The sequence below is a fragment of the Streptomyces sp. NPDC052101 genome, from assembly GCF_040680235.1.
In the GTDB taxonomy this organism is placed as follows: domain Bacteria; phylum Actinomycetota; class Actinomycetes; order Streptomycetales; family Streptomycetaceae; genus Streptomyces.
On record NZ_JBFAWH010000022.1, the window covers coordinates 1 to 57671 of the forward strand.

The following is a 57671-nucleotide window of genomic DNA, read 5'->3' on the forward strand; positions in this document are numbered from 1 at the left end:
CCCCCACGGACGCCGCCCTGGCCGCCGACCTCGCGCTGCCCATCGAGGAGCTGGAACTCACGGTCCGCTCCTACAACTGCCTCAAGCGTGAGGGCATCCACTCCGTGGGTGAGCTTGTCGCGCGTTCCGAGGCCGACCTCCTGGACATCCGCAACTTCGGTGCGAAGTCCATCGACGAGGTCAAGGCGAAGCTGGCCGGCATGGGCCTGGCCCTCAAGGACAGCCCGCCCGGATTCGACCCCACGGCCGCTGCCGACGCCTTCGGCGCCGACGACGAGGACGCGGGTTTCGTGGAGACCGAGCAGTACTGACCGGCTTCACTTCCAGGGGTCTCACCGAGACCCCCGGATCTCCGACAGACAACCGTCTGCTCGGATACTGACTCCGGTACCTGACACGGCCGGGGCAGACACACAGGAGAAGAACTATGCCGAAGCCCACCAAGGGTGCCCGTCTGGGCGGCAGTGCCGCGCACGAGAAGCTGCTCCTCGCGAACCTCGCGAAGGCGCTCTTCGAGCACGGCCGTATCACCACCACCGAGGCGAAGGCCCGCCGCCTGCGCCCGTACGCCGAGCGTCTGGTCACCAAGGCGAAGAAGGGCGACCTTCACAACCGCCGTCAGGTGCTCCAGGTGATCACGGACAAGAGCATCGTCCACACGCTCTTCACCGAGATCGGCCCGCGGTACGAGAACCGTCCGGGTGGCTACACCCGGATCACCAAGATCGGTAACCGCCGTGGCGACAACGCGCCCATGGCTGTCATCGAGCTGGTGGAGGCGCTGACGGTTGCCCAGCAGGCGACCGGTGAGGCCGAGGCCGCCACCAAGCGTGCGGTCAAGGAGGCCGAGGAGACCAAGGTCGAGGAGACCAAGGTCGAGGACGCGGCTCCGGCCGCCGACGAGGCCACCGAGGCCTGAGGCTCTGCCTGACGCTGGAAGCGGGTCCGCCCTTCGGGGCGGGCCCGCTTTCACGTTTTTCGAACAGGCACTGCCCTGAGAGGATTTCCACGTGAGCGATGAAGTACAGCCCGGGTACGTCCGTGTGCGCCTCGACATCTCCTACGACGGCACCGCATTCCATGGCTGGGCCAAGCAGGCCGGCGGCAAGCGGACGGTGCAGGGCGAGATCGAGGACGCCCTGCGCACGGTGACCCGGTCCAGGGAGACGTACGAGCTGACCGTCGCAGGGCGGACCGATGCCGGGGTGCACGCGCGCGGCCAGGTGGCGCATGTGGACCTGCCCGAGGAGGTCTGGCGGGAGCACAACCAGAAGCTGCTCAAGCGGCTCGCCGGCCGGCTGCCGAAGGACGTGCGGGTATGGGCCCTCAGGCCGGCGCCGAGCGGCTTCAACGCCCGTTTCTCGGCCGTCTGGCGCCGCTATGCCTACCGGGTCACCGACAACCCCGGCGGCGTCGACCCCCTGCTGCGGGGCCACGTCCTCTGGCACGACTGGCCGCTCGATGTGGACGCAATGAACGAGGCGGCGCGGCATCTGCTCGGCGAGCACGACTTCGCCGCGTACTGCAAGAAGCGGGAAGGGGCCACCACGATCCGGACCCTTCAGCAGCTGAGCCTCGCGCGCGGAGCCGACGGGATCGTCACGGCCACCGTGCGCGCCGACGCCTTCTGCCACAACATGGTGCGCTCGCTGATCGGCGCGCTGCTGTTCGTCGGGGACGGCCACCGCGGGCCGGAGTGGCCCGGGAAGGTGCTGGCCGCGGGGGTACGGGACTCCGCCGTGCATGTCGTACGACCGCACGGGCTGACCCTGGAGGAGGTCGGCTACCCCGCCGACGAGCTGCTGGCCGCGCGCAGCAAGGAGGCGCGCAACAAGCGCTCGCTTCCGTCGGCGGGGTGCTGCTGATCCGCCGCAGGCCCTACTGGTTCGCCGCCGCGGACGCCTGGGCCTGGCCGCGGCGGTAGATCTGGTTGAAGGTGAACTGCTGCAGGTCGGTGCCGCCGCGGAAGACCTGCGTGTCCTTGTTGGTGACGTTCTTGCCGTCGAGGAAGCCGCCGGTGGTGAAGTACGCGTAGCGGCCGACGGCATTGGTGGTGGTCAGGCAGACCGCGGAGTCGCAGAAGCTCTTGACGCCCTTGCCGGGCAGGGAGCGCACCATGGCGTTCTTGGCGGCCTGGGCCTTGACCTTCGCGGCCGTGGCCTGGTCCTCGAAGACGGCGACGCCGACGGTGACGGCGACCCCGCCGTTGCTGTAGGTCGCGCGGATCAGACGGGTGCAGCCGTTGGCGGTGAGAATCTTCGGCAGCTTGCCGTTGGCCGCGGAGGCACAGTTCTTGGTGTCGTCCGTGGCGCCCTTCTTGTACACCGTGTCGCCCATGGTCAGCTGGGTGCCCGGGAAGAGGCTGTCGGCGCTGAGCGGGGCGGTGTCCTTCTTGGCGCTGGCTATGAAGTCCTTCGGGTCCAGCGGCGGCGGGGCGCTGGTGGGCGCGAAGGACGGCGTGGCCGAGCCGCGTGGCACGGAGGCGCTGGCGGGCAGGTTGGTGGGGGTGCCGTGGGCGTCGTTGCTGCCGCCCGCGGAGACGACGGCCATGGCGACGGCCGTGCCGACCGCCACCGCGGCGAGCGCCCCGCCGCCGATGAACAGCAGCTTGCGGCGCTTGTTCCGGGACTCGGAGGCCTCGGCGAGCGCGGCCCAGTCCGGGGTCCCGTCGTCACCGCCGCTGCTCCAGGGCTGCTGGGAATGCGGTTTCCAGGGATCCCACTGAGACTGGGGTCCCCCTTGCCCGTAACTCATGGGGCGCATCTTAGACGGGGTCCGCGGGATGCCGGAGTGCGTGCGGCGGCATGCCGCGTTTGTCCGTCGGCATGCCTCGTTTTGACCCGTACAGGGCGCTGCAGGTAACCTGCTTCTTCGTTGTGTATTGGCTTGCTCATTCTCACGGGACGGGCCCTTACACCGGTCCACCGGGCCGATGACCAGCGATCAGCACGCGGTTTGCGTCACCGTGGTGCGGTCGAGGCTGTCGTGATCGTTTCGGTGACCTGTTCAGGACCATTCACTCGAAGCGAAGGCTACGAACCGTGCGTACGTACAGCCCCAAGCCCGGCGATGTGACGCGCCAGTGGCACGTCATCGACGCCCAGGACGTTGTCCTGGGCCGTCTCGCCACCACCGCCGCGTCCCTTCTGCGGGGCAAGCACAAGCCGATCTACGCGCCCCACGTCGACACCGGTGACTTCGTCATCATCATCAACGCTGACAAGGTGCACCTGTCCGGCAACAAGCGGACCCAGAAGATGGCGTACCGCCACTCCGGCTACCCGGGTGGTCTGCGCTCCGTCCGTTACGACGAGCTGCTGGACAAGAACCCGGAGAAGGCCGTCGAGAAGGCCGTCAAGGGCATGCTCCCCAAGAACACCCTGGGCCGTCAGATGCTCTCCAAGCTGAAGGTCTACTCGGGCGACCAGCACCCGCACGCTGCCCAGCAGCCGGTGCCGTTCGAGATCACCCAGGTCGCGCAGTAAGTCCGGCCACCCCCTAAGACTGAAGAGAATCTGAGGAGAATCGTGGCCGAGACCACCGTTGAGCAGCCGGTCGAAGAGACCGAGCTTGTCGACATCGACAGCTACACCACCGAGTCCGAGGTTCCGGTGGAGGGTGAGTACACCTCCGAGTCCCTCGCCTCGCGCTTCGGTGAGCCCCAGCCGGCCGCCGGCCTGGGCCGCCGCAAGAACGCCATCGCCCGCGTCCGGATCGTTCCGGGCACCGGCAAGTGGAAGATCAACGGTCGCACCCTCGAGGACTACTTCCCGAACAAGGTGCACCAGCAGGAAGTCAACGAGCCCTTCAAGGTGCTCGAGCTGGAGGGCCGTTACGACGTCATCGCCCGCATCGCGGGTGGCGGTGTCTCCGGTCAGGCCGGTGCGCTCCGTCTCGGTGTCGCCCGTGCGCTGAACGAGGCCGACGTCGACAACAACCGCGGCCCGCTGAAGAAGGCCGGCTTCCTCAAGCGCGACGACCGTGCGGTCGAGCGCAAGAAGGCCGGTCTGAAGAAGGCCCGCAAGGCTCCGCAGTACAGCAAGCGCTAAACAGCAGCTGCCTGCTCGTACTCCGAACGCCCCGGCGGCACGCCACATGTGCCGTCGGGGCGTTCGTTTATCCCAGCCAAGGGCGTATAACGACACAAGACGCTCAGGCGCTGAAAAGCTTGTGTGATCGGATGGAGGACAAGTGGGACGACTCTTCGGCACGGACGGCGTGCGCGGTGTCGCCAACGCGGACCTGACGGCCGAGATGGCGCTCGGTCTGTCCGTGGCGGCGGCCCACGTGCTGGCCGAGGCGGGCACCTTCGAGGGCCACAAGCCGACGGCGGTGGTCGGTCGGGACCCGCGGGCGTCCGGGGAGTTCCTGGAGGCGGCCGTGGTCGCGGGTCTCGCCAGCGCGGGCGTCGACGTGCTGCGGGTCGGTGTGCTGCCGACGCCGGCCGTGGCCCACCTCACCGGCGCGCTCGGCGCCGACCTGGGCGTGATGCTCTCCGCCAGCCACAACGCCATGCCGGACAACGGCATCAAGTTCTTCGCCCGCGGCGGCCACAAGCTCGCCGACGAGCTGGAGGACAAGATCGAGGCGGTGTACGAGTCCCACCGGCACGGCGAGCCGTGGGAGCGGCCGACCGGCGCGGGCGTGGGCCGTGTGCGCTCCTACGACGAGGGCTTCGAGCGCTACGTCAACCACCTGCTGTCCGTCCTCCCCAACCGGCTGGACGGGCTGAGGATCGTCCTGGACGAAGCGCACGGCGCGGCCTCGGGGGTCTCGCCGGAGGCGTTCTCCCGGGCGGGCGCCGAGGTCGTCACGATCGGCGCGGAGCCGGACGGGCTCAACATCAACGACGGCTGCGGCTCGACCCACCTCGACCGGCTGAAGGCCGAGGTCCTCGCGCACCGCGCGGACTTCGGCATCGCGCACGACGGCGACGCCGACCGCTGTCTGGCCGTGGACCACACGGGTGAGGAGGTCGACGGCGACCAGATCCTCTCGGTGCTGGCGCTGGCCATGCGGGAGCGTTCCGCGCTGCGCGCCGACACGGTCGTCGCCACGGTGATGTCCAACCTGGGCTTCAAGCTGGCGATGGAGAAGGCCGGGATCCGGCTGGTGCAGACGGCCGTGGGCGACCGGTATGTGCTGGAGGAGATGAAGGAGCACGGGTACGCCCTGGGCGGCGAGCAGTCCGGGCACGTGATCATCCTCGACCACGCGACGACCGGTGACGGCACGCTGACCGGCCTGCTGCTGGCCGCTCGGGTCGCGGAGACCGGGCGTTCGCTGCGGGAGCTTGCCGGCGTGATGGAGCGGCTGCCGCAGGTCCTCATCAACGTGCCCGATGTCGACAGGTCGCGGGTGAGGACGTCCGCGGATCTCGCTGCCGCTGTCGCCGAGGCCGAGCGTGAACTCGGTGAGACCGGGCGGGTGCTGCTCCGGCCGTCCGGCACCGAGCCGTTGGTGCGGGTGATGGTCGAGGCCGCGGACATCGAGCAGGCGCGGTCGGTGGCCGGCTGGCTGGCCGACGCGGTGAAGTCGGCGCTGGGGTAGACGCTCAAGGCGTAACACAGAGTGCACGGATGATCGCCTGCTGTTTCTCTTGACACCGAGGCCGCACAGCGCGGCATTCCCCTCGACGGAAGAGAAGACACAGCATGAAGATCGTGCTCAGCATTCTGAAGCGAGCGGCCGGACCCGCTCTGGCGGCGGGTCTTGTCGTCGCCTCGTCCGCCACCCCGGCCGCCGCCCAGACACCGGGCTCCACGGCGTTCCGCATCTTCGGCGGCTTCGCCGGGGTCCAGGCGAACAGCGGCTTCCAGAACCACGTCACGGCATCCGTGTCCGGCGCCGGCCGTCTGATCCTCTCGGACACGGCGGGCATCGCGGCCGGACCGGGCTGCACCCCGGTGATCGGCTCCACCACCAGCGCCGACTGCGGCAGCATCGCCACCGTCACCCGGCTCGGCATACAGCTGGGCGACCAGAACGACACCGCCGTGGTCGGCGTGCCGGTCAACAGCCTCGTCGACGCCGGCACGGGCATCGACTCCGTGACCACCAATGGCGGCAACGACACGATCGGCGTGCAGGACAACGCCCCCGGTGACACGGTGAACTGCGGCGCCGGCATCGACAGGGTGTTCGCCGACCCCGGGGACATCATCGCCGGGGACTGCGAGGTGAAGTACGTCTCCTAGAAGCCGCCGGCGCGCGCCGTGCGCTCATGCTGCCCGGCCCAGAGCTGTTTCTCTGGGCCGGCAGGGTGAGTGTGCCGCCCTACAACTTGCGCAGTCTCAGCCGCTGCACCTTGTGGTCCGGGCCCTTGCGGAGGATGAGGGTGGCGCGGCCGCGGGTGGGGGCGATGTTCTCGACCAGGTTGGGCTTGTTGATCGTCCGCCACAGCGTGCGGGCGTAGTCGACGGCCTCCTCCTCGGAGACCTGGGTGTACTTGCGGAAGTACGAGGACGGGTTCTGGAAGGCGGTCTGACGCAGCTTCTTGAACCGGTTGAGGTACCAGCGCTCGATGTCCTCGGCGCTCGCGTCGACGTACACGCTGAAGTCGAAGTAGTCGGCGAGACCGACCCGGGTGCGGCCGTCCTTGCCGGGCAGGGCGGGCTGCAGGACGTTGAGGCCCTCGACGATCAGGATGTCGGGCCGGCGGACCGTGAGCCTCTGGTCGGGGAGGATGTCGTAGATGAGGTGGGAGTAGACGGGGGCCGTGACCTCGTCCTTGCCCGCCTTGATGTCGGCGACGAAACGGGTCAGGGACCGGCGGTCGTAGGACTCGGGGAATCCTTTCCGCGACATCAGGCCGCGGGCCTCCAACTCCTTGGTGGGCAGCAGGAATCCGTCCGTCGTCACCAGCTCCACGCGCGGGTGCTCGGGCCAGCGCGAGAGCAGGGCCTGCAGGAGGCGGGAGACGGTGGACTTGCCGCAGGCCACCGAGCCGGCGACGCCTATGACGAACGGGGTGCCGGACTGGGAGCCCTGCTCGCCGAGGAAGGTGTTCAGGGCGCCTCTGAGGCCGTCCGTGGCGCCGATGTAGAGGTTGAGGAGCCGGGAGAGCGGGAGGTAGATGTCCCGCACCTCGTCCAGGTCGATCACATCGCCCAGACCGCGCAGCTTCTCCACCTCCTCGGCGGTGAGCGGCAGCGGTGTCTTGTCCCGCAGTGCGCTCCACTCGGCGCGGGTGAGGTCGACGTAGGGAGTCGCCTCCGGCCTGTGCCGGTGGGCGCTCCGGGGCATCGAGGAGACCGGTGAGATCACATTCCATTGTTAACGGAGTTTGAACGGGATGGTGGGTGGGGTCCGTCACGCCCGCGGCTCCGGCGAGCCGTTCGTATGGCTGTGGGAATTTCCGATTTCGGGCAGGCGGAAGCGTTTTCCGGCGCCGAGTGAGCCGTAGGCTGCGGCTCATGTGCGGAATCGTGGGATACGTAGGGTCACAGTCGGCGCTCGATGTCGTGATGGCCGGGCTGAAGCGGCTGGAGTACCGGGGGTACGACTCGGCGGGCGTCGCCGTGCTCGCCGACGGCGGGCTGGCCGCCGCGAAGAAGGCCGGGAAACTGGTCAACCTGGAGAAGGAACTGGTCGAGCGGCCGCTGCCGACGGGCGCGACCGGCATCGGCCACACCCGCTGGGCCACCCATGGCGGCCCCACCGACGGCAACGCCCATCCGCACCTCGACAACGCGGGCCGGGTCGCCGTCGTCCACAACGGCATCATCGAGAACTTCGCCGTGCTGCGCGCCGAGTTGGCCGAGCGCGGCCACGAGCTGACCTCCGAGACGGACACCGAGGTGGTCGCCCACCTGCTCGCCGAGGAGTTCTCCTCGTGCGCGGACCTCGCGGAGGCCATGCGGCTGGTGTGCCGGCGGCTGGAGGGCGCGTTCACGCTGGTCGCGGTGCACGCCGACGAGCCGGACGTGGTGGTCGGCGCCCGCCGGAACTCCCCGCTCGTGGTCGGCGTCGGCGAGGGCGAGGCGTTCCTGGCCTCCGACGTCGCCGCGTTCATCGCCCACACGCGCTCCGCGGTCGAACTGGGCCAGGACCAGGTGGTGGAGCTGCGCCGCGACGGCGTCACGGTGACCGGCTTCGACGGCCGCCCGGCCGAGGTCCGCTCCTACCACGTGGACTGGGACGCCTCGGCCGCCGAGAAGGGCGGCTACGACTACTTCATGCTCAAGGAGATCGCCGAACAGCCCAAGGCGGTCGCCGACACGCTGCTCGGCCGTATCGACCCGTCCGGTTCGCTGACGCTGGACGAGGTGCGGATCTCCCCGTCCGAGCTGCGCGAGATCGACAAGGTCGTCATCGTCGCCTGCGGCACGGCCTTCCACGCCGGCCTGATCGCGAAGTACGCCATCGAGCACTGGACGCGCATCCCGTGCGAGGTGGAGCTGGCCAGCGAGTTCCGCTACCGGGACCCGATTCTGGACGGCCGCTCACTGGTGATCGCCATCTCCCAGTCCGGCGAGACCATGGACACCCTGATGGCGCTGCGGCACGCCCGCGAGCAGGGCTCCAAGGTGCTGGCGATCTGCAACACCAACGGCTCGACGATCCCGCGCGAGTCGGACGCGGTGCTGTACACGCACGCCGGCCCGGAGGTCGCCGTCGCCTCCACCAAGGCGTTCCTGACCCAGCTGGTCGCCTGCTATCTGGTGGCGCTGTATCTGGGCCAGGTGCGCGGCACCAAGTGGGGCGACGAGATCCAGGCCGTGATCAGGGACCTCTCCAGGATCTCGGAGGAGGTCGAGCGGGTCCTGGAGACGATGGAGCCGGTACGGGCGCTGGCCCGGACGCTGGCGGCGAAGAACACGGTGCTGTTCCTGGGCCGGCACGTGGGCTACCCGGTGGCGCTGGAAGGCGCCCTGAAGCTCAAGGAACTCGCCTACATGCACGCCGAGGGCTTCGCGGCGGGCGAGCTGAAGCACGGCCCGATCGCGCTGATCGAGGAGGACGTGCCCGTCGTGGTCGTCGTCCCCTCGCCGCGTGGCCGTTCGGTCCTGCACGACAAGATCGTCTCCAACATCCAGGAGATCCGGGCCCGCGGGGCGCGCACGATCGTGATCGCGGAGGAGGGCGACGAGGCGGTCGTGCCCTACGCCGACCACCTCATCCGCATCCCGGCCACCCCGACCCTGCTGCAGCCGCTGGTGGCGACCGTGCCGCTGCAGGTCTTCGCGTGCGAGCTGGCTACCGCCAGGGGCAACGAGGTGGACCAGCCGCGGAATCTGGCCAAGTCGGTGACGGTGGAGTAGCCGCCCGCTGATGAGCGGCTGCTCGTCTGCCGGGTGCCGTTGTTCGCCGACTGCGGCCCGTGCGTGGTTGCTCGCGCCGTTCCCCGCGCCCCTTTGGGACGCGGGTCAGTGGACCGAGAACCCGCCGTCGACGAAGACCGACTGGCCGGTGACGTAGGCGGAGGCGCGGCTCGCGAGGAAGACGGCCGCGCCTTCGAAGTCCTCGGCGAGACCGTTGCGGCCGGTCATCGTGCGCGCGGCCAGGGCCGCCACCTTCTCCGGGTCGCTGGACAGCCGTTGGTTGAGCGGGGTCATCACGAAGCCCGGCACCAGGGTGTTCACGGTGACGCCGTACGGCGACCAGGCCTCGGCCTGCGAGCGGGCCAGCGACTCCAGGGCGCCCTTGGAGACGCCGTAGGCGCCGCTCTGCACAAAGGCGCGGTGGGCCTGCTGGGAGGTGATGTGGATGATCCGGCCGAAGCCCCGCTCGGCCATGCCGGGCCCGTACCGCCGCCCCAGCAGGAACGGCGCGTCCAGGTTCACGGCCATGGTGGTGTCCCACACGTCCTCGTCCAGCTCGCTCATCGGCGGACGCAGGTTGATCCCGGCGGAGTTGACGAGGATGTCGGGCTCGCCGAAGACGCCGGCCGCCTCCTCGGCCGCCGCGCGCACGCCGTCCCGCGTGCCCAGATCGGCCGCGACCCAGCCGGCCCGGCACCCGGCGCCGGTCAACTCGTCGACGGTCTCCTCCAGTTGGGCCTTGCCGCGGGCCATGACCACCACACTCGCGCCGGCCCGGGCGAGCGCCCCGGCGATGGCCCGGCCGATGCCGGAGCTGCCTCCGGTCACCACGGCGACACGGCCGTCCAGCGAGAACAGGTCGGAGAGATAAGCCTGTGACGTCATGATCGGAGCGTAGACGGCACGTACCGGGCCCGGCAGGGGATTTCGGCAGGCGGACGCCGCCGCGACCGTAGGCTGCCCGGCATGAGCATCATCGGAGTGGGGATCGACGTCGCCGAGATCGACCGGTTCCGGGCGTCGTTGGAGCGGACACCCGGGATGGCCGAGCGGCTGTTCGTCGCGCGGGAGCTGCTGCTGCCCAGCGGGGAGCGGCGCGGTATCGCCTCGCTCGCGGCCCGGTTCGCCGCCAAGGAGGCACTGGCGAAGGCGCTCGGGGCGCCGCCCGGGCTGCTGTGGACCGACGCCGAGGTGTACGTCGAGGACAGCGGCCGGCCCCGGCTGCGGGTGACGGGCTCCGTGGCCGCACGCGCCGCCGAGCTGGGCGTGCGCTCCTGGCACGTCTCGCTCAGCCATGACGCGGGGGTCGCGTCGGCGGTGGTGGTCGCCGAGGGGTGAGGTTCCCGGGTGTGGGCGGTGGGGGATCCGGGGCAGACTCGGTGCCATGCGTAGTGCGTACAGCGTGGAGACGGTGCGGGCGGCCGAACGGGCCCTGATGGCACGGCTGCCGGAGGGCGCGCTGATGCAGCGGGCCGCCGCGGGGCTGGCCGCCGCCTGCGCCGAGTTGCTCGGGCGGGTGTACGGCAGCCGGGTGGTGCTGCTCGTCGGAAGCGGTGACAACGGCGGGGACGCGCTGTACGCGGGGGCGCGGCTGGCCCGGCGCGGGGCCGGGGTCATCGCCGTACTGCTCTCGCCCGAGCGGGCACACGCCGGCGGGCTGGGCGCGCTGCGGCGGGCCGGCGGCACGGTCGCCGCGGCCGATTCCGCCGCGCGACTCGTCGAGCGGGCCGACCTCGTCGTGGACGGGATCGTCGGCATCGGCGGCAAGGGCGGGCTGCGGCCCGAGGCCGAGGCCCTGGCCGGCGTCGCCCGGCGGTCCCGCGCCGCCGTGGTGGCCGTGGATCTGCCCAGCGGGGTCGAGGCCGACAGCGGGGAGGTGCGGGGACCCGCGATCCGGGCCGACCTCACCGTCACCTTCGGCACCTACAAGCCCGGGCTGCTGATCGATCCGGCGCGGGAGTACGCCGGAGTCGTACGGCTCGTCGACATCGGTCTCGAACTGCCCGCCGAGGCCGAGCTTCAGGCCCTCCAACATGCCGACGTGGCACGGCTGTTGCCGGTGCCGGCCGCGGAGAGCGACAAGTACCGGCGGGGAGTCGTGGGCATCGCCGCCGGATCCGCGCGCTACCCCGGCGCCGCCGTGCTCGCCGTCTTCGGCGCGCTGCGGGGCGGGGCAGGGGCCGTACGGTACGTCGGGCCCGCGGGGGAGTCGGTCATCGCCCGCTTCCCGGAGACCCTCGTGTCCGATCAGGGGCCGGCGAAGGCGGGCCGGGTACAGGCCTGGGTGGCCGGGCCGGGCGCCGGGGACGACGCGGTGACCGTGGCCGAGGTGCTGGGGACGGACGTACCGGTGCTCCTCGACGCGGACGGGCTGCGGCTGGCCGAACGGGACGCGGTGCGCGCGCGTACGGCGCCGACCCTGATGACCCCTCATGCCGGGGAGGCCGCCGCGCTGCTGGGGGTGCGGCGGGAGGAGGTCGAGCGGGCCCGGCTGGCCGCGGTGCGGGAGCTGGCGGCGGTGTACCGGGCGACAGTGCTGCTGAAGGGGTCCACGACGCTGGTCGCCGACGCGGGGGGCGGGGCGGTGCGGGTCAACGCCACGGGGACGTCCTGGCTCGCCACGGCGGGGAGCGGGGACGTGTTGTCGGGGCTCGCGGGATCCCTGCTGGCGGCGGGGCTGCCGGCGCTGGACGCGGGGAGCGCGGCGGCCTATCTCCACGGCCTGGCGGGGCGGTTCGCGGCGGACGGGGCGCCGGTGGGGGCGCACGACGTGGCGGCGCACATCCCGGAGGCGTGGCGGGACGTGCGGGACTGAGCCCGCGGCGGAGCCGTGCGGCCGACGGCACCGCGGCTCCCCATCCGCTCAGGCATCCAGGTACGCCAGCTCGGTGACCCTCCCGCGCGTCACCGCTGATCGGGCGGAGCCGCGCGTTTGGCTGACCGCATGATCAGCAGACGAATCGCGTCCCGAGGAGCCGCGGTACTGCTCGCTGCCGTGACGGCCCTCCCCGCGACCGCACCCGCAGCGGCCGGCGCCCCGGTACCCCCCGCCCCGGCCCCCGCCCCCGAACTGGTCCCCGGTGTCGCCCCCGGGCCCGCTCAGCCCTGGCAGATCGACACGCCCGACCAGGCGCTGCCGCCGAAGGTGTACACGCCGACCGAGGCGGAGGACGCCGTGGAGCCGAAGGAGGCGGCACCGGGGGCGTACGACCTCATCGAGTACGTGCCGCTCACCGACGCCGTCTCCAAGGTGACGTGCAGCAAGCAGACCGGGCCCTATCAGCGGCAGGTGGAGCGCTGGCTGAAGCTGGACACCGACGGGAAGCAGTCCGGCGACGACTGCAAGGTGATCCGCGAGTTCCAGGTCAAGCACAAGATCAAGCCGGCCAGCGGGTTCGCGGGGCCCGTCACCTGGTCGACGATGATGCTCATCTCGGCGAAGAAGGACCCGAACGCCGCCAAGAAGTGCCCCGAGCGGTCGTACAACGTCGCCTGTGTCGATCTGGACCGGCAGCTCACCTGGGTGCAGAAGGACTCCGAGGTGGTGTTCGGGCCGGTGCCCATGCGCAGCGGGCGCAAGGGCCACCTCACCCGCAAGGGCTGGCACACCGTCTACTGGCGGCACAAGAACCACGTCTCGACCCTGTACGACGAGCCCATGCCGTACGCCCAGTTCTTCGACGGCGGCGAGGCCTTCCACGCCGTCTACGGCAGCATCTACACCACCGTCGGCTCCTGGGGCTGTGTCAACCTGAAACTCGATGACGCGCGCGCACTGTGGGGCGTGCTGAAGAAGGGCGACCGCGTCTACGTGTGGGGGCGGCGGCCGGGTACCTGACACTGCACCGGGGGTCCGCGCGGCCCTCTGAGAGACTGGGGGCGCCATGACTGAGACTTCGACTGTGCCGACCGCCCCCCTGCGCGCCCGCGCCGAGATCGATCTGGGCGCCCTGCGGGCCAACGTGCGTACCCTGCGGGCCCGGACGACGGGCGCGGCCCTGATGGCCGTCGTCAAGTCCGACGGCTACGGCCACGGTGCCGTGCCGTGCGCCCGCGCGGCCCTCGCGGCCGGCGCGGACTGGCTCGGCACCGCCACCCCCGAGGAGGCCCTGGCGCTGCGCGCGGCCGGGCTGCCGGGCCGGATCCTGTGCTGGCTGTGGGTGCCGGGCGGTCCCTGGCGGCAGGCGATCGAGGCCGACCTCGACATGTCCCTGAGCGGGATGTGGGCCCTGCGCGAGGTCGTCGCGGCGGCCCGCGAGGCCGGGCGCACCGCGCGTGTGCAGCTCAAGGCGGACACCGGGCTCGGCCGCAACGGCTGCCAGGCCGGCGCGGACTGGGAGGAGCTGGTCGGTGCGGCGCTGCGCGCCGAGGCCGAGGGGTTGCTCCGGATCACCGGGCTGTGGTCGCACTTCGCCTGCGCCGACGAGCCCGGGCACCCCTCCATCGCCGCCCAGCTGGAGCGCTTCCGGGAGATGCTGGCGTACGCCGAGGCGCAGGGCGTGCGGCCCGAGGTGCGGCACATCGCCAACTCGCCCGCCGCGCTCACCCTCCCCGAGACCCACTTCGACCTCGTCCGCACCGGCATCGCCATGTACGGCATCTCGCCCAGCCCGGAGCTGGGCACGCCGGCCGACTTCGGACTGCGCCCGGTGATGACGCTCAGCGCCTCGCTGGCGCTGGTCAAGCACGTCCCGCGCGGGCACGGCGTCAGCTACGGCCACCACTACGTCACGCCCGGCGAGACCACCCTCGGCCTGGTCCCGGTCGGCTACGCGGACGGCATCCCGCGGCACGCCTCCGGCACCGGTCCGGTGCTGGTCGACGGCAAATGGCGTACGGTCGCCGGACGGGTCGCCATGGACCAGTTCGTGGTGGACCTCGGCGGGGACGAGCCGGTGGCGGGCAGCGAGGCCGTGCTGTTCGGGCCCGGTGACCGCGGTGAGCCGACGGCCGAGGACTGGGCGCAGGCCTGCGGCACGATCGCGTACGAAATCGTCACACGCATCGGGACCCGGGTTCCTCGCGTCTATGTGAACGGGGAAGAACTCGGGTAAGCCGTCCGTGAGCGGCCCGGTCGCCTCGGCGACGGCAGCACTGCGGCACCACACGAGCACCATCGGTTTCATCCGTTTCACCACCCAGGCGAACTGCAGTACGGCGAAGAGGAGCGGTACGTGAGCGAGAGCAGCGCGGAGGCCGTCGCGGACGTCGTCGCCGCGGCGGCCGCCGCCTCCGCCGCGGGGGCGGCCGGGAGCTGGCGCAGGGCTACCGGCATCGCCGGGGCCGCGATAGGCGTGCTCGCCGCGGGCGCGGCGGCCGGTGTCGCCATCGAGCGGATGACGGTGGGCCGCGGGATGCGCAGGAAGGCCCGGCTGGCGCTGGACTCCGCGGGCCCCTACGGCACCCTGCGCGGCACGCCGGGCAAGGCGCAGGCCGACGACGGCACCGAGCTGTACTACGAGGTCGACGAGGTGGAGCCCGACCCGGGCCCCCATGTCTCCCCGCGCAGGCGAAGGCTGTTCGGCCGCAAGGCCCCCGCCCCGGTCACCGTCGTCTTCAGCCACGGCTACTGCCTCAACCAGGACTCCTGGCACTTCCAGCGGGCGGCCCTGCGCGGGGTCGTGCGGACCGTGCACTGGGACCAGCGCAGCCACGGCCGGTCCGGGCGGGGTGTGGCCCAGACCCGGGACCGGGTGCCGGCCACCATCGACCAGCTCGGCTGCGATCTGAAGGCCGTCCTGGACGCCGCCGCACCGGACGGGCCGCTCGTGCTGGTCGGGCACTCGATGGGCGGCATGACCATGATGGCCCTCGCCGCCCAGTACCCCGAGCTGATCCGGGACCGGGTCGTCGCCACCGCCTTCGTCGGCACGTCGTCCGGACGGCTCGGCGAGGTCGACTTCGGGCTGCCGCTGGCCGGCGTCAACGCGGTGCGCCGGATCCTGCCGGGTGTGCTGAAGGCGCTCGGACAGCAGGCGGAGCTGGTCGAGAAGGGGCGCCGGGCCACCGCCGAGCTGTTCGCCGGGATCATCAAGCGGTACTCGTTCGCGGGGCGGGACGTCGACCCGGCCGTGGAGCGGTTCGCCGAGCGGATGATCGAGTCCACGCCGATCGACGTGGTCGCCGAGTTCTACCCGGCCTTCACCGACCATGACAAGACCGAGGCGCTCGCCTGCTTCCGGGACATGCCGGTGCTCGTGCTGGCCGGCGTCCAGGACCTGGTCACGCCCAGCGAGCACAGCGAGGCCATCGCCGACCTGCTGCCCGACGCCGAGCTGGTCCTCGTCCCGGACGCCGGGCATCTGGTGATGCTGGAGCACCCGGAAGTGGTCACCGACCGCCTCGCCGACCTGCTCACCCGCGCGGGCGCGGTGCCCGCAGGGGCTACGGTTATGGGCTATGGAAGCACCAGCAGCAGCACCGCGGGACCCCGCTGAGACCCGGCTGACGATCACCTCGCCCGAGCAGATGCGGGAGCTGGGCCGCACGCTGGCCAAGCTGCTGCGCGCGGGCGACCTGGTGATGCTCAGCGGTGAGCTGGGCGCCGGCAAGACCACGCTGACCCGCGGGCTCGGCGAGGGCCTCGGCGTGCGCGGCGCGGTCACCTCGCCGACCTTCGTGATCGCCCGGGTGCACCCCTCCCTCGGCGACGGCCCGCCCCTCGTCCATGTCGACGCCTACCGGCTCGGCGGCGGCCTGGACGAGATGGAGGACCTGGACCTCGACGTCTCGCTGCCCGACTCGGTGATCGTCGTGGAGTGGGGCGAGGGCAAGGTCGAGGAGCTGACCGAGGACCGGCTCCAGGTGGTCATCCACCGCGCCGTCGGCACTGCGACATCGGGGGACACCCCCGAACCCCCGGGCACCGACGAGGTACGGCACGTGACGCTGACCGGGCTGGGTGAGCGCTGGGCCGAGGCCGGCCTGGACGCCCTCAGCGCCTGACCGGCGGCAGGGTTCCGACAAGCCGTCGGCAACATATTGCGCAGGACGTCCCGGGCGTGGTCACATGGTATCCAGCCCGTAGTTAGGCGTGCCTAACTACGCCCGCCCCCGCACTTCAGGAGGCGTCCATGCCCGACCCGGAAGAGTCCCGGCCCACCGAGTCCCCCGGGCTGTCCATGGCCGCCCTGCTGGCGGCGTGCGCGGCGGCGGAGACGATCTCCAGGCCCCCGCGCGCCCCCGAAGGGGCGCAAGCGGAAGGGGCGCGGGGCTCTGCCGGATCTGCGGCTACCGCCGCGCGGGCGCGACCGGCCACGGCGGACCCGCGGTCGGACGACGGCATGGCGTGGCACTTTCGGCGAACCGCTTGACCCGCGGAGCGCTCGGCGAAGCGCTCAGTGGATGACCAGCACCCGCACACCGATCGTCGCGAAGTCCCACATCGCGTCGCCGTCCGCCCGGCTCTCCCGGATCCCGCCCGTCCGCACGGTCGGGTCGGCCTCGGTGCGCGGCGCGCCGCTGGACACCGCCGCGCTGAAGCCGACCGCCAGCCCGTCCACCTCGGTGAACCGTACGACGTGCTCGATGGGGGTGCCGTCGGTGCCGATGATCGCGTTCGAGCGGGACGTGACCCAGTACATGCCCGGGTACGGGTCGACGCTGCCGGGGTTGACCTTGTAGGTGCGCTGGACCTGGTTCCCGCGGTCGACCAGCCAGACCCGGTTGTCGTCCACCGAGTACACGACCCGTTCACCCGTGCCGGACCCGCTGGGCAGGGCCGTCGAGTGGTGGTCGCGGGGCGGGCCGGCGGTCATCGAGGGTGATGCGCTCGCCCTGGCCGCGGCGGCCAGGCTCGCCGGCACGGTCATCCGGGCCTGGTAGGAGAGGAGACCGACGGCTGCGAGGGCCGCAGCGGTGAGGCCGGCCACGACGGCCGAGCTGGTCCCTGCCACGTGCGCTCACCTCTGCCTCGGGTCATATGTCGTACTTCGTACAGACCGTAGCAGCCGGTGACCGTATGACCGGGACGGCGATGCATGAGCCGCGAGCGCCGTAGGCTGTTCGCGTGCTCTTGCTCGCTCTGGATACCGCAACACCCGCCGTCACCGTCGCGCTGCACGACGGCACGGACGTCGTCGCCTCGTCGAGCCAGGTGGACGCGCGCCGGCACGGAGAGCTGCTGCTGCCGGCCGTGGACCGTGTGCTCGCCGAGGCCGGACTCCGGCTGGACGCCGTCACCGGCATCGTCGTCGGCATCGGTCCCGGCCCCTACACGGGCCTGCGCGTCGGCCTGATGACCGCCGACACCTTCGGCCTGGCGCTCGGCGTCCCGGTGTACGGCGTGTGCACGCTGGACGGCCTCGCCTACGCCGCCGACATAGAGACGGGCCCCTTCGTCGTGGCGACCGACGCCCGGCGCAAGGAGGTCTACTGGGCGAAGTACGCCGACTCCCGCACTCGGCTGACCGACCCCGCCGTGGACCGGCCGGCCGACATCGCCGAGCAGGTCGCGGGCCTCCCGGCGGTGGGCGCGGGCGCGCTGCTCTATCCGGACACCTTCCCGGGCGTCCACGAGCCGGAGCACGTCTCCGCCGCCGCCCTCGCCTCGCTTGCCGCGGAGCGGCTGGCCGCGGGTGAGGAGCTGCCGGAGCCGAGGCCGCTGTACCTGCGCCGGCCCGACGCGCAGGTCCCCAAGAACTACAAGGTGGTCACGCCGAAGTGACCGTGCGACTGCGCGAGATGCGCTGGTGGGACATCGACCCGGTCCTGGAGCTGGAGAAGGACCTGTTCCCCGAGGACGCCTGGTCACGGGGCATGTTCTGGTCCGAGCTGGCCCACGCGCGGGGCGCCGAGGCCACCCGGCGCTATCTGGTCGCCGAGGGGGAGGGCCGGATCGTCGGGTACGCGGGCCTCACCTCCTCCGGCGACCAGGCCGACGTGCAGACCATCGCCGTAGCCCGTGACCACCAGGGCACCGGCCTCGGCGGGCGGCTGCTGGCCGAGCTGCTGAGCGCGGCGACCGCGTTCGAATGCCACGAGGTGCTGCTGGAGTGCCGGGTCGACAACGTCCGCGCCCAGAAGCTCTACGAGCGCTTCGGCTTCGAACCCATCGGCTTCCGGCGCGGCTACTACCAGCCGGGCAATGTGGACGCCCTGGTCATGCGCCTGATCACCAACCAAGCCACCGAAGAAGCGACCGAAGAGAAGAACCATGGCTGACGAACCCCTCGTCCTCGGCATCGAGACCTCCTGCGACGAGACCGGCGTCGGCATCGTCCGCGGCACCACCCTGCTGGCGGACGCCGTGGCCTCCAGCGTCGACGAGCACGCCCGCTTCGGCGGTGTCGTCCCGGAGGTGGCCTCCCGCGCCCATCTGGAGGCGATGGTCCCCACCATCGACCGCGCGCTGAAGGAGGCGGGTGTCTCGGCGAAGGACCTCGACGGCATCGCCGTGACCGCCGGTCCCGGGCTCGCGGGCGCCCTCCTCGTCGGTGTCTCGGCGGCCAAGGCGTACGCCTACGCCCTCGGCAAGCCGCTGTACGGCGTCAACCACCTGGCCTCGCACATCTGCGTCGACCAGCTGGAGCACGGCCCGCTGCCCGAGCCGACGATGGCCCTGCTGGTGTCCGGCGGCCACTCCTCGCTGCTGCTGTCCGAGGACATCACCTCCGACGTCCGCCCGATGGGCTCGACCATCGACGACGCGGCCGGCGAGGCCTTCGACAAGATCGCCCGGGTGCTGAACCTGGGCTTCCCCGGCGGCCCGGTCATCGACCGCTACGCACGCGAGGGCGACCCGGCGGCCATCGCCTTCCCGCGCGGCCTGACCGGCCCGCGCGACCCGGCGTACGACTTCTCCTTCTCCGGTCTGAAGACCGCCGTGGCCCGCTGGATCGAGGCCAGGCGCGCGGCCGGCGAGGAGGTCCCGGTCCGCGATGTCGCCGCGTCCTTCCAGGAGGCCGTCGTCGACGTGCTGACCCGCAAGGCCGTCCGCGCCTGCAAGGACGAGGGCGTCGACCACCTGATGATCGGCGGCGGCGTCGCGGCCAACTCCCGGCTGCGCGCGCTCGCCCAGGAGCGCTGCGAGGCGGCCGGCATCCGGCTGCGCGTGCCGCGCCCCAAGCTGTGCACCGACAACGGCGCCATGGTCGCGGCCCTCGGCGCCGAGATGGTCGCCCGTAACCGGGCCGCCTCCAGTTGGGACCTGTCGGCCGACTCCTCCCTGCCCGTCACGGACCCGCATGTGCCCGGCAACCACGACCATGTGCACGAGGTCAGCAAGGAGAACCTGTACTCGTGACCGTCGCGCTGATGTGGGAGGCCCGGGCGACCGCGGGCCGCGGGGCGGAGCTGCTCGCCTGGGCGCGGGAACAGCGGCTGGCCCGCGAGCCGCTCAGGCGGGAGACCTTCCGGGCGCCGCAGGACCGGGTGCTGGTCATCACGTGGTGGGACGCGGCGTACGACGCCGAGCTGCCCGAACTGCCCGAGCCGGACGGGGAGCTGGTGACCCGGGCCGTGCACCGCTGGCGGTTCGAGCAGCTGATTTGACGCGGGGGCCGGGTTGTTCGCTATGATCATCACACAGCGAACGGCCGGAACACCGGATCGGACGCAGTGCGTTGGTGGTCCAAGGAAAGACGCCCCGCTTCCTGCGGGGAAATGCAGGTGCAAGGCCTGCCCGGCGCTCCACAGGAACCCCGCCCCGGGACACCCGGGGCGGGGTTTCGCGTTACCGGCGCCCGGCCTCCTGCGGCTGGACCGCATCCGCCTCGGGGCCCGCGAACTCCGCGGCCGTGGAACGCCGTTCCTTCACCTGCGCGTACGCCATCAGGCCGAACAGCACCGCGAGCAGTACCGCCGAGGAACCGGCCGTACCCAGATCCAGGCCACCCTTGGCGACCGGCTTGGTCAGGAAGTCACCGGCCGTGGCGCCCAGTGGGCGGGTGAGCACGAACGCAATCCAGAAGAGGAGGACGTTCGGGACCGCCGGGGCCTTCATCAGGGCGACGAGGACCAGCAGGACGCCGGTCACGAGGGCCGCACCGCCCAGATAGCCCAGACCCGAGCTGTCGGACAGGAAGTCGCCCATCGAGGTGCCGAGGGTGTTGGAGACCAGGATCGCCGACCAGAACAGGGCTTCGCCCCGGAAGGTGACGATCTCGGTGATCTGGAAGGTCATCCCGCTCAGCTTCCAGCCGAGGAAGATCAGCAGCAGCAGGGAGACCAGGATCGCGGCGCCCTCCGGGTAGCCGAGGCCCAGCCCCTGCGGACCCCAGCCCAGCTTCGTCGCGCCGCCCGAGAGGAACTTGGCGCTGGCGTCGCGGTTCATGAAGTCGGACATGGTGGTGCCAGCCATGGAGGTCGACAGGATCACCGTCCAGTAGAAGAACGGGTTGTAGCGGGACGAGCGCAGCTGGATCACCAGCGTCACCACGAAGACCAGGAACAGGGCGATGGTGGTGAGGAAGTAACCGAGCTTCAGCGTCTGCGCGAACAGATCGCCCGCAGTCTCGCCCAGGGTCGTCGCGGCGATCTTCATGATCCAGAACGCCAGCGTGACCTCGGGCAGTTTCTTCATCACGGACTTCGTCGTCGTCAACGGTGCTCCTGTCGGGGTGGGGGGTGGGTGATCAACTTCGGCCCGACCCTGCCAGGCGCAACCTGAACCGATCCTGAACGCCCGCGTCAGAGGTCTTGCGAAACCGGGCTCTCTGTGGTCTCGCCGTGGCTCAATACGTCCCCTCGGCCCCTTCCGCTCAATCAGCCCCGCAGGCCACCTCCACCTCGCAGCGCAGCCGCCGATCCGCCCCGAGCACCCGCACCGGCCCCGTCAGCCACAGCCGTGCCGTGTGCCGTACCTCCGCGCTCGACGGCCCCAACCGCAGCTCCAGCGCACCCGGTTCCACCACCCGGGCACCCGTGCGGTCGGTGAAGGACGACAGGTCGGCGTGAAAGCGGAAGGTCAGGCGGCCCGAGTCCCCAGGGGCCAGTTCCAGCCGCTGGTAGCCGATCAGCCGTACGTCCGGCCGGGTCACCGACGCCACCGGGTCGTGCAGATACAGCTGGACGACCTCCGCGCCCGCGCGGTCACCCGTGTCGCGGACGGTCAGCGAGAGGTCGTACGAGCCGTCAGTGCCGATCTCGGTGACATCGCCGCCGGTGCAGTCCTCCCAGGCGAACGCCGTGTACGAGCGGCCGTGTCCGAACGGGTACAGCGGGGTCGGGTCCAGGCTGCTGACCTCTGTGGCCAGGCCCAGCGGGGGCTGGAGACAGGTCCAGGGCTGGCCGCCGGGCGTGCGCGGCACGCTCACCGGGAGGCGCCCGGAGGGGTTCACCCGGCCGGACAGCACCCCGGCCACCGCCGGGCCGCCCTCCTCACCGGGGAAGAAGGCCTGGACGACCGCGCCGAGCCTGCCGTGCCGGCGGCCCAGCGCATACGGCCGGCCGGTGAGCAGGACCAGCACCACCGGGACGCCGGTCGCCACCAGCCGGTCCAGCAACTCGGCCTGTACACCGGGGAGTCGGAGGTCGGGCACATCGCAGCCCTCGCCGGACGTGCCCCGGCCGAACAGGCCCGCGCGGTCGCCGAGCACCGCCACGCACACGTCCGCCTCCGTCGCCCGGGCCACCGCCTGCGCGAATCCGGTGGTGTCCGGGTCGCAGACCGCGCAGCCCGCGGCGAACGCGACCTAGGCGTCCGGGAGTTCGGCGCGCAGCGCGTCCAGCACGGTGGGGATCTCGATGCCGAGCGGGACCCCGGGGTGGCCGGTGAGGACATGGGAGGGGAAGGAGTAGCAGCCGAGCATGGCGAGCGGGTCCGCCGCGCGCGGGCCCACGACCGCGATCCGGGCGCCGGAAGCCAGCGGCAGCAGGCCGCCCGGGTTGTCCAGCAGCGCCACCGACTCCTGCGCCGGCCGCCGCGCCAGGGCCCGGTTCCCGGCCGAGTCCAGCTCGATCGGGCCCGCCGGATCCGGCCGCCAGTCCGTGGCCGGCAGGCCCAGCTCGCACTTCTGCGTCAGCACCCGGCGGGCCGCCCGGTCCACCAGCACCTGAGGGATCCGGCCGGCGCGTACGGCGGTCACGAGCGGGGTGCCGTAGCACTTCGGGGTCGGCAGCTCGACGTCGATACCCGCGGCCAGCGCCAGCTTCGCCGCCTCCGCCTCGTCAGCCGCGACCCGGTGCAGGGTCTGCAGAAAGCCGATGCCGAAGTAGTCCGCGACCACCGTGCCGGTGAAACCCCACTCCTCGCGCAGCAGCCCGGTCAGCAGCCGCGGATCGGCGCAGGCGGGCACCCCGTCGGTCTCGGTGTAGGCCGCCATCACCGAACGGGCCCCGCCCTCGCGCAGCGCCATCTCGAACGGCACCAGCACATCCGCGAACTCCCGTGCGCCCGCCCGGACCGGCGCCAGATTGCGGGCGCCGGCCGAGGACGCGTACCCGGCGAAGTGCTTGAGCGTGGCGACGACCCCGGCCGACTCCAGGCCGCGCACATACGCGGTGCCGACCGTGCCGACCAGGTACGGGTCCTCGCCGATGGTCTCCGCGACCCGCCCCCAGCGCGGGTCGCGGACCACGTCCAGGACGGGCGCGAGGCCCTGGTGGACGCCGGCCGCGCGCAGATCGTGGCCGATGCGCCGGCCCCTCTCCTCGACCAGCGCCGGGTCGAAGGCCGCGCGCCCCAGGCGAGCGGCACCGGGTACGCCGTCGCGCGCCAGGCGGTGAAGCCGGCCAGGCACTCCTCGTGGGCCACGGCCGGGACGCCGAAGCGGCCGGCCGCGGTGATCCGGCGCTGGGCGCGGGCCAGGGCCCGGGCGGCGAGCGCCGGTTCCACGGGGGCGGTGCCGAAGGAGCGGGTCAGCTGGCCCAGGCCGAGGGTGATCAGCTCCTCCCAGCCATGGGCGGCGGTCATCTCGCTCTGCAGAGGGGCGACCCCCTCGCCGTCCGCGGCGGCGCCCACCCACACGCCGTAGAGCTGGGCGGCCTTCTCCTCCAGGGTCATCCGGGCGAGCAGATCGGCCACGCGGGCGTCGGCGGGCAGGGCGGGGTCGCGCCAAGGGGCGATGGTCATGGAACTCCCGTCCGGCTCTGCTGAGTTGTGACCCGCCCCGAATGTTTCGCATTTCATCTCGAATGTTCCGGGAACTTATGGCGCGCGCACGCCTTCGTCAAGGGGGGCGGGCGGGGATACGATCGCCCGCATGAAGCCTTCGAAACCCGCAGAGACGCGGACGGCGACCCTCGCCGAGATCGCCCGTGAGGCCGGGGTGTCGGCTCCGACTGTTTCGAAGGTGCTCAACGGCCGCGCCGATGTCGCCCCGGCGACCCGTACCCGCGTCGAGGAGCTGCTGCGCGCCCACGGCTACCGGCGCCGGCGCGCCGAGACGTCCCGCTCGCCCCTGATCGACCTGGTCTTCCACGAGCTGGAGAGCGCCTGGGCGCTGGAGGTCATCCGGGGCGTGGAGAACGTGGCCCGGGCGGCCGGGCTGAGCGTCGTGCTGTCCGAGTCGGCCGGCCGGCTCACCCCGGGCAGGACCTGGGCCGACCAGGTGGCCGCGCGCCGCCCGCATGGCGTGGTGCTGGTGCTGTCCGGGCTCGACGAGTCCCAGCGGGCGCTGCTGACCAGCCGCTCCATTCCGTTCGTGGTGATGGACCCGGCCGGCGACCCCGGCCCGGACGTGCCCTCCATCGGCGCCACCAACTGGCAGGGCGGCCTCGCCGCCACCCGCCATCTGCTGGAACTCGGCCACACCCGGATCGGCGCGATCAGCGGCCCGTCCCGGATGATGTGCAGCCGGGCGCGGATCGACGGCTACCGGGCGGCCCTGGAGACGGCCGGCCTGCCCGTCGATCCCTCCCTCGTCGCCGCCGGGGACTTCCACCACGACTCCGGCTACCGGCTGGGCCTGGAGCTGCTCGGCCGCCCCGACCGGCCGACGGCCGTCTTCGCGGGCAACGACCTGCAGGCTCTCGGCCTGTACGAGGCCGCCCGCGAGCTGGGCCTGCGCATCCCGGAGGACCTCAGCGTGGTCGGCTTCGACGATCTGCCGGTGGCCCGCTGGGTCGGCCCGCCGCTGACGACCGTACGGCAGCCGCTGACCGAGATGGCCGAGGCGGCGGCCCGGCTGGTGCTGGAGCTGGGGCGGGAGCGGGAGGAGCGGGCGGCGACCCGGGTGGAGCTGGCGACCGGCCTGGTGGTGCGGTCCAGTACGGATGTGCCTCCGGCGCTCTGACGGCACGCGTATTGACGCGTTCCGAGGGCCGTCCCACACTGCTCCGAGTCAATCGGTGATCCGACCGAAACTTTCGGAGGTTCTCGCCATGAGATTCCTGAGAACGGGATTATCCTTCGCTTCCCTCCTGACCGGTGCCGCGCTCCTGCTCGCGGCACCCGCGGCGCACGCCGCCGGCACCCCGCTGCGCGACCTCGCGGCGGCGAAGGGCAAGGTCATCGGCACCGCCGTCACCGGATCCAGGCTCACCGGCGGCTACGGCGGCATCGCCGGAGCCCAGTTCAGCTCGCTCACCCCCGGCAACGCCATGAAGTGGGGGACGGTCGAGCCGACTCGGGGCGGCTTCGACTGGACCGAGGCCGACCGGATCGTGGCCTTCGCCCGGGCCCACCACCAGCAGGTGCGCGGCCACACCCTGGTCTGGTACCAGCAGAACCCCGGCTGGCTGACGAACGGCAGCTGGACGCCGGCCCAGCTCGGCAGCCTGCTGCGGAACCACATCAGCACCGAGGTCGGCCGCTACAAGGGAAAGATCGCCGCCTGGGACGTGGTCAACGAACCCTTCGACGACGCAGGCGGCTACCGCTCGACGATCTGGTACAAGGGACTCGGCCCCGGCTATGTCGCCGACGCCCTGACCTGGGCCCACGCGGCCGACCCGGACGCCAGGCTGTACATCAACGACTACAACGTCGAGGGTGTGAACGCGAAGTCCGACGCCCTGTACCGCCTGGTCAAGTCGCTGAAGGCGCGGGGCGTCCCGATCGGCGGCGTCGGCCTGCAGGCCCATCTGACCCTCGGCCAGGTGCCCGCCACGCTCCAGCAGAACATCCAGCGCTTCGCCGACCTCGGCGTGGACGTGGCGATCACCGAGCTGGACGTCCGCATGCAGCTGCCCGCCGACAGTACGAAACTCGCCCTGCAGAAGGCCGACTTCAGGTCCGTGGTGGCCGCGTGCGCGGCCGTGACCCGGTGCGTGGGCGTCACGGTGTGGGGCTTCACCGACGCCGACTCCTGGGTGCAGGGCACCTTCCCCGGCTACGGGGCGGCGACCCCGTACGACGAGAACTACCGGCCGAAACCGGCGTACCACGGCATCGCCGAGGCGCTGGGCGGAGCATGAGACGACCACAGCATCAAGAGCGTCGGGCCACCGTCGTCAGCATCCCGCGCGACACCCTCGTCACCCTCACCGGAAAAAAATCCGCGAGATTTTTCCGGTGAGGGTGTCGATCCGGGTGTCTCCCGTTCGACGCACGGGGTGAGCGGCCGGGGAACGGCCCCGCCGCCCGACCGAAGGAGTCACCATGCCCCGCTATCTGTCGATCGTGCACATCGACGAGTCCTCCGCCCCCGCCGAGGGCCCCAGCGAGGAGCTGATGCAGCGGATGGGCCAGCTGATCGAGGAGATCACCAAGGCCGGCGTGATGCTCGACACCGCCGGGCTGACGCCGTCCGCGCAGGGCACCACGGTGCGCTGGCAGGGCGGCAGGATCTCCGTCACCGACGGGCCGTTCACCGAGTCCAAGGAGGTCATCGGCGGCTACGCGATCATGCAGTGCAAGGACAAGGCCGAGGCGCTGGAGTGGACCAAGCGGTTCCTCCAGGTCCACGAGGACTACTGGAACGTGAGCTGCGAGGTCCGCGAGATCGCCGAGGGCTGAGTCTTCGCTGGCACCGTGGCCTCCGGGGGTGTTGCATGGTGGGCTGTGGAACCACAGCCCACCGCGCCACCGCACGCCCCTGCCGCTCTCGCCGCCCCCGATGCCGCCGCCGCGGAGGCCACCGCCTCCGATCCCGCCGCCGCCCGCGCCATCGAGACCGTCTTCCGCCTGGAGTCGCCCCGCGTCGTCGCCGGTGTCGCCCGGATCGTCCGGGACGTCGGCATCGCCGAGGAACTGGCCCAGGACGCGCTGGTCGCCGCCCTGGAGCGGTGGCCCCGCGACGGCGTGCCCGACAACCCCGGCGCCTGGCTCATGGCCACCGCCCGGCACCGTGCCGTCGACCTGATCCGGCGCCGCGAGGCCTACGCCCGCAAGCTCGCCGAGATCGGCCGGGACCTCACGACCACGGCCGCTCCTCAGGAGCCCGCCGACCCGGACGACATCGACGACGACCTGCTGCGGCTCGTCTTCACCACCTGCCACCCGGTGCTGTCCGCCGAGGCCCGCACGGCGCTCACCCTGCGGCTGCTCGGCGGTCTGAGCACGGCCGAGATCGCCCGCGCCTACCTAGTCCCGGAGCCGACGATCGCCCAGCGCATCGTCCGCGCCAAACGCACCCTGGCGAAGAAGAACGTCGCCTTCGAGGTGCCCTGCGGCCCCGGCCGCGAGGCCCGCCTCGGCTCGGTCCTGGACGTCATCTACCTGATCTTCAACGAGGGGTACGCCGCGACCACCGGCGACGATCTGCTGCGTCCCGGCCTGTGCGAGGACGCGCTGCGCCTGGCCCGCGTCCTTACCGGGCTGATGCCCAAGGAACCGGAGGTGCACGCCCTGACCTCGCTGCTGGAGTTCCAGGCGTCCCGCACGGCCGCCCGTACCGGCCCCGACGGCGAGCCCGTCCTCCTCAAGGACCAGAACCGCCGCCGCTGGAACCGCATGCTCATCGCCCGCGGCATCCGCGCCCTCGACCGCGCCGACGCCACGGCGACAGGGGCCCCGGGCCCGTACGCCCTGCAGGCGGCGATCGCCGCCTGCCACGCGCACGCCTACACCTACGAGGAGACCGACTGGCGCGCCATCGCCACCCTGTACGGCTTGCTGGCCGCCCGCGCCCCGTCCCCGGTGGTCGAACTGAACCGCGCGGTCGCCGTGTCGATGGCCGACGGCCCGGCCGAGGGCCTGGAGCTGGTGGACGCCCTGGCCGCCGAGCCCGCCCTGCGCGACTACCACCTGCTGCCCAGCGTCCGCGCCGACCTGCTGGCCCGGCTCGGGCGCACCGCGGAGGCGCGCGCGGAGTTCGAGCGGGCGGCCACCTTGGCCCGCAACGAGAAGGAACGCGAACTCCTGCGACGCCGGGCGGGCGAACTGCCGGACAGGCCCTAGACGGGGCGCCCCACGAGCATCGTGGGGGCTCCCGCGACCCGGGTGAGGAACACGGTCGCCGCGTTCGGTCCCTGCGGCTTGACCTTCTTGCGCAGCTCCTCCGGTTCGACCGCCGAGCCGCGCTTCTTCACGGTCAGCGTGCCGACCTCGCGCTCGCGCAGCAGGGCCTTCAACTTCTTGACGTTGAAGGGGAGTTGGTCGGTGATCTCGTAGGCGGAGGCGTACGGGGTGGGCCGCAGCCCGTCGGCGGTGACGTACGCGATGGTCGCGTCGATCAGGCCGCCGCCGACCTCCTCGGCCACCTCGGCGACCAGATGGGCGCGGATGACGGCACCGTCGGGCTCGTACAGGTACCGCCCGACGGGCCGGACCGGGGGATCGGGCAGCTGCCTGCCGAGGAGCGTGCGCGGGCCGGGCAGCAGCGTGGCGCGTACCGCGCCCGGCGCCCCCGTCCCGAACCACACCACTGCCTCCTTCACGTCCCCGCCGTCCGAGATCCACTCGGCCTCGGCATCGGCGGGCACGGCCTCGTGCGGAATGCCGGGCGCCACCTTCAGCGCCGCGTGCGGTGCCCTGCGGGCGGCCCCGACCGCCCAGGACAGGGGAGGGGAGTAGGCCTCGGGATCGAAGATCCTCCCGCCCGTCGCCCGACCGCCACCCCTCGCCGACGCTCCCCCAGCGCCGAAAGCCTGGGGGGACCCCCATCGCGCGGCCCCTCCGGACCGTCCCCCTCGGCGCGCCGGGTCCACGAAGACCGCGTCGTACCCTTCCGTCTCCACCTCCGTGACGTCGGCCTCCCGCACCTCGATCAGCGCGTCCAGCCCGAGCGCCTCGGTGTTCGCCCGCGCCACGGCGGCCGTCAGCGGATCCCGGTCCACGGCGAGCACCCGGATCCCGGCCCGGGCGAGCGCGATCGCGTCCCCACCGATCCCGCAGCACAGGTCGGCCACCGAGGTGACACCGAGGCCCTTGAGCCGCTCCGCGCGGTAGGTCGCGACGGTGGTCCGCGTCGACTGCTCGACCCCGTTCGGCGTGAAGAACATCCGCGCCGCGTCCGCCGCCGCGAACTTCGCCGCCGCCCGCTGCCGCAGCCGGGCCTGGCCGAGCGCGGCCGAGACCAGTTCGGCGGGGTGGTCGCGGCGCAGCCGGGTGGCGACGGCGAGTTCGTCGGCCGGGGCGGTGTCGCGGACCTGGTCGAGGAGGGCGCGGCCTTCGGGGGTGAGAAGCAGAGCGAGGTCGTTCACCGGGTCATTGTGGGCCAGTCGGTGGATCGTGCGCCTTCCGGCGGCGGCGTCGGCCCGGGCGCCGGGGTCCGGGCTGGGAGGATCCGACACCATGCGAGCAGTCGTACAAAACTATGAAAACGATAAAAGATCGTCCCTTTTCGGGCGTCTGGCTCGGGGCTGCGGAGCCGTCGCACTGGCCTCGGCCGCTCTCCTCTCCGGCTGCGCCGGCCCCACCGGTACCCGCTCCGCCCCCGGGTCGGGCGGCCCCGCGCATGCCCCGAGCCCGCAGGCCCGCCAGGCCGCCGAGCACGCCCGCCTGGTCGCCGCCGCCAAGCACTGGGGACTCGACCGGGTGCCGCTGACGCCTCCGCCGCCGCCTGAGAAGAAGCCGAGGATCACCACCCGGCGCGGCTTCGAGGTGGACCACCAGGAGGACGACTGGGACCTGCCTCCGGTCTTCACCACGATCCCCACCAAGCAGAAGATCGTCTTCCTCACCATCGACGACGGCTCGGAGAAGGACCCCAGGTTCCTGCGGATGATGGAGGACCTGAAGATCCCCTACACCGCGTTCCTCAGCAACTACCTGATCGAGGACGACTACGGGTACTTCCGCAAGATGCAGTCCCTCGGCCACACCCTCGACAACCACACCCTGCACCACCCCTACCTGCCGGGGCTGTCCTACGAGGAGCAGAAGACCGAGATCTGCGACATGCAGGACATCATGGAGAAGCAGTTCGGCAAGCGCCCGACGGTCTTCCGCCCGCCCTACGGCAACTACAACGAGGACACCCTGCGCGCCGCCAAGTCCTGCGGCATCAAGTACGCGCCGATCTGGAACGAAGAGGTCTACGTCGACCACTGGGAGTACCGCGAGGACGACCAGAAGATGCGCCGCGGCGACATCGTCCTCACCCACTTCCGTGGCCGCTCCGACTGGAACGGCACGATGATCGACGACATGCGCCGCTTCCTGAACAAGATCACACGCGAGGGCTACGCCGTGGCCCGCCTGGAGGACTACCTGTGAGGCCGGGGAGGAGCCCGCGGGCGCGGCACGCGAAGGCCGGTCACGGCTGCCGCCCGTGCCGTTCCCTGGCCGCGCTGCTCGCCTCGGCCCTCCTCCTCACCGGCTGTGCCCAGTCCGTCGACCCCATCGAACGCCTCGGCAAGAAGGCCGCCGAGGGCGTACGCCCGCACGGCCCCGCCCCCGACCGGAGCTACCGCCGCTGGGGCCTGACCGAGCCGCTCGCCCGTCCGCCCCGGCCCGCCGCCCGCTCCCTTGCCCTCGCCCCGCAGACCGGGGGCCGCGCCCTGCCCCGCGTCGTCGACCACGTCCCCACCCGCGACCGTGTCGTCTTCCTCACCTATGACGACGGCGCCGAGCGGGACCCCCGGTTCGTCGACATGGTCCGCGAACTCCGGCTGCCGGTCAGCATGTTCCTCACCGACAGCGCCACCGGCCCCGGCTACGGCCACTTCGCCCGGCTGCACCGGCTGGGCGCGGGCATCCAGAACCACACCCTCGACCATCGCGCGCTGGCCGGACTGCCGTACGCCGCTCAGCGCGCCGAGATCTGCGGCCAGCAGGCCAGGCTCAGGTCCCGCTTCGGCCTGCGCCCCCGCCTCTTCCGCCCGCCGTACGCCGCGTACGACACCACCACCCTGCGCGCGGCGGCCGACTGCGGTATCTCCACGGTCGTCCTGTGGCGCGCCGCGATGACCCCGACCGACCTCGTCTACCTCCGCGGCGAACACCAGCTGCGCCCCGGCGACATCATCCTGGTGGGCCCGGACGAGACGACGGGCCGAAGCCTGCTGCAACGCACGACCCGGGCTCTGCGCAGGGTCCAGCAGCGCGGGCTGACGGTGGGCCGGTTGGAGGACTACCTGTAGCTCTATGCCGGGCAGCGTTTCAGCGAGGGCCGGTAGAGGCAGCCCGTCCGGCGTTCGAGGACGAGGCCGTTGAGGCCGAAGCGGGGGTCCGGGGGCGGCAGCCCCCAGGGACGGCGGGCCGAACACTGGCCCATCAGGCACCCGGCACACCGGCCCATCAGGCACCCGGCGCGCCCCGTCTTCCGCCGACGCGCCGCACGGCATTGGCACTCCGCTTGACCGAGTGCTAATCGCGGTCATAGTCTCGGCTCTGGCACTCCCCCCTGGAGAGTGCCAACAAACGCGACGGGCAGGTCCGGCACCCGCGACGACGGATCCACCTGGTCGCCACCTCAGACAGTTAACCCCGTGAGATCTCCGAAGGGGGAGGTCGGATCGTGACGACCACCAGCTCCAAGGTTGCCATCAAGCCGCTCGAGGACCGGATCGTGGTCCAGCCGCTCGACGCCGAGCAGACCACCGCCTCTGGCCTGGTCATCCCGGACACCGCGAAGGAGAAGCCCCAGGAGGGCGCCGTCCTCGCCGTGGGTCCGGGCCGCTTCGAGAACGGCGAGCGCCTTCCGCTCGACGTCAAGGTCGGCGACGTCGTCCTGTACAGCAAGTACGGCGGCACCGAGGTGAAGTACAACGGCGAGGAGTACCTCGTCCTCTCGGCTCGCGACGTGCTCGCGATCATCGAGAAGTAATCACCTCGAGCATTCCATTTGCTCTTGAGCTGCGCCCCTGGCCCCCGCGACCGATAACGAAGCCGGGCGTCCGGGGCGCAGTTGTCTTTACACCCAATAGATTTCCGAGAGGGCTTCCGCTGTCATGGCGAAGATTCTGAAGTTCGACGAGGACGCCCGTCGCGCCCTTGAGCGCGGCGTCAACAAGCTGGCCGACACGGTGAAGGTGACGATCGGCCCCAAGGGCCGCAACGTCGTCATCGACAAGAAGTTCGGCGCCCCCACCATCACCAACGACGGTGTCACGATCGCCCGCGAGGTCGAGATCGAGGACCCGTACGAGAACCTCGGTGCGCAGCTGGTGAAGGAGGTGGCGACCAAGACCAACGACATCGCGGGTGACGGCACCACCACCGCCACCGTGCTCGCCCAGGCGCTGGTGCGCGAGGGCCTGAAGAACGTCGCCGCCGGTGCCTCCCCGGCCGCCCTGAAGAAGGGCATCGACGCCGCGGTCGCCGCCGTCTCCGCGGAGCTGCTCGCGTCGGCCCGCCCGATCGACGAGAAGTCCGACATCGCCGCCGTCGCCGCGCTGTCCGCCCAGGACCAGCAGGTCGGCGAGCTGATCGCCGAGGCGATGGACAAGGTCGGCAAGGACGGTGTCATCACCGTCGAGGAGTCCAACACCTTCGGTCTGGAGCTGGACTTCACCGAGGGCATGGCCTTCGACAAGGGCTACCTGTCGCCGTACTTCGTGACGGACCAGGAGCGCATGGAGGCCGTCCTGGAGGACCCCTACATCCTCATCAACCAGGGCAAGGTCTCCTCCATCCAGGACCTGCTGCCGCTGCTGGAGAAGGTCGTCCAGGCCGGCTCCTCCAAGCCGCTGCTGATCATCGCCGAGGACGTCGAGGGCGAGGCCCTGTCGACCCTGGTCGTCAACAAGATCCGCGGCACCTTCAACGCCGTCGCGGTGAAGGCCCCCGGCTTCGGCGACCGCCGCAAGGCGATGCTGCAGGACATGGCGATCCTCACCGGCGCCACGGTCATCTCCGAGGAGGTCGGCCTCAAGCTCGACCAGGTCGGCATCGACGTGCTCGGCTCCGCCCGCCGCGTCACCGTCACCAAGGACGACACCACGATCGTCGAGGGTGCCGGCAAGCAGGAGGACCTGACGGGCCGCGTCGCGCAGATCAAGGCCGAGATCGAGAACACCGACTCCGACTGGGACCGCGAGAAGCTCCAGGAGCGCCTCGCGAAGCTGGCCGGCGGCGTGTGCGTGATCAAGGTCGGCGCCGCCACCGAGGTGGAGCTGAAGGAGAAGAAGCACCGTCTGGAGGACGCCATCTCCGCGACCCGCGCCGCGGTCGAGGAGGGCATCGTCTCCGGTGGTGGCTCCGCTCTGGTGCACGCCTCCAAGGTCCTCGAGGGCAACCTCGACAAGTCCGGCGACGAGGCCACCGGTGTCTCGGTCGTCCGCAACGCGGTCGTCGAGCCGCTGCGCTGGATCGGTGAGAACGCCGGCCAGGAGGGCTACGTCATCGTCTCCAAGGTCAAGGACCTGGAGAAGGGCCAGGGCTACAACGCCGCCACCGGTGAGTACGGCGACCTGGTCAAGGCCGGCGTCATCGACCCGGTGAAGGTCACCCGCTCCGCCCTGGAGAACGCCGCCTCCATCGCCTCCCTGCTGCTCACGACCGAGACCCTGGTCGTCGAGAAGAAGGAAGACGACGAGCCGGCCGCCGCGGGCCACGGCCACGGCCACGCCCACTGAGCCTGACGCTCGTTCGAAGGCCCGGCACCCCGCCACGGGGAGCCGGGCCTTCGCGCTGCCGGCCGCACGAAGAGGCCGTCCGGGAAGCGCCCTACGACTCCAACTCGTCCAACGCGCCCAGCTGTTGCATCAGCCCCAGCTGGTCATGCTGCCACCACAGCTCGGCGATCTTGCCGTTGTCGGCGAACCGGAACATCGTCGACCCGGTCATGGTGACCTTCCGGCCGGTGGGCGCGATCCCCAGGAAGTCGCCCCTGTGCGTGGCGTTCCACGTCCAGCGCGCGCAGGCCCGGTCGCCCTGGGCGAGGAGGTCCTCAACGGTGAAGGCGAAGTCGAAGCCGCCGCGCCACATCCGGACCTCGGCACGCAGGTTGTCCAGCCCGAGGGTGTCCTGCGGATTCACCGGGTCATGGCTGTGGATGTCCTCGTCGAGAAGGTCGTTGAGCGGGGCGAGTTCGCCCGGAGCCGCGAGCACCGAGAAGAACCTGCGCACGGTGTCCTCGGCCAGCCGATCGTCCCGTACGACGTCCAGGTCGATGAACGTCGGCATCTCGTCGCACAGGGCGACCAATCCCTGGAAGATCCGGTCGGTCTCCGGGAGGTTCGAGTTCCGCATCGCCTCCTCGTAGGACGGGAACTCCACCACTTCCACGATGTGCGACGCGTCCGAACGGTCCTTGCCGACCAGCGCGTGCGTCGCCGTCCGCTTCCCCTTGGTCTGCTCGACCCAGTCGTCCATCAGCCGGTTCATCTCGTCCAGCCGGCTCGTCCTGCACTCGATGAGCTGCACGAAGGTCATGACGCCGCCTCCCGGCCCCCCTGGCCCGGTTGTCCACCCTCATTTTCGCACCGGGACGGCAGCGCCACCTGTCCGCTACTGCGGCCCGTACTTGCGCCCCGTCCGCGAGGAGATGCCGCCCAGCAGCCCGCGCGGGGTGACCTTCACCAGGCCCATCAGCGCCTTGTAGCGGGGGTCGGGGATGGACAGCGACTTGCCGTGCGCCAGATCGGACAGGGCCGACGCGACCAGCTTGTCGGCGTCCAGCCACATCCAGCCCGGGATGTTGTCCGTGCCCATCCCGGCCCGCTGGTGGAACTCGGTGCGCACGAAGCCGGGGCACAACGCCATCAGCCGGACGCCGCTGCCCGCCAGGTCCTTGGCCGCGCCCTGCGTGAACTGCACGACCCACGCCTTGGAGGCGCCATAGGTGCCCCGCGGCACGAAGGCGGCCACGGAGGCGACGTTGACGATCCCGCCCCGGCCGCGCTCGCGCATCGCCTCGGCCGCCGCCGAGGTCAGCCGGAGCACCGCCTCGCAGTGCACTTTGAGCATCTTCAGCTCGTCGGCCATGGCCACGTCGAGATAGCGGCCCTTGTTGCCGAAGCCGGCGTTGTTGATCAGCAGGTCGACCGGGTTCTTCCGGTCGCCGAGGCGGTCGGCGACCGTCTCGATGCCCTTGTCCTCGGCGAGGTCGGCGGTCAGCACCTCCACCTCGATGCCGTGCCGGTCGTGCAGTTCGGTCGCCTGCTCGCGCAGCCGCCGGGTGTCCCGTGCCACCAGGATGAGGTCATGCCCGTCAGCCGCCAGCCGTCGCGCGAACGCGGCGCCGATCCCCGCGGTCGATCCCGTAATCAGAGCCGTTGTCATGGCCCAAGGGTAGTGACCCGGGGACCGGCCCGGAGCGAGCGCGTCCGCTGCCGGTCAGGCTCGGCGGCGGCTCGGCCGACGGTTCTTCAGCTCTCCTGCTGGGCCACGTACTTGCGCGCCGCCGCCAGCGTCTCCGCGTGCAGCGCCTCGCCCGCCACGAGGAGCCGCGGCAGCAGTTCCCGTTCGGTGGTGACCGCGCGGAACTGCAGCGCCGCCGTCACCCCGTGGTCCGGCCGGTGCACGATCTCGATTGGGTCGCCCGCGCGCACCTGGCCCGGTTCGATCACCCGGAGGTAGGCACCCGTTGCGCCCTTCTGCGTGAATCTCTTGACCCAGCCGCGCTCGCCCAGATGGCCCTGGAACGTGCGGCACGGGATCCGGCCCGAGGTCACCTCCAGAACCACCTCGGCACCGATCCGCCAGCGCTCACCGATCAGCGCCCCGGAGAGGTCCAGACCGTCCGTCGTCAGGTTCTCTCCGAAGCAGCCATTGGCCAACGATCTGCCGAGTTCGCGCTCCCAGTCGTCGAGGTCCTCGCGCGCGTAGGCGTACACCGCCTGGTCGTTGCCGCCGTGGTGCCGCAGCTCGCACACCGCGTCGCCGGCCAGCCCGCTCGCGCCCACGCCCTTGGGGCCCGGCGCGGTCACCCGCACCGGTCCGTCGACCGGCTTCTTGTCGATGCCCGTCACACCCTGTGACTGGTCCGTGTACGGCACAGCCCGGGGCCGGCCCAGATTGACCGAGAGAAGCTTCATGTCCGCACGGTACGGCACCACGCCTCAAAGCGTCGAGCGAATATCGCGCGCCATCTCCAAGTACCCCTTATGCTCGAAGGGTGATCGAGGCCCGTCATCTCCGCGTCCTGCGCGCCGTCGCCGCCACCGGTTCCTTCTCCGCGGCGGGGCGCGAACTGGGCTGCACCCAACCCGCCGTCAGCCAGCAGATGAAGGCCCTGGAGACCTCCGTCGGTACCCCGCTGCTGGTCCGCAACGGCCGCGAGATGCGGCTGACCCAGGCCGGGGAAGCCCTGGTCAGGCACGCCTCCGGCATCCTCGCCGGGCTCACCGCGGCCGAGGAGGAGGTCGCCGCCATCGCGGGCCTGCGCGCCGGCCGGGTGCGGCTGGTCTCCTTCCCCAGCGGCAGCTCCACCCTGGTCCCCACCGCCCTGGCCGCCCTGCGCGCCGCCCACCCCGGCACCCGTGTCTCCCTGGAGGAGGCCGAGCCGCCGAAGTCCGTGGAGCTGCTGCGCGAAGGCGACTGCGACCTGGCCCTCGCCTTCCGCTACGAGGGGGCGGCGGTCGCCGAGGACTGGGACGACCTGGTGGTCCGGCCGCTGCTGACCGACCGTCTGGTCGCCCTGGTGCCCGAGCGGCACCGCCTCGCGCGCGCGGAGGCCGTGGCCATCGGCGAGCTGGCCCAGGAGCCCTGGATCGCGGGCTGCCCGCGCTGTCGCGGCCAGCTGGTCGAGGTGTGCGAGGGAGCCGGTTTCGCCCCGCGCATCGACTTCGCCACGGACGACTACCCGGCGGTGGTCGGCCTGGTCGGCGCGGGCCTGGGGGTCGCCGTACTGCCCCAGCTGGCGGTGGAGTCGGTACGGCCCAGGGGGGTGCGCGCGGTACGGCTGGAACCGGCGGTGCGCCGCGAGATCGTCGCCCTCACCCTGCCCGATCTGGCACAGGTGCCGGCCGTGGCGGCGACGCTGGAGCAACTGGCCCGGGCGGCCGGTCGCGCCTAGGCGGCGGGACCCGCAACGCGAGGGCACGCGTGCGCGTGCCCGGTGCGGATAAGTTGCAGAAACGTTCCTTCAGTGGTTGGGGGCGGTGTCGGCGCCGGTGGCCGAGGCCGTCACCAGGCGGTTGCGTGCACGCCCCATCAGCTCCTCGCGCTCGTCCTCGGTCAGGCCGCCCCACACGCCGTACGGCTCGCGTACCGCCAGCGCGTGCGCCGCGCACTCCGCGCGCACAGGGCACCTCATGCAGACCTCCTTGGCCGAGTTCTCGCGAGCGCTCCGAGCCGCCCCGCGCTCGCCCTCGGGGTGGAAGAAGAGCGAGCTGTCCACGCCGCGGCAGGCAGCCAGCAACTGCCAGTCCCACAGGTCCGCGTTCGGTCCGGGAAGGCGGGAGAAATCTGCCATTACGTGACCCCTTGTAGCCGTTCTGAGCGGATACGGTGCCAACGACCGTACATCTCCGGTCTAAGAAGATGAAAATATGACTCATTGGCAATCTAGCCTCGGACACCACGAAACGGGAAGAAAAGCGGCTAAATGGGGCATAGTTGTGATGAAAAGTTGAGGGTCTGTGGTCCATGTCTGCACCGTGTCGAGCCCCTCACGTAGAGTGCCGAAGACGGCATGTAGCCCCGTAACTCTTTCGAGTGACCGTCGTTGAGAGTGCGGAGGCGGTTGAAAACACAAGCGCTCGGGCAGGCGTCCGAGGCGGTCGACCGCACAGGTGACGATTCCGTACCAGCCTGGAGGCTCAAGGTGACGCGCATCAGCTGCGGAGGGCGGTCATGACATCCGTCCTCGTCTGCGACGACTCCCCGCTTGCCCGAGAAGCGCTCCGCCGCGCGGTGGCGACCGTGCCCGGCGTCGAGCGCGTGACGACGGCGGCCAACGGCGAGGAAGTCCTCCGCCGCTGGGGCGCCGACCGTTCCGACCTCATCCTGATGGATGTGCGCATGCCCGGCCTGGGCGGCGTGGAAACCGTGCGGCGTCTGCTGTCCGCCGACCCCGGCGCACGCATCATCATGCTCACCGTCGCCGAGGACCTCGACGGCGTGGCCCTCGCGGTCGCCGCCGGCGCCCGGGGCTACCTGCACAAGGACGCCTCGCGCGCGGAGCTGCGCGCCACGGTGACGCAGGCCCTCGCCGACCCGACCTGGCGGCTGGCGCCGCGCCGGCTCCGCTCGGCCGAGATGGGCGCCGCGCCCACGCTCACCGCGCGTGAGATCCAGGTCCTGGAGGGCATGAGCCACGGCCGCTCCAACGCCGAGATCGGCCGCGAGCTGTTCCTCTCCGAGGACACCGTCAAGACGCACGCGCGGCGCCTGTTCAAGAAGCTCGGCGCCTCGGACCGGGCCCACGCCGTGGCGCTCGGCTTCCGCTGGGGACTGGTCCGGTAGGCAGTGCCCAGCCCTGCGGGGCGGGCGGAGCCGGCCGCCACCGGGCATGGTCCCGGGAGCCGGACGGGGGTCCGCCTCCCCTGGCAGCAGCCGAGCGCCCCGGCGGCGCCCGAACACCCCGGGGAAGCAGACCCGGCACGCCCCACGGGGCGTCCGGGCCGTCTGCGACCACGCCCCACGACACGCTCAAGCCACGGCGCCGGACTCCGGACCGCCGGGCCGGGCCCCGGCCCGGCGCGGGCGACGGGGGCACGGTCCGGACGAGCGCGCCCCTCGGCTCCGGCGGCGTCTCGACGTGCCTTGCGAGACGGCCGAGGGTGCCCCGCGGCTTCGCGGGTGTGCCGGCGTGGCCCGGTGGTGGTGTGTCGGTCTGCCATGGCCGTGCGCCGGGCGTACGCGGGCGCCCTGCGGCTCCGGGGGCGCCTCGGTGTGCCCGGCGGCGTGCGCGAGGGGCGTCGTACGCCTGCCCCGGCCCGGGCGTCGTACCGGCGCATCCCCGTCGGCCCAGGACTCGTCGGTCCCGGACTCGTCGGCCCAGGAGGACGGGTGTCGGTGAAATGCCTTGACGGGTGTTCCGGTTGCCCGGGGACGCGGCTGTGACGCGGCGTCGAGGGGTGGACCCGGTCACACTCATGGAGCCGTGCGACAGCCCGTCGCCCGGGTGGCCGGTCGCACCCGGGCACGGAGATCCACTTGATGAACACCCGTGGTCGGCGCCGCGCGAGAGGCGCCGGGCCGCCCGCGGGAGGGCTGTTCGCGCCTCTGGCGTACGACTCCGTCGGACGCTTCGGCGGGCGCTGTGCAAGGCGGCCCACCGGACGCGCGCTGCTCGTTTCGGCGCGGATGCCGCATCCTTGAGATGTGGAGTCTCTCGGGGACGAGTCGATCGAGGTGAAGGGGAGGGCGCAGGGGATGAGTGCCGGCGCACCTGCTCATAACGCTTCGGTGCACAACCACCAGCACGATGCGACGGACCGGACGGCCGCAAGGCACCATGGACCGATGCGCGACGACGAGGCGGGCACGGCCCAAGGGGCGATCGGTGCGCTCGTGCATCGTGCCGTCGACGGGGACGCGCAGGCCACGCACGATCTGCTCGCGCATGTCCATCCGCTGGCCCTGCGCTACTGCCGCACCCGGCTGTCCCGGCTTCCCGGCGACGCCCGCCATTTCGTCGAGGACCTCGCCCAGGAGGTCTGCGTCGCGGTCCTCCTCGCGCTGCCCCGCTACCGCGACACCGGCCGCCCCTTCGAGGCGTTCGTCTTCGCCATCGCCTCCCACAAGGTCGCCGACCTGCAGCGCGCCGCCATGCGCCACCCGGGCTCCACGGCGGTGCCCTCGGACGAGATGCCGGAGCGGCCCGACGACTCCCTCGGCCCCGAGGAGCGCGCCCTGCTCAGCAGCGACGCCGAGTGGGCCAAGAAGCTGCTGGCCAACCTCCCCGAGAACCAGCGCGAGCTGCTTCTGCTGCGTATCGCCGTGGGCTTGACCGCGGAGGAGACGGGGCAGATGTTGGGAATGTCACCCGGCGCCGTCCGGGTCGCCCAGCACCGGGCACTGAGCCGCCTGCGCGCGCTCGCCGAACAGTAATCCCCTTACGAACCCCCTTACGTGGAGCCTTCGCAGCTCCCTCCGGTGAACGGGCGCGCTTCCGTTTCCGTACGAACATACGAAGCCTGAAGCAACCTCGTACCGTGGAATTTGCTAGCGATGCTTCCCGTTAGCATGGACATCCGCACCGATCAAGGCCATTTGGGGAAGGTGTCATGACTGCCAACGTCGACGGAGTGCCCGGTAAATTCGCGACACTCGGGCTGACCTACGACGACGTGCTGCTGCTGCCGGGCGCGTCGGACATGGCACCCGACGAGATCGACACCGCCTCGTACGTCTCCAAGAACGTGCGGGTCAACATCCCGCTGCTGTCCGCCGCCATGGACAAGGTGACCGAGTCCCGCATGGCGATCGCGATGGCCCGCCAGGGCGGTGTGGGCGTGCTGCACCGCAACCTGTCCATCGAGGACCAGGCCAACCAGGTCGACCTGGTGAAGCGCTCCGAGTCCGGCATGGTCACCGACCCCATCACCATCCACCCGGAGGCCACGCTCGCCGAGGCCGACGCGCTGTGCGCCAGGTTCCGCATCAGCGGCGTCCCGGTGACCGACGGCGACAAGAAGCTCCTCGGCATCGTCACCAACCGTGACATGGCCTTCGAGAGCGACCGCAGCCGCCGGGTGCACGAGGTCATGACCCCGATGCCGCTGGTCACCGCCAAGGTCGGCACCTCCGGCGCCGAGGCCATGGAGCTGCTGCGCAAGCACAAGATCGAGAAGCTGCCGCTCGTCGACGACAAGGGTGTCCTCAAGGGCCTGATCACGGTCAAGGACTTCGTCAAGGCGGAGCAGTACCCGAACGCCGCCAAGGACTCCGAGGGCCGCCTGCTGGTCGGCGCGGCGGTCGGCGTGGCCGGTGACTCCTTCGAGCGTGCCCAGGCCCTGATCGAGGCCGGTGTCGACTTCATCGTCGTGGACACCGCGCACGGCCACTCCCGCCTGGTCGGCGACATGATCGCCAAGATCAAGTCGAACTCGTCGGGCGTCGACGTCATCGGCGGCAACGTCGCCACGCGCGACGGCGCCCAGGCCCTGGTCGACGCGGGCGCCGACGGCATCAAGGTCGGTGTCGGCCCCGGCTCCATCTGCACGACCCGCGTGGTCGCCGGTGTCGGCGTCCCGCAGGTCACCGCGATCTACGAGGCCGCGCTCGCCGCCAGGGCCGCCGGTGTCCCGGTGATCGGCGACGGCGGTCTGCAGTACTCCGGCGACATCGCCAAGGCGCTGGTCGCGGGCGCCGACACGGTGATGCTCGGCTCGCTGCTCGCGGGCTGCGAGGAGTCCCCGGGCGAGCTGCTGTTCATCAACGGCAAGCAGTTCAAGTCGTACCGCGGCATGGGCTCGCTCGCCGCCATGCAGACCCGCGGCGACCGCAAGTCCTTCTCCAAGGACCGCTACTTCCAGGAGGGCGTCGCCTCCGACGAGCAGCTGATCCCCGAGGGCATCGAGGGCCAGGTGCCCTACCGCGGCCCGCTGGGCTCCGTCGTCCACCAGCTGGTCGGCGGCCTGCGCCAGTCGATGTTCTACGTCGGCGGCAGGACGGTCCCCGAGCTGCAGGAGAACGGCCGCTTCGTGCGGATCACCTCGGCGGGCCTGAAGGAGAGCCACCCGCACGACATCCAGATGACGGTCGAGGCACCGAACTACAGCAGCAAGAAGTGACGTGCACGCGCGCGTGAGGCCCTTCGCCGCGTGATCGACGGCGGCTCCGGAGTATCCGGGGCCGCCGTTGTCGTACCGGTCGGCGATACTGGGAGACGCTGAAACGCATAGGGAAAGGCCAAGACGTGACTGAGATCGAGATCGGGCGCGGCAAGCGCGGCCGCCGGGCGTACGCCTTCGACGACATCGCCGTCGTCCCCAGCCGCCGTACGCGGGACCCGAAGGAGGTCTCGATCGCCTGGCAGATCGACGCCTACCGCTTCGAGCTGCCGTTCCTGGCCGCCCCCATGGACTCGGTCGTCTCCCCGGCCACCGCGATCCGTATCGGTGAGCTGGGCGGCCTCGGCGTGCTCAACCTCGAAGGCCTGTGGACGCGGTACGAGGACCCGCAGCCGCTGCTGGATGAGATCGCCGGGCTGCCCGCCGAGCAGGCGACCCGCCGCCTCCAGGAGATCTACGCGGCTCCCATCAAGGAGGAGCTGATCGGCGCCCGCATCAAGGAGGTGCGCGACTCCGGCGTGGTCACGGCGGCCGCGCTCTCCCCGCAGCGCACCGCCCAGTTCTCCAAGGCGGTCGTCGACGCGGGCGTGGACATCTTCGTCATCCGCGGTACGACGGTCTCGGCGGAGCACGTCTCGTCCTCGCACGAGCCGCTGAACCTGAAGCAGTTCATCTACGAGCTGGACGTCCCGGTGATCGTCGGCGGCTGCGCCACGTACACCGCCGCCCTGCACCTGATGCGCAGCGGCGCGGCCGGCGTCCTGGTCGGCTTCGGCGGCGGCGCCGCGCACACCACGCGCAACGTGCTGGGCATCCAGGTCCCGATGGCCACGGCCGTCGCCGACGTGGCCGCGGCCCGCCGGGACTACATGGACGAGTCCGGCGGCCGCTATGTGCACGTGATCGCGGACGGCGGTGTCGGCTGGTCCGGCGACCTGCCCAAGGCGATCGCCTGCGGCGCCGACGCGGTGATGATGGGCTCCCCGCTGGCCCGCGCCACGGACGCGCCCGGCAAGGGCCACCACTGGGGCATGGAGGCGGTCAACGAGGAGCTGCCGCGCGGCAAGAAGGTCGACCTCGGCACGGTCGGCACGGTCGAGGAGATCCTCACCGGCCCGTCCCACACCCCCGACGGCTCGATGAACTTCTTCGGTGCCCTGCGCCGCGCCATGGCCACCACCGGCTACAGCGAGCTGAAGGAGTTCCAGCGGGTCGAGGTCACGGTCGCGGACAGCCAGCACCGCCGCTGACCCGTACGACGCCGAAAGGGCCCGTCCACCGGTGCGGTGGACGGGCCCTTTCCTGTGGACGCGCGGTTACTGAGCGGCCTTCTTGGCGCCGGAGAACGCGGCGAACGCGGCGATGGCGAAGAAGAGGAAGGTCAGCGGGTCGGCGTCGTCCTTCCACGCCTGCTGGACCACGTCGAAGTGCTGGAAGAACACCTCGCTGAAGCCCACGTGCACCGCCTTGGCGCCGATCATCGCCTCGCCGACCAGCTGGCCCAGGTACACCGAGCCGAGCGCGAGGATGGCGGCGATCACCGGGAGGGCCGGGTTGCGGCCGCCCGCCTTGCCGGCGGCGAGACCGACGACGAAGCCGACGCCGACGGCCGCGTAGCCGATCTCGTGCTCGGTGGCGCCGATGATGACGCCGTAGAGCGCGGCGGCTGCCACGGCGGCGACGACCGCGGCGACCACGCCGAGGACGAGGTTGTTCCGGACCGGCGCGGGCGGCGCCGGCGGGGCGAAGGCACCCGGCTGGCCGGCGAAGGCGCCCGGCTGCGGCGGGTACGGCGCACCGGCCGGGGCCTGCTCGGCGTACGGGTTGCCGCCGACCGGACCGGGCTGCGGCTGCTGCGGTGGCGGAGCTGACTGGCTCATGACAGAAATCCCCCCGATATGGAGCACGACTGTGAAGACGGAAACGGAAGACCCCGGCACACGCGTGTGCGGCGGGTCCGGGGGAGATTAACAGCCGGGGACGGCAACACCCCTGGCTGTTTTCCGTTCGTGACCCGGCTCAGAGCCGGTGCGCCGCCCCCATGGGCGTGGCTCCGCGGGTGTCCAGCAGCAGTTGGGCCTTTACCGACAGCGCCTGCAGGTCGTACGTCCGGTGGTTCTGGAGCAGGATCGTCAGGTCGGCGTCGGCGGCGGCGTCGTAGAGCGCGTCCGCGCGCGCAACCGGGCGGTCCAGGACGTTCCAGGAGGCCACGTGCGGGTCGTGGAAGCTCAGGGTGGCACCCAGCTCCAGCAGCCGGATCGCGATCTCCTGGGCGGGCGTGCCCTGCTGGTCGGCGACGTCGGGCTTGTAGGTGACGCCGAGCAGCAGCACGCGCGCGCCACGGGCGGACTTGCCGTGCTCGTTGAGGAGGGTCGCTGCGCGCTGGACGACGTAGCGCGGCATACGGTGGTTGACCTGCTGGGCCAGCTCCACCATCCGCAGGGTGCGGGTGGCGTGGCCGGTCAGGTCCTGCGGGACGCCGTGCCCGCCCACCCCCGGCCCCGGCCGGAACGCCTGGAAGCCGAACGGCTTGGTCTCCGCGCACCGCAGGACGTCCCACACGTCGACACCCAGCTCATGGCAGAGCACGGCCATCTCGTTGACGAGCGCGATGTTGACGTGCCGGAAGTTGGTCTCCAGCAGCTGCACCGTCTCCGCCTCGCGCAGTCCACGCGCGCGTACCACCTTGTCGGTGAGCCGGCCGTAGAAGGCGGCGGCCGACTCGGTGCAGGCGGGAGTGAGGCCGCCGATGACCTTGGGGATGCCGGCGGGCGTGTGGTCGCGGTTGCCGGGGTCGATCCGGCTGGGCGAGTAGGCGAGGTGGAAGTCGCGGCCGGCACGCAGTCCCGAGCCCTCCTCCAGCAGGGGCCGCAGGAACCCCTCCGTCGTGCCGGGCAGCACCGGCGACTCCAGGATGACCGTGGTGTGCGGGCGCAGCTGCTCGGCCAGCGCGCGGGCCGCCGCCTCCACCTGGCCGAGGTCCTGTACGCCGTCGGCGCCGCGCGGGGTCGACGCGCAGATCACCGCGGTGCGCACCCGGCCGAGCTGGGCCGGGTCGGTGCCGGGCCGGAAGCCGGCCTGGTGCATCCGGCGCAGCTCGGCCGGACTGAGCGAGCCCGCCTCCGGGCCGGTGGTGTAGCCGAGGGTGGAGATGCCTGCGGCGACGGCGGCCTGGGCGAGCGGCAAGCCGTGCGGGCCGAGTCCGATGACGGCGAGGTCTGCGGGCATGCGTGGGCCGTCCTTCCCAGTAGCCGAAGCGGGTCAGATGCGCAACCGCTGTCGACAGGGTGAGCGAGTGCCCTGTCAGACTAGGTACACATATGACTGTTATGTGTGATTGTGTTCGTGTGTCTTCCGAGGGTTGCGCGCAAGTTGTCCACAGCTTGGGAGCCCGTGGTGGCTGAAGTCGGGCAAGCCGGTCAGAATTTGGGCATGAGGAGGGGATGAACCGGGCTTCGCCCACCGGGTGCGGCCGACGCGACGGGTCTGCGACAGCGGGAGGCAGCGGTGAGGACAGCGACTCTGGGGCCGACGCAGCGTGCCGAGGCACTGGCGGCGATGGCGGAGCGGGAGCTGGACGTGCTGGTGATCGGCGGCGGAGTCGTCGGCGCCGGCACCGCGCTGGACGCCGTCACACGCGGGCTGTCCACCGCTCTGGTCGAGGCCCGCGACTGGGCGTCCGGCACCTCCAGCCGCTCCAGCAAGCTGATCCACGGCGGTCTGCGCTATCTGGAGATGCTCGACTTCGCCCTCGTACGGGAAGCGCTGAAGGAGCGCGGGCTGCTGCTGGAGCGGCTCGCCCCGCACCTGGTCAAGCCGGTGCCGTTCCTCTACCCGCTGCAGCACAAGGGCTGGGAGCGGCTGTACGCCGGTTCGGGCGTGGCCCTGTACGACGCGATGTCCATGGCGCGCGGCCATGGCCGGGGCCTGCCCCTGCACCGCCATCTGACCCACCGTCACGCCCTGCGCGTCGCCCCCTGCCTGAAGAAGGACGCCCTGGTCGGCGCCCTGCAGTACTACGACGCGCAGATGGACGACGCCCGCTTCGTGGCCACGCTGGTGCGCACGGCCGCGTCCTACGGCGCGCCGGTGGCCAACCGCGCGCGGGTGACCGGGTTCCTGCGCGAGGGCGAGCGGGTGGTCGGCGCCCGGGTGCGGGACGTGGAGGGCGCCGGAGAGTACGAGATCCGCGCCAAGCAGGTGGTGAACGCGACCGGTGTGTGGACCGACGACACCCAGGCCATGGTGGGGGAGCGCGGCCAGTTCCACGTCCGCGCCTCCAAGGGCATCCATCTGGTCGTGCCCAAGGACCGCATCCACTCCACGACCGGCCTGATCCTGCGCACCGAGAAGTCGGTCCTGTTCGTCATCCCCTGGGGCCGGCACTGGATCGTCGGCACCACCGACACCGACTGGGACCTCGACAAGGCCCATCCGGCCGCCTCCAGCGCCGACATCGACTACCTGCTGGAACACGTCAACTCGGTGCTGGCGGTGCCGCTCGGCCGCGACGACGTCCAGGGTGTGTACGCCGGTCTGCGCCCGCTGCTCGCCGGGGAGTCCGACGCCACCAGCAAGCTCTCCCGCGAGCACACGGTCGCTCATCCGGCGCCGGGGCTCGTGGTCGTGGCGGGCGGCAAGTACACGACGTACCGGGTGATGGCGAAGGACGCGGTCGACGAGGCGGTGCACGGCCTGGACATGCGGGTCGCCGACTGCGTGACGGAGGAGACCCCGCTGCTGGGCGCGCAGGGATACCAGGCGCTGTGGAACGCGCGCGCCCGCATCGCCGCCCGCGCCGGACTGCACGTGGCCCGCGTCGAGCATCTGCTGAACCGGTACGGCTCCATGGCCGAGGAGGTCCTGGACCTCATCACCGCCGACCCCGGCCTGGGCGAGCCGCTGCAGGCCGCCGACGACTATCTGCGCGCCGAGGTGGTGTACGCCGCCTCGCACGAGGGCGCCCGGCATCTGGACGACGTCCTCACCCGCCGCACCCGTATCTCCATCGAGACCTTCGACCGGGGCACCCGCAGCGCCCGTGAGGCGGCCGAGCTGATGGCGCCGGTCCTCGGCTGGGCCAAGGACCAGATCGAGCGCGAGGTCGAGCACTACGAGAAGCGGGTGGAGGCCGAGCGGGAGTCCCAGCTCCAGCCCGACGACCAGACGGCGGACGCGGCCAGGCTGGGGGCGCCGGACATCGTGCCGCTCAACTGACCGGCAGCGCACCGGGGCACCGGTGAACTCGCCCGTCGGCGTGCCGTTTTCTCCCTTCTTACGGTCCATCATCCCGTCTTACGGCTCATCATCCCGGTAAGCGGAACACCCGATTCACAGGGGTGTGCAGTGCGCGGCGGGCGGGCCGGGCCCAGGGGCACCCTGCGCGTGGGGCACTTGTCGAGTGAGAGACAATGGAGGCTCTGTCAGGGCGGGTTGTATGAGGGGACGCATGTCGGAGGCGGAGCGGGCGGGTACCTCTCGTCAGGGGACTCGTCAGGACAAGAGCGAGCGTCGTCTCCTCGCCGGGCGGTACCGGCTGGGAGACGTGCTGGGCCGGGGCGGTATGGGCACGGTCTGGCGCGCCGAGGACGAGACCCTGGGCCGGACGGTCGCCGTCAAGGAGCTGCGGTTCCCGTCGAACATCGACGAGGAGGAGAAGCGGCGCCTGATCACGCGCACCCTGCGCGAGGCCAAGGCGATCGCCCGGATCCGCAACAACAGCGCGGTGACGGTCTTCGACGTGGTCGACGAGGACGACCGGCCGTGGATCGTCATGGAGTTGGTCGAGGGCAAGTCCCTCGCCGAGGTCATCCGCGAGGACGGCGTGCTGGAGCCGAGGCGCGCCGCCGAGGTGGGCCTCGCCGTCCTCGACGTGCTGCGCTCCGCGCACCGCGAGGGCATCCTGCACCGGGACGTGAAGCCGTCCAACGTGCTGATCGCCGAGGACGGCCGGGTCGTGCTCACCGACTTCGGCATCGCGCAGGTCGAGGGCGACCCGTCCATCACCTCCACCGGCATGCTCGTCGGCGCCCCCTCCTACATCTCGCCCGAGCGCGCCCGCGGCCACAAGCCGGGCCGGGCGGCCGACCTGTGGTCGCTCGGCGGCCTGCTGTACGCGGCGGTCGAGGGCGTGCCGCCGTACGACAAGGGGTCGGCGATCGCCACGCTGACCGCGGTGATGACCGAGCCCCTGGAGGAGCCCAAGAACGCGGGCCCGCTCAGGGACGTCATCTACGGCTTGCTCACCAAGGATCCGGCCGAGCGGCTCGACGACGCCGGGGCCCGGGTCATGTTCAACGCGGTGATCCACGCGCCCGAGCCGGAGCCGATGGACGCCACGCGGGTGGTGCCGCTGCCGGTGCAGCCCGAGCCGTCCGAGGGCAAGCGGGGCGAGGAGGCCGGCGAGAAGCTGCGCGGCGCGCTGCGTTCGGTCCGCAAGGCGGCCGGGGCGGCCACCGCGGCGGCGCGGACGAAGAACGGCGGGAACGAGTCCGCACCGGGTGGGGCGGGAGCGACGGGCGCGGGCGGCGCAGCCTCGGGCGCGGCACGTCCGGGTCCCCCGGGTCCCCCTGGCACCCCCGGCGCGGCACGTCCGGCCACCCCGGGCGCGGCGCGCCCCGGGACCCCCGGTGGAGCGCGGCCGGTCACCCCCGGTGGAGCGCGGCCGGCCACTCCCGGTGGGGCGCGGCCCGGGACCTCCCCCGGGGCGGGCGCCGGATCCGTCGGGAGGCAGACGAGGTCGGCTTCCGCCGCGGCCGGTTCTTCCGGCACGCCGAACTCCAGCACGAACAAGCCGAGTTCCGGCTGGCCCGTGATGCCGCCGCCGGACCTGGACCTGCCGCCGCGGCAGGTGCCCAGGGCGCCGCTGACCGACGTGGTGCCCAGGCGCACGCTGGTGATCATCGCCTTGGTGGTCGCTCTCGCGGTGCTCGGCACCGTCCTGGCCTTCGCCCTGAGCGGCGACGACAGCAAGAAGGGCGGCAAGAGCAGCGGGGCCGGGGCGGCGGCGAGCGCCAGTGCGTCCGCCAAGCGGGACAAGGGCGACAAGGCCACGGCCGGCGGGGCGCGGACGGACGGGACGAACTCGTCGTCCGGCACCGGTTCCGGCACCGCCGTCGACGCGAGCGCGTCCGCCGGCGCCGGCGGCACGTCCGGTGCGCAGGGCGGCGGGAGCGCGCCGGTGGTGTCCACCCACAAGGGCGGCCAGGGGTACTCGATCGGGCTGCCCAAGGGATGGTCGTACAAGTCCACCGACGATGCCGGCGACCGCTACGCCGGTCCCGACGGGCAGAAGCTGCTCATCGGCTCGACCAGCAGCCCCAAGGACGATCCGGTGGCGGACTGGGAGAACCAGGAGCACTACATGGTGCGTCCCCAGTACCGGAAGATCCGCATAGAGAAGGTCGACTACCGGGGCTGGAACACGGCCGACTGGGAGTTCACCTACGTCGACGGAGGCACCGACTACCGGACCATCGACCGGGGTTTCGTGGTCAACGGCCATCTCGGCTACGGGCTGATGTACACCGCGAAGGCCGCGGACTGGGACGGCGCGCTGCGCAAGGACACCTGGAAGACGCTCACGGCTTCCTTCGAGCCCAAGTCGTAGGCTCCGGCCGCCGGTTTGGGGCATGAGAATCCGTCATCCACTCAATGCGGGTTGCCTCCGGCACGTATCGTGAATGGTTGCGGACCGTACGCAGCCGGATGCGTGTGCGAAACGGGTCGCGAGGCGAACGGATCTGACCGACCGGGTGGCCGGGGGAGGCAACGTGGACGACTACGCGGGTCGGGTGCTCGCCGACCGCTACCGCCTGCCGCTGCCGCCCTCCGACGAGTACGAACTCACCGAGACCCGCGCCTTCGACACCTACAGCGGCCAGGAAGTGCTCGTCCGCCAGCTGCCGTTGCCGGAGGTCGTCGAGGCCGAGGTGCTCGACGCCGAGGGCCTGCCCGAGGGGTTCACGGCGCGTGAGCGCGGGGCCCGGCGGACACCGGACGCCCGGACCGCCACCCGGCGGCCCGCCGACCCGGCCGTACGGCGCGCCGTCGAGGCCGTGCAGGCGGCGGCCCGCATCCCCGACCATCCGCGTCTCGACCAGGTCTTCGACGTGTTCGCCGAGGGCGGGTCGCTGTGGATCGTCAGCGAGCTGGTGGCCGCGCGCCCGCTGGCTGCGCTGCTCGCGAAGGAGCCGCTGTCGCCGTACCGGGCCGCCGAGGTCGCCTCCGATGTGCTCATGGCGCTGCGGGTGCTGCACGGACACGGCTGGGTGCACCGCAACATCACCGCTCGTACGGTGCTGGTCTGCGAGGACGGCCGGGTGATGCTGACCGGCCTCGCCGTCGGCGCCGCGGAGGAGGCGCTGTGCGGGTACGACCCGGTGCCGGCCCAGGACGACGGCATCGAGCAGGAAGCGCCGGGCGCGGCGGGAGCGGGGACACAGGCCGGTTCCGCCGACCGTCCGGCCGGAGCGCATGACCTTCCCTCAGCGGATGCCGATCCCGAGGCCGCGCGCCGGGCCGCGATCCAGGCGCGGGCGGCCGGGGGCCTGCCGGCGCCGGGGGCGGGGGCGAACGGGGCGAACGGCGGTACCGGGTCGGCCGGTTCGACGGGACAGCGGCCGCTGGAGACCGGCGCGGACATCCGTGCCGCACGCGCCGGGGCGATCGCCGCGTACCGCGCGGGTGCCCGTGCCGCCGCCCGGGTACAGGAGGCCCGGGAGAGCGGGCGCGCCGCCCTGCCCGGGGCCCGCCCGCCCGCCGACGGCGACACCGGCGCCGACCGGGCCGACGGCACGACCCGGCCGCCGCACTCCGGCGCGCCGGGCGGCACGGCCGCGCCGGGACGCATCGCCGACCCCTACGGAGTACACGGCGCCCCCTGGCACGGCACCACACCACGCCCCGGCGCCACCCCGCCCCTGAACGGCGGCCCCCAACGACCTGCCCTCCCCCTCGACGGCACGGGTTCGCCCCTGCCCCCGGGTGCCACGGGCCCCGCCCGCCGCGGCGCGGAACTGCCGTCGCCCGCCACCGCCCCCTCCGGCCGCGGCACCGGCGCCGACCTCGGCAAAGGCTCCGTCCCCGGCCGCGAGAGCTCCGGCCATGGCACCGGCTCCGTCCCCGGCTCGCCCCCGGATGCCGTGGGCGCAGCCAGGCAGTTGCTCCCTTCGCAGGGTCGGCCCCGTTGGGACGACGGTGGGGGCGGGCGGCGCGGGGCGGGCAGTGCGCTGGCCGCTGAGCGGGCGCGGCAGGTGCGGATGACCGTCGTGGGGCCGGTGACCGAGCGGTGGGCGCCGGAGCAGGCCGGCCCGGTGCACGAGAACTGGCAGCTGGCGGCGCCGATCGGGCCCGCGACCGACCTGTGGGCGCTCGGAGCGCTGCTGTTCCGGTCCGTGCAGGGGCATGCGCCGTACCCGGAGGAGTCGACGGCCGAGCTGGTGCAGCTGGTGTGCGCCGAGCCGCCCGCCTTCGCCGAGGAGTGCGGCCCGCTGCGGCCCGTCGTGGAGTCGCTGCTGCGCCAGGACCCCACCGAGCGCCCGGACGTCGAGGAGCTGAGCGGCTGGCTGCGGTCGCTGGTGCGCTCCGCGCCCGAGCCGGACGCCGGTACGCATGTCGTCACCGTGCCGTCCGCCGATCCGCACCGGCTGCCGATCGTCCGGCGCCGCGGCGAGCTGGTATGGCTGAGACGACGGCGTGCCGCGCTGCCCGAGGTCCATCCGCACGGTCGGCACAAGCGCGCCCGGGCCCAGGAGGAGGCCGCTTCGCCGCGCCGCCTCGGCCGGACCCTGCTCCTGCTGATCCTGCTCCTGCTGGCCGGCGCGATCGCCTACGCGCTGCTGTTCATGCCGAAGCAGGGCGAGAGCGGGGCCACCGGCGCCGACCGCACCGGCAGCGCGGGGCAGGCCGGTCCCGCACCCACGCGGACCGGGCAGCCCTCCGCCGGGCAGAGCGCGCCGGGGGACAGCCCCTCGGCGTCCGCGCCCGCCACCGAGACCCAGACGGACGGCGACCCGACCGTCGCGGACGGCTTCACCCTGCGCAAGGATCCGGACGGCTTCCGGATCGCCGTGGCCCAGGGCTGGGACCGCACCCCGAAGAACGGCAGCGGCCAGGTGGTCTACGCCCACGGGAACTTCGAGCTGATCGTCGTACCCGGCCGGGACAGCGCCGCCGCGTACGGCAGCGATCCGATGGCCTACCAGCGGGACAAGGAGAGCGAACTCCAGCCGTACCGCAGCTCCAGCTGGGCCACGGCCACCGGCCTGAGGACCATCGAGGTCGGCGGACGGACCATGGCCGAGGGGCAGTTCACCTGGACCGACGGGCAGGGACAGGATTTGTTCGTACGGAACATGGCGATCCTGCTGAACGGCCGCTATCACATCGTCCAGGTCCGCGGCCCGGAGGCGCAGCGGGACGAGGTGACCCGGCTCTACGAGCAGGCCACGACGACGTACCGCTACACGGGTTGAGCGCCCTGTATACCGGCTGACCGATCCTGGCCGGTTCCGGCGGCGGCAACCGTCACAGTGCTGTCACCTTGGCACCCCGCTGGTTCCCTGTTGGTGGACCGGTCCTTAGTCTGACCCTGTCAAGAGCATTGCGGGGCAACGTGAATCAGATGCAGGGCCTGCTCATAGCGGGCCGCTACCGGCTTGCCGATTCCATCGGCAGCGGGGGCATGGGCCGGGTGTGGCGCGCCCACGACGAGGTGCTGCACCGGACGGTCGCCGTCAAGGAGTTGACCGCCGCACTCTACGTCTCCGACAGCGACCGGGCCGTACTGCTGGCCCGTACCCGGGCGGAGGCCCGCGCCGCCGCGCGTATCAACCACTCGGCCGTCGTCACCGTGCACGACGTCCTTGAGCACGACGGCCGCCCGTGGATCGTCATGGAGCTGGTCGAGGGAAACTCGCTGGCCGACGAGGTCAAGGAGCGCGGGCGCGTCGAGCCGCGGGAGGCCGCGCGCATCGGCCTGTGGGTGCTGCGGGCGCTGCGCGCCGCGCACTCCGCCGGAGTACTGCACCGGGACGTCAAGCCCGGCAACGTCCTGCTCGGCCGGGACGGCCGGGTGCTGCTCACCGACTTCGGCATCGCGCAGATAGAGGGCGACTCCACCATCACCCGCACCGGAGAGGTCGTCGGCTCGGTCGACTACCTCGCGCCCGAGCGGGTGCGCGGCCACGACCCGGGTCCGGCCTCGGACCTGTGGGCGCTGGGCGCGACGCTGTACACGGCGGTCGAGGGCCGTTCCCCGTTCCGCCGCACCTCACCGCTGAGCACCATGCAGGCGGTCGTCGAGGAGGACGTCGACGAGGCGCGCCACGCCGATGCGCTCGGCCCGGTCATATCGGCGCTGCTGCGCAAGGAACCGGAGCGGCGGCCGAGCGCGGAGGAGGCGGAGCAGATGCTCGCCGAGGCCGCGGAGGGCCGCCGCCCGTACACCGCCCAGGCGTTCATCCCGACCCAGGGCTCGGGCCTGCACACGGGCCGGACGGGCACCCCGTCCGCGGCGGGCTACGGCTCCACCGGCAACACGTCCGGTTACGGCTCCACCGGGACCGCCTCCGGCTACGGCTCCGGCGCCACCTCCGGCTACGGGCCCGGGGCACCGGCGGGCCCGGGTCGTTCCATGACCGGGCCGACGGCCGTCGCCCCGGCACCCCAGGGCCCGGTGCCCCAGGGTCCGGTGCCGGCCCGGCCCCGGCCGAGGCGTCGGCTGCGCACCCTCGCGCTCGTCGTCGCTGTCGCCGCCGTGCTCGGCGGGGGCGCGGCGGTGGCCTTCCAGGAGTTCGGCGCCGACTCGGGGCAGAGCACCGGGTCGAGCGGGGGCGCGGGCCCGGCCACGACGTCACAGTCCGCGACGGACAGCGCCACGCCGGGCGGCGACGGGGCGGTGCCCGCCTCGTGGCAGCCGTACCACGACCCCTGGGGCTTCACCGTCTACCTGCCCAAGGGCTGGACCCGGAAGGTCGTCGGCGTGCCCGGCGACCTCAGACAGGTCGACTACACGCCCGACAACGGCAAGCACTTCGTGCGCATCGCCATCGACAGCTCTCCGGACTTCGCCGACGCCCTCTCGCACCAGCAGGACCTGGAGCAGCAGCTCCAGCGGCTGGTCGACTACAAGCGCGTGAAGATGAAGGAGAACATCTACCGCGATCGCAAGGGCTCGGTGTGGGAGTACACCTGGACCGCGCTGAAGAAGGACCCGCCCCACGTCGCCGGTCCGCGCCATGCCATCGAGCAGACGTACTTCTCGCGCGCGGGCACCGAGTACGCCCTCTACATCTCGTCGCCGGCCGGGGACTGGGCGGAGACCAGCAAGGAGTTCAAATGGCTGCTGCAGACCTGGCAGCAGCCGAACGAGGGCTGATACGGCCGAAAAACGCTGGTTGAGCGGCCCGGCTTGGCCGATCGGCGCCCCGGAGCGCATGGGTCCGGTGCGGCATGATGGGGCGCATGGGGACCGAGGGCGCCGACTTCCGGGTGATCGCGGGCCGTTATCGCCTGGAGGAACGCATCGGGCGTGGCGGCATGGGCGTCGTGTGGCGGGCCACCGACGAGCTGCTGGGGCGCCGGGTCGCGGTCAAGGAACTCCTCCCGGACGACTCCCTCTCCGAGGACGACGGGCGGCGCCGCCGGGACCGTACCTTCCGTGAGGCGCGGGCGGTCGGCCGGCTGCGGCATCCGCACATCATCGTGGTCCACGACGTGGTGGAGCAGGACGAACGCCCCTATCTGGTCATGGAGTTGGTCGAGGGCGGCTCGCTCGCCGACCGGATCTCCCGGCAGGGCCCGGTGGACGCGGCCGAGGCCGCGCGGATCGGTGTCGCCCTGCTCGGCGCGGTGCGCACCGCGCACGAGGCCGGGGTGCTGCACCGGGACATCAAGCCCGCGAACGTCCTGCTGGAGTCCGGCACCGGCCGGGCCGTGCTGACCGACTTCGGGATCGCGCAGGTCGCGGGCGCCACCACGCTCACCGAGACCGGCTCCTTCGTCGGCTCGCCCGAATACACCGCGCCGGAGCGGATGTCGGGGCTGCGCACCGGGCCGGAGTCCGACCTGTGGTCGCTGGGCGCGCTGCTGTGCACGGTGCTCAGCGGCGAGTCGCCGTTCCGGCGCGACTCGCTCGGCGGCATCCTGCACGCCGTCGTCGCCGCCGACATCCGGCCGCCGGTCGAGGCCGAGCCGCTGCTGCCGGTCGTACGGGGGCTGCTGGAACGCGACCCCGACCGGAGGCTCGGCGCTGCCGAGGCCGAGCAGATGCTGCAGACGTTCCTGGACACGGGCCGCACCCCGGAGGCCCCGGGCGCGCCGGCCTCCGGGCGCGGCCACCGGATCGGCGGAGGCCGTGCGCCGAGGGCCGGGGCGGCGGGGGGCCGTCCAGTGCCGTCCGATGCGGCCGGGGGCCGTACGCCGGCGTCGGGTGCGGCGGCGGGGCGTGCTTCGAGGCCGGATGAGGCCGAGGGGCGTACGTCGTGGTCCGATGCGGCGGGCAGCCGTACGCCGAACGCCGACGGGGCCGGGGACTACACGCCGACCCAGCGGGACCTTCCGCACGGCGGACCGCAGCCGCCGACCGTGTCCGGGGCGGCGGCGGAGGCCCCGGCCCGGCCGTCCACGCGCGGAGTGCTGGTCGCGGCCCTGCTCGTCGCCGCGCTGGCGGGGGCCGGCGTGTCGGCGGCGGCGCTGCTGCTGCACGGAAGCGGGGACGGGGGCGGCGGCAGTCCGGGCGGTACGGCGACCTCCCCTGCGACAGGCACCGGTACCGGCACCGGGGCGAGCCCGACCGCGCCGTCCTCGCCCCCGGCCTCCGCCACCACCGACCCGGCACCCTCGGCCGACTCGCGCACCGCGCCCTCCGGTTACCGCACGGCCCGGGACCCGGCCGGCTTCTCCCTCGCCGTACCGCAGGACTTCACCCGCAGTCCGCAGGGCGAGCGGGTCTTCTACCTCTCGCCGGGCGAGACCTTCCGCCTCGGCGTGAAGGCGGCGGATCCCCAACCGGGCGGCCCGCAGGGCGTGATGGAACGCTCGGCCGCAGGCGGCCCGTCCACCAACCCCGGTTACCGTGAGGGCCGGGTCACCCGCACCACGCACGACGGACACCCGGCCGCGCTGTGGGAGTTCACCTGGGACGGCTTCAGCGCGGCGGAGGGCCCGCGCCACACGTACGACCTGTGCTGGGAGGAGGCCGGGCGGATGTACGACGTGTGGGTGTCGGCGCCGGTCGGCAAGGTGCGCGAGGCGCGGGAGTACTTCGACGTGGCGGTCGACACCTTCCGGGCCGGGGCCTGACAGCTGCTCGGTCACGGGTTCGTGACCGCTTGGCCCTCCCTGTGGCTGTGTGCGGGCAGGGCACGATAGGGATGACGCATGAGCAGTGACGGGGGAGTCGGCCAGAGGGCCGACGACACGACGAGTTTTGTTCTGGAACCGCCGGAGCCGCAGCCGCACCCTCAGCCGGAGCCGGACGCACAGCCGCACCCCCTTCCGGCCCAGCGGCAGGAGGCGGGCGCCGGGCGGCTCGTCGCCGGCCGGTACCGGCTGCTCGGCAAGCTGGGCCATGGCGGGATGGGGACGGTGTGGCGGGCCAAGGACGAGACGGTGGACCGGGAGGTCGCCGTCAAGGAGCCCCGCGTACCGGATCATCTTCCCGAACGGGAACGCGTCAACGCCTTCGAGCGCATGCGCCGCGAGGCCCGCGCGGCGGCCCGGCTGGATCACCCGGCGGTGGTGAACGTCCACGACGTCGCGGTCGTCGACGGCCGCCCCTGGATCGTGATGGAGCTGGTGCACGGCCGCACCCTCGGCGACGCCCTGCACGAGGGCACGCTGGGCGCGCGCGACGCGGCCCGGATCGGCCTGGAGGTGCTCGGCGCGCTGGAGGCGGCGCATGCGGCAGGCGTCCTGCACCGGGACGTCAAGCCCGACAACGTCCTGCTCGGCCGGTACGACCGGGTGGTCCTCACGGACTTCGGGATCGCCCGGATCGAGGGCGACACCCGGCTCACCGACACGGGTGGCTTCGTCGGCTCGCCGGAGTACATCGCGCCGGAGCGGGTGCTGGGGCAGCGGCCCGGCCCGGCGAGCGACCTGTGGTCCCTGGGGGTGTTGCTGTACACGGCCACCGAGGGCGTCTCGCCGTTCCGCCGCAGCAACACTCCGGCCACTCTCCAGTCCGTCCTGAACTCCGCCCCGGCCGCGCCCGCGTCCGCCTCCGGCCCGCTGGCCGAGGTCATCGAGGGGCTGCTGCACAAGGACCCCGCGCACCGGCTAGCGGCGGACCGGGTCCGCGCGCTGCTGACGGAGGCGGCCGAGCCCCCGCCGCCGCCCGTGCCCACCCAGCCGGTCCAGGTCACCGCCGCCGCGCCCGCGCCTCCGCCCCGCCGCTTCGGCCGCGCCGCGTGGCTCGGTGCGGGCGCGGCGCTGGTCGCGGCGGCGGTGGCGGCGGCGTATCTGGTGCTCGCCGATCCCTTCGCGGGACCGCTGCCCGGCGGCTGGGCGAGGCAGCCGGAGGCGAAGCTGGGCGCCACCGTCGCCGTGCCCGCCGGCTACCGGGCCGTCCGGCCCGCCAAGGACGCCACCGACAGGAACTGGGTGACGTACGAGGACTGGAGCGGTCGCGTCTGGGTCGAGCTGCATCTGTCCCGGAAGGCGGACGACTCCCTGCACGAGATCAAGAACAGTGCGCGGTCCCAGATGTACGCCGACGACGAGAAGTTCCGCAGCGAGGGCGAGTACACCTTTCAGATGCCCAAGGGCGCGCGGACGCACCCGGACGACACGGCGACGTACCACGGCGGGCAGGCCGCGAGGAACACGGTCGTCTACACGACCGACGACAGCCAGGACCCGCGCCCGCGCGAACTCCAGATCTTCTACTACCGGACCGCCGCCGGAGACATGTACACGCTCGCCGTCGGCTACCCGGGCAAGGGCGACTTCACGGCCCGCGGCCGGGAGGTGGCCGAGGCGGCGATCGCGAACCTGGACATCAAGAAGCCCTGACGGACGAGGCGTTGAGAGCACCCCCCGCTTCGACAAGGGCGTGGTGTGCACGGTACTCATGTGACATGAGTGGAGACGGCGCACACCCGCCCGACGCACATCTGAGCGAACGCCCGCCCGGCGCACGTCTGATCCGCGACCCGCGGCGGATCTCCGGCGCCCGGCTGATCGGCGGCCGCTACCGGCTGGCCGGACGCCTCGGCTCCGGGCCCACCGGAACCGTCTGGCGGGCCCGGGACGAGCAGACGCCGGGCCGCGAGGTCGCCGTCAAGGAGCCGCTGCTGCCCGGCGATCCGGCCGACGCCGAGGACAGCCGCCGTATCGCGCACCGGCTCTACCGGGAGGCGCGCGCCGCGGCCCGGGTGCGCCATCCCTCCGCCGTCACGGTGTACGACGTCGTCACCGAGGCGGATGTGCCCTGGATCGTCATGGAGCTGGTGGAGGGCGAGTCGCTGCGGGAGGCCCTGTCGCGCGGCCCCCTTCCGCCCGCCGAGGCCGCCCGGGTCGGGCTCGCCGTCCTCGGCGCCCTGTGCGCCGCCCATGCCGTCGGCATCGTGCACC

Annotated in this window: 50 protein-coding genes and 2 pseudogenes (1 of these 52 running past the window's edge); 39 read left to right on the top strand and 13 right to left on the bottom strand. The window is 72.2% G+C overall.

The features are described from left to right. From AB0L75_RS31115 to truA, 3 genes are all read left to right on the top strand, one after another. The coding region (locus tag AB0L75_RS31115; RefSeq protein WP_365187596.1) for a DNA-directed RNA polymerase subunit alpha C-terminal domain-containing protein at window positions 1-311 on the top strand (311 nt) is incomplete at its 5' end. Window positions 312-427: 116 nt separating this feature from the next. Continuing rightward, a complete protein-coding gene (gene rplQ / locus AB0L75_RS31120; protein ID WP_365187598.1) occupies window positions 428-919 on the top strand; it encodes a 50S ribosomal protein L17 in 492 nt (163 codons plus the stop codon). Window positions 920-1010: 91 nt separating this feature from the next. After that, window positions 1011-1865: a tRNA pseudouridine(38-40) synthase TruA gene (truA, locus tag AB0L75_RS31125; RefSeq protein WP_365187601.1), complete on the top strand. Its 855-nt coding sequence runs from the start codon at window positions 1011-1013 to the stop codon at window positions 1863-1865. Window positions 1866-1878: 13 nt separating this feature from the next. On the opposite strand, the gene AB0L75_RS31130 is transcribed toward truA, so the two are convergent. Next, window positions 1879-2754, bottom strand: coding sequence for a hypothetical protein (locus AB0L75_RS31130; RefSeq protein WP_365187604.1), 876 nt, complete (start codon window positions 2752-2754; stop codon window positions 1879-1881). A gap of 287 nt (window positions 2755-3041) precedes the next feature. Between AB0L75_RS31130 and rplM the strand changes: the two genes are divergently transcribed. The 4 genes from rplM to AB0L75_RS31150 all read left to right on the top strand — a co-directional run bounded on the left by rplM (window position 3042) and on the right by AB0L75_RS31150 (window position 6197). Next, entirely contained in the window at window positions 3042-3485 is a 444-nt protein-coding gene (gene rplM, locus AB0L75_RS31135; protein WP_275775501.1) for a 50S ribosomal protein L13, read from the top strand. A gap of 42 nt (window positions 3486-3527) precedes the next feature. Beyond that, on the top strand, window positions 3528-4049 hold the full coding sequence (rpsI, locus tag AB0L75_RS31140; RefSeq protein WP_030950653.1) for a 30S ribosomal protein S9: 522 nt from the start codon (window positions 3528-3530) through the stop codon (window positions 4047-4049). A 142-nt stretch (window positions 4050-4191) separates the two neighbouring features. Beyond that, window positions 4192-5550 (top strand): phosphoglucosamine mutase, encoded by a 1359-nt coding sequence (gene glmM / locus AB0L75_RS31145; protein ID WP_365187608.1) that lies wholly within the window; start codon window positions 4192-4194, stop codon window positions 5548-5550. A 104-nt stretch (window positions 5551-5654) separates the two neighbouring features. Further along, window positions 5655-6197, top strand: coding sequence for a hypothetical protein (locus tag AB0L75_RS31150; RefSeq protein ID WP_365187611.1), 543 nt, complete (start codon window positions 5655-5657; stop codon window positions 6195-6197). Between the two features lie 79 nt (window positions 6198-6276). Here AB0L75_RS31150 and coaA read toward each other — a convergent pair whose 3' ends face one another. Beyond that, window positions 6277-7266 (bottom strand): type I pantothenate kinase, encoded by a 990-nt coding sequence (gene coaA, locus AB0L75_RS31155; RefSeq protein ID WP_365187614.1) that lies wholly within the window; start codon window positions 7264-7266, stop codon window positions 6277-6279. A gap of 149 nt (window positions 7267-7415) precedes the next feature. On the opposite strand from coaA, the gene glmS reads away from it, so the two are divergent. Next, complete coding sequence (glmS, locus tag AB0L75_RS31160; RefSeq protein WP_365187617.1) at window positions 7416-9263, top strand: glutamine--fructose-6-phosphate transaminase (isomerizing); 1848 nt, start codon at window positions 7416-7418, stop codon at window positions 9261-9263. Between the two features lie 105 nt (window positions 9264-9368). Here the strand turns inward: glmS and AB0L75_RS31165 are convergent, their stop codons facing one another. Next, entirely contained in the window at window positions 9369-10148 is a 780-nt protein-coding gene (locus tag AB0L75_RS31165; protein WP_365187620.1) for an SDR family oxidoreductase, read from the bottom strand. Window positions 10149-10229: 81 nt separating this feature from the next. Here AB0L75_RS31165 and AB0L75_RS31170 point away from each other — a divergent pair, with 81 nt between their 5' ends. From AB0L75_RS31170 to tsaE, 6 genes are all read left to right on the top strand, one after another. Beyond that, on the top strand, window positions 10230-10601 hold the full coding sequence (locus AB0L75_RS31170) for a holo-ACP synthase (protein ID WP_365187623.1): 372 nt from the start codon (window positions 10230-10232) through the stop codon (window positions 10599-10601). Between the two features lie 46 nt (window positions 10602-10647). Then, the gene (locus tag AB0L75_RS31175) at window positions 10648-12078 is read left to right on the top strand and encodes an NAD(P)H-hydrate dehydratase (RefSeq protein WP_365187626.1); all 1431 of its coding nucleotides are present in this window, start codon (window positions 10648-10650) and stop codon (window positions 12076-12078) included. Window positions 12079-12207: 129 nt separating this feature from the next. After that, the gene (locus AB0L75_RS31180) at window positions 12208-13101 is read left to right on the top strand and encodes a L,D-transpeptidase (protein WP_365187629.1); all 894 of its coding nucleotides are present in this window, start codon (window positions 12208-12210) and stop codon (window positions 13099-13101) included. A gap of 46 nt (window positions 13102-13147) precedes the next feature. Next, on the top strand, window positions 13148-14317 hold the full coding sequence (alr, locus tag AB0L75_RS31185) for an alanine racemase (RefSeq protein WP_365187632.1): 1170 nt from the start codon (window positions 13148-13150) through the stop codon (window positions 14315-14317). 120 nt (window positions 14318-14437) lie between these two features. Next, a complete protein-coding gene (locus AB0L75_RS31190) occupies window positions 14438-15700 on the top strand; it encodes an alpha/beta hydrolase (RefSeq protein WP_365187634.1) in 1263 nt (420 codons plus the stop codon). Beyond that, on the top strand, window positions 15663-16208 hold the full coding sequence (tsaE, locus tag AB0L75_RS31195; protein ID WP_365187637.1) for a tRNA (adenosine(37)-N6)-threonylcarbamoyltransferase complex ATPase subunit type 1 TsaE: 546 nt from the start codon (window positions 15663-15665) through the stop codon (window positions 16206-16208). Before AB0L75_RS31190 ends, tsaE begins: the two co-directional genes overlap by 38 nt. Window positions 16209-16600: 392 nt before the next feature. Here tsaE and AB0L75_RS31200 read toward each other — a convergent pair whose 3' ends face one another. Further along, window positions 16601-17158 (bottom strand): hypothetical protein, encoded by a 558-nt coding sequence (locus tag AB0L75_RS31200; protein ID WP_365187639.1) that lies wholly within the window; start codon window positions 17156-17158, stop codon window positions 16601-16603. 113 nt (window positions 17159-17271) lie between these two features. On the opposite strand from AB0L75_RS31200, the gene tsaB reads away from it, so the two are divergent. Genes tsaB through AB0L75_RS31220 form a run of 4 tightly spaced genes read left to right on the top strand, consistent with a single transcriptional unit; the run spans window position 17272 to window position 19754 of the window. Continuing rightward, window positions 17272-17928: a tRNA (adenosine(37)-N6)-threonylcarbamoyltransferase complex dimerization subunit type 1 TsaB gene (gene tsaB / locus AB0L75_RS31205; protein ID WP_365187642.1), complete on the top strand. Its 657-nt coding sequence runs from the start codon at window positions 17272-17274 to the stop codon at window positions 17926-17928. Between the two features lie 17 nt (window positions 17929-17945). Then, window positions 17946-18425, top strand: a complete 480-nt coding sequence (gene rimI, locus AB0L75_RS31210) for a ribosomal protein S18-alanine N-acetyltransferase (RefSeq protein WP_365187839.1) — start codon at window positions 17946-17948, stop codon at window positions 18423-18425. Beyond that, complete coding sequence (gene tsaD, locus AB0L75_RS31215; protein ID WP_365187645.1) at window positions 18418-19506, top strand: tRNA (adenosine(37)-N6)-threonylcarbamoyltransferase complex transferase subunit TsaD; 1089 nt, start codon at window positions 18418-18420, stop codon at window positions 19504-19506. The genes rimI and tsaD overlap by 8 nt, the downstream gene beginning before the upstream one ends. After that, complete coding sequence (locus tag AB0L75_RS31220; protein ID WP_365187648.1) at window positions 19503-19754, top strand: hypothetical protein; 252 nt, start codon at window positions 19503-19505, stop codon at window positions 19752-19754. Before tsaD ends, AB0L75_RS31220 begins: the two co-directional genes overlap by 4 nt. Window positions 19755-19935: 181 nt before the next feature. Here AB0L75_RS31220 and AB0L75_RS31225 read toward each other — a convergent pair whose 3' ends face one another. After that, the gene (locus tag AB0L75_RS31225) at window positions 19936-20805 is read right to left on the bottom strand and encodes a hypothetical protein (protein WP_365187651.1); all 870 of its coding nucleotides are present in this window, start codon (window positions 20803-20805) and stop codon (window positions 19936-19938) included. 157 nt (window positions 20806-20962) lie between these two features. Further along, a pseudogene (locus tag AB0L75_RS31230) lies at window positions 20963-23064 on the bottom strand (glycoside hydrolase family 3 N-terminal domain-containing protein). On the opposite strand from AB0L75_RS31230, the gene AB0L75_RS31235 reads away from it, so the two are divergent. The 5 genes and pseudogenes from AB0L75_RS31235 to AB0L75_RS31255 all read left to right on the top strand — a co-directional run bounded on the left by AB0L75_RS31235 (window position 22948) and on the right by AB0L75_RS31255 (window position 27483). Then, entirely contained in the window at window positions 22948-23298 is a 351-nt protein-coding gene (locus AB0L75_RS31235; protein WP_365187858.1) for a hypothetical protein, read from the top strand. The pseudogene AB0L75_RS31230 and the gene AB0L75_RS31235 sit on opposite strands and share 117 nt — an antisense overlap. Window positions 23299-23404: 106 nt before the next feature. Further along, window positions 23405-24436, top strand: a complete 1032-nt coding sequence (locus AB0L75_RS31240) for a LacI family DNA-binding transcriptional regulator (protein WP_365187654.1) — start codon at window positions 23405-23407, stop codon at window positions 24434-24436. Window positions 24437-24524: 88 nt separating this feature from the next. Then, window positions 24525-25553, top strand: a pseudogene (locus tag AB0L75_RS31245) (endo-1,4-beta-xylanase); the annotation flags it as partial. A 190-nt stretch (window positions 25554-25743) separates the two neighbouring features. Next, window positions 25744-26100 (top strand): YciI family protein, encoded by a 357-nt coding sequence (locus tag AB0L75_RS31250; protein WP_365187656.1) that lies wholly within the window; start codon window positions 25744-25746, stop codon window positions 26098-26100. Window positions 26101-26250: 150 nt separating this feature from the next. Beyond that, window positions 26251-27483, top strand: coding sequence for an RNA polymerase sigma factor (locus tag AB0L75_RS31255; RefSeq protein WP_365187842.1), 1233 nt, complete (start codon window positions 26251-26253; stop codon window positions 27481-27483). Here AB0L75_RS31255 and AB0L75_RS31260 read toward each other — a convergent pair. Then, window positions 27480-28727, bottom strand: a complete 1248-nt coding sequence (locus tag AB0L75_RS31260) for a methyltransferase domain-containing protein (protein ID WP_365187659.1) — start codon at window positions 28725-28727, stop codon at window positions 27480-27482. The two genes, AB0L75_RS31255 and AB0L75_RS31260, sit on opposite strands and share 4 nt — an antisense overlap. A 91-nt stretch (window positions 28728-28818) precedes the next feature. On the opposite strand from AB0L75_RS31260, the gene AB0L75_RS31265 reads away from it, so the two are divergent. From AB0L75_RS31265 to groL, 4 genes are all read left to right on the top strand, one after another. Then, entirely contained in the window at window positions 28819-29742 is a 924-nt protein-coding gene (locus tag AB0L75_RS31265) for a polysaccharide deacetylase family protein (protein WP_365187662.1), read from the top strand. A 65-nt stretch (window positions 29743-29807) separates the two neighbouring features. Then, on the top strand, window positions 29808-30608 hold the full coding sequence (locus tag AB0L75_RS31270) for a polysaccharide deacetylase family protein (protein ID WP_365187845.1): 801 nt from the start codon (window positions 29808-29810) through the stop codon (window positions 30606-30608). Between the two features lie 377 nt (window positions 30609-30985). Continuing rightward, window positions 30986-31294 (top strand): co-chaperone GroES, encoded by a 309-nt coding sequence (gene groES / locus AB0L75_RS31275; protein ID WP_020132158.1) that lies wholly within the window; start codon window positions 30986-30988, stop codon window positions 31292-31294. Window positions 31295-31418: 124 nt separating this feature from the next. Further along, complete coding sequence (gene groL, locus AB0L75_RS31280; protein ID WP_365187665.1) at window positions 31419-33044, top strand: chaperonin GroEL; 1626 nt, start codon at window positions 31419-31421, stop codon at window positions 33042-33044. A 91-nt stretch (window positions 33045-33135) separates the two neighbouring features. On the opposite strand, the gene AB0L75_RS31285 is transcribed toward groL, so the two are convergent. From AB0L75_RS31285 to AB0L75_RS31295, 3 genes are all read right to left on the bottom strand, one after another. Then, window positions 33136-33843: an ester cyclase gene (locus AB0L75_RS31285; protein ID WP_365187668.1), complete on the bottom strand. Its 708-nt coding sequence runs from the start codon at window positions 33841-33843 to the stop codon at window positions 33136-33138. A gap of 75 nt (window positions 33844-33918) precedes the next feature. Continuing rightward, window positions 33919-34692, bottom strand: coding sequence for an SDR family oxidoreductase (locus tag AB0L75_RS31290; RefSeq protein ID WP_365187671.1), 774 nt, complete (start codon window positions 34690-34692; stop codon window positions 33919-33921). An 86-nt stretch (window positions 34693-34778) separates the two neighbouring features. Continuing rightward, window positions 34779-35447, bottom strand: a complete 669-nt coding sequence (locus AB0L75_RS31295; protein WP_365187674.1) for an MOSC domain-containing protein — start codon at window positions 35445-35447, stop codon at window positions 34779-34781. Between the two features lie 80 nt (window positions 35448-35527). Between AB0L75_RS31295 and AB0L75_RS31300 the strand changes: the two genes are divergently transcribed. Continuing rightward, entirely contained in the window at window positions 35528-36427 is a 900-nt protein-coding gene (locus AB0L75_RS31300; protein ID WP_365187677.1) for a LysR family transcriptional regulator, read from the top strand. 69 nt (window positions 36428-36496) lie between these two features. On the opposite strand, the gene AB0L75_RS31305 is transcribed toward AB0L75_RS31300, so the two are convergent. After that, on the bottom strand, window positions 36497-36826 hold the full coding sequence (locus AB0L75_RS31305; RefSeq protein ID WP_153539204.1) for a WhiB family transcriptional regulator: 330 nt from the start codon (window positions 36824-36826) through the stop codon (window positions 36497-36499). Between the two features lie 380 nt (window positions 36827-37206). On the opposite strand from AB0L75_RS31305, the gene AB0L75_RS31310 reads away from it, so the two are divergent. The 4 genes from AB0L75_RS31310 to AB0L75_RS31325 all read left to right on the top strand — a co-directional run bounded on the left by AB0L75_RS31310 (window position 37207) and on the right by AB0L75_RS31325 (window position 42343). Continuing rightward, complete coding sequence (locus tag AB0L75_RS31310) at window positions 37207-37818, top strand: response regulator transcription factor (RefSeq protein ID WP_003948568.1); 612 nt, start codon at window positions 37207-37209, stop codon at window positions 37816-37818. Window positions 37819-38820: 1002 nt separating this feature from the next. Further along, window positions 38821-39408, top strand: coding sequence for a sigma-70 family RNA polymerase sigma factor (locus AB0L75_RS31315; protein ID WP_365187680.1), 588 nt, complete (start codon window positions 38821-38823; stop codon window positions 39406-39408). A gap of 176 nt (window positions 39409-39584) precedes the next feature. Next, window positions 39585-41093 (top strand): IMP dehydrogenase, encoded by a 1509-nt coding sequence (gene guaB / locus AB0L75_RS31320; RefSeq protein ID WP_365187682.1) that lies wholly within the window; start codon window positions 39585-39587, stop codon window positions 41091-41093. 125 nt (window positions 41094-41218) lie between these two features. After that, entirely contained in the window at window positions 41219-42343 is a 1125-nt protein-coding gene (locus AB0L75_RS31325; protein ID WP_365187685.1) for a GuaB3 family IMP dehydrogenase-related protein, read from the top strand. A 66-nt stretch (window positions 42344-42409) separates the two neighbouring features. Here AB0L75_RS31325 and AB0L75_RS31330 read toward each other — a convergent pair whose 3' ends face one another. Together AB0L75_RS31330 and AB0L75_RS31335 are read right to left on the bottom strand one after the other, a co-directional pair. Then, the gene (locus AB0L75_RS31330) at window positions 42410-42973 is read right to left on the bottom strand and encodes a hypothetical protein (protein WP_365187686.1); all 564 of its coding nucleotides are present in this window, start codon (window positions 42971-42973) and stop codon (window positions 42410-42412) included. Window positions 42974-43112: 139 nt separating this feature from the next. After that, window positions 43113-44321, bottom strand: coding sequence for a nucleotide sugar dehydrogenase (locus tag AB0L75_RS31335; RefSeq protein WP_365187689.1), 1209 nt, complete (start codon window positions 44319-44321; stop codon window positions 43113-43115). A gap of 279 nt (window positions 44322-44600) precedes the next feature. On the opposite strand from AB0L75_RS31335, the gene AB0L75_RS31340 reads away from it, so the two are divergent. The 7 genes from AB0L75_RS31340 to AB0L75_RS31370 form a co-directional block, all read left to right on the top strand. Beyond that, window positions 44601-46310, top strand: coding sequence for a glycerol-3-phosphate dehydrogenase/oxidase (locus AB0L75_RS31340; protein WP_365187691.1), 1710 nt, complete (start codon window positions 44601-44603; stop codon window positions 46308-46310). A 232-nt stretch (window positions 46311-46542) separates the two neighbouring features. Then, window positions 46543-48702, top strand: a complete 2160-nt coding sequence (locus tag AB0L75_RS31345; protein WP_365187694.1) for a serine/threonine-protein kinase — start codon at window positions 46543-46545, stop codon at window positions 48700-48702. 163 nt (window positions 48703-48865) lie between these two features. Continuing rightward, the gene (locus tag AB0L75_RS31350; RefSeq protein WP_365187697.1) at window positions 48866-51568 is read left to right on the top strand and encodes a protein kinase; all 2703 of its coding nucleotides are present in this window, start codon (window positions 48866-48868) and stop codon (window positions 51566-51568) included. Between the two features lie 149 nt (window positions 51569-51717). Then, on the top strand, window positions 51718-53472 hold the full coding sequence (locus AB0L75_RS31355; protein ID WP_365187699.1) for a serine/threonine-protein kinase: 1755 nt from the start codon (window positions 51718-51720) through the stop codon (window positions 53470-53472). Between the two features lie 86 nt (window positions 53473-53558). Next, complete coding sequence (locus tag AB0L75_RS31360; RefSeq protein WP_365187701.1) at window positions 53559-55397, top strand: protein kinase; 1839 nt, start codon at window positions 53559-53561, stop codon at window positions 55395-55397. Window positions 55398-55475: 78 nt separating this feature from the next. Beyond that, a complete protein-coding gene (locus AB0L75_RS31365) occupies window positions 55476-57110 on the top strand; it encodes a serine/threonine-protein kinase (RefSeq protein WP_365187704.1) in 1635 nt (544 codons plus the stop codon). Between the two features lie 65 nt (window positions 57111-57175). Next, window positions 57176-57671, top strand: the 5' portion of a protein-coding gene (locus tag AB0L75_RS31370; RefSeq protein ID WP_365187706.1) for a serine/threonine-protein kinase. It continues 437 nt past the right edge of the window; 496 of the gene's 933 nt are visible here — the first part of the coding sequence; the start codon lies at window positions 57176-57178; the stop codon falls past the right edge of the window.

Bases quoted from the DNA above. Each gene is read 5' to 3' on its own strand.
- rplQ (WP_365187598.1), top strand. From the start codon at position 428: ATGCCGAAGCCCACCAAGGGTGCCCGTCTGGGCGGCAGTGCCGCGCAC.
- AB0L75_RS31130 (WP_365187604.1), bottom strand. From the start codon at position 2,754: ATGAGTTACGGGCAAGGGGGACCCCAGTCTCAGTGGGATCCCTGGAAA.
- AB0L75_RS31150 (WP_365187611.1), top strand. From the start codon at position 5,655: ATGAAGATCGTGCTCAGCATTCTGAAGCGAGCGGCCGGACCCGCTCTG.
- glmS (WP_365187617.1), top strand. From the start codon at position 7,416: ATGTGCGGAATCGTGGGATACGTAGGGTCACAGTCGGCGCTCGATGTC.
- AB0L75_RS31165 (WP_365187620.1), bottom strand. From the start codon at position 10,148: ATGACGTCACAGGCTTATCTCTCCGACCTGTTCTCGCTGGACGGCCGT.
- AB0L75_RS31170 (WP_365187623.1), top strand. From the start codon at position 10,230: ATGAGCATCATCGGAGTGGGGATCGACGTCGCCGAGATCGACCGGTTC.
- AB0L75_RS31175 (WP_365187626.1), top strand. From the start codon at position 10,648: ATGCGTAGTGCGTACAGCGTGGAGACGGTGCGGGCGGCCGAACGGGCC.
- AB0L75_RS31180 (WP_365187629.1), top strand. From the start codon at position 12,208: ATGATCAGCAGACGAATCGCGTCCCGAGGAGCCGCGGTACTGCTCGCT.
- alr (WP_365187632.1), top strand. From the start codon at position 13,148: ATGACTGAGACTTCGACTGTGCCGACCGCCCCCCTGCGCGCCCGCGCC.
- tsaE (WP_365187637.1), top strand. From the start codon at position 15,663: ATGGAAGCACCAGCAGCAGCACCGCGGGACCCCGCTGAGACCCGGCTG.
- rimI (WP_365187839.1), top strand. From the start codon at position 17,946: ATGCGCTGGTGGGACATCGACCCGGTCCTGGAGCTGGAGAAGGACCTG.
- tsaD (WP_365187645.1), top strand. From the start codon at position 18,418: ATGGCTGACGAACCCCTCGTCCTCGGCATCGAGACCTCCTGCGACGAG.
- AB0L75_RS31240 (WP_365187654.1), top strand. From the start codon at position 23,405: ATGAAGCCTTCGAAACCCGCAGAGACGCGGACGGCGACCCTCGCCGAG.
- AB0L75_RS31250 (WP_365187656.1), top strand. From the start codon at position 25,744: ATGCCCCGCTATCTGTCGATCGTGCACATCGACGAGTCCTCCGCCCCC.
- AB0L75_RS31265 (WP_365187662.1), top strand. From the start codon at position 28,819: ATGCGAGCAGTCGTACAAAACTATGAAAACGATAAAAGATCGTCCCTT.
- groL (WP_365187665.1), top strand. From the start codon at position 31,419: ATGGCGAAGATTCTGAAGTTCGACGAGGACGCCCGTCGCGCCCTTGAG.
- AB0L75_RS31285 (WP_365187668.1), bottom strand. From the start codon at position 33,843: ATGACCTTCGTGCAGCTCATCGAGTGCAGGACGAGCCGGCTGGACGAG.
- AB0L75_RS31290 (WP_365187671.1), bottom strand. From the start codon at position 34,692: ATGACAACGGCTCTGATTACGGGATCGACCGCGGGGATCGGCGCCGCG.
- AB0L75_RS31295 (WP_365187674.1), bottom strand. From the start codon at position 35,447: ATGAAGCTTCTCTCGGTCAATCTGGGCCGGCCCCGGGCTGTGCCGTAC.
- AB0L75_RS31305 (WP_153539204.1), bottom strand. From the start codon at position 36,826: ATGGCAGATTTCTCCCGCCTTCCCGGACCGAACGCGGACCTGTGGGAC.
- AB0L75_RS31310 (WP_003948568.1), top strand. From the start codon at position 37,207: ATGACATCCGTCCTCGTCTGCGACGACTCCCCGCTTGCCCGAGAAGCG.
- AB0L75_RS31315 (WP_365187680.1), top strand. From the start codon at position 38,821: ATGCGCGACGACGAGGCGGGCACGGCCCAAGGGGCGATCGGTGCGCTC.
- guaB (WP_365187682.1), top strand. From the start codon at position 39,585: ATGACTGCCAACGTCGACGGAGTGCCCGGTAAATTCGCGACACTCGGG.
- AB0L75_RS31330 (WP_365187686.1), bottom strand. From the start codon at position 42,973: ATGAGCCAGTCAGCTCCGCCACCGCAGCAGCCGCAGCCCGGTCCGGTC.
- AB0L75_RS31335 (WP_365187689.1), bottom strand. From the start codon at position 44,321: ATGCCCGCAGACCTCGCCGTCATCGGACTCGGCCCGCACGGCTTGCCG.
- AB0L75_RS31345 (WP_365187694.1), top strand. From the start codon at position 46,543: ATGTCGGAGGCGGAGCGGGCGGGTACCTCTCGTCAGGGGACTCGTCAG.
- AB0L75_RS31355 (WP_365187699.1), top strand. From the start codon at position 51,718: ATGCAGGGCCTGCTCATAGCGGGCCGCTACCGGCTTGCCGATTCCATC.
- AB0L75_RS31360 (WP_365187701.1), top strand. From the start codon at position 53,559: ATGGGGACCGAGGGCGCCGACTTCCGGGTGATCGCGGGCCGTTATCGC.
- AB0L75_RS31365 (WP_365187704.1), top strand. From the start codon at position 55,476: ATGAGCAGTGACGGGGGAGTCGGCCAGAGGGCCGACGACACGACGAGT.